Consider the following 57,671-nt stretch of genomic DNA (forward strand, 5'->3'; position numbering starts at 1 on the left):
GCCGTGGTTTACTGGCTTTTGCACCAAAGCTGATGAAGACCTTAACTATCGTGGGCACTATCGCGATGTTTTTAGTGGGTGGCGGTATTATTTCCCACGGCGTGCCTTTATTGCATCATTTCACTGAAGGTTCAGTGGATTATGCTGAACATATTCCAACTGTGGGCAGTATCATTGGAGCATTAACCCCAACACTGATTAATTTAGTGATCGGTTTTGTGGCTGGTTTGATTGTATTGGCTATTGTGAGCTTGATTAAAAAAGTTTGGCCGAGCTCAAAAAAGGCATAAACTGGATCGGGTCAGCATGAATTAGAAGAAGGAAGAGTGCTATGCGTTGGAAGGGACGTCGTGTCAGTAGCAATGTCGAGGATCGTCGCGGTGGTGGCGGTGTCAAGGCGGGTGGCATCAGTATTTTAGGGCTGATCGTGGCCTTTGTGGCATGGAAATTTCTAGGAGTCGATCCGCAGCAAGCCTACCAAGCCACTAAACAAGTGACCGCACAAACTGGAGCGGCAGAAACTCAAGGTTTGGATAACCCAACGCCTGATCAGCAGGAAGCGATGGACTTTGTCGGTACGGTACTGGCCGACACTGAAGACACATGGAGTCAAATTTTCCAACAGCAATTGGGACAACAATATGTTCCACCGAAGCTGGTGATGTTTTCAGGAGTGATCAATTCGGGTTGCGGTACTGCTCAGTCTGCAATGGGGCCGTTTTACTGTCCAGCAGATCAGAAGGTGTATATCGACACCGCTTTCTTTAAAGACATGCGGACTCAAATGGGTATTGGCGGTGAGCAAAACCAAACGGAGTTGGCGCGCCAAGATCAAGCGGGTGACTTTGCTCAGGCTTATGTGGTGGCACATGAGGTTGGACATCATATTCAGACCATTTTAGGTATTTCTGAACAAGTACAAAAAGCTCGTGCACAGGGCTCAAAAGCGCAAGGCAATGCTTTATCGGTACGCCAAGAGTTACAGGCTGACTGTTTAGCAGGAGTATGGGCGCATCATAACAATCAACGAACTCAGTTCTTAGAGCAAGGGGATGTTGAAGAGGCGATGGATGCGGCACATAAGATTGGTGATGATTACCTACAAAAGCGGGCAACAGGGCAAGTGGTCCCTGATAGCTTTACCCATGGAACCAGTCAACAGCGTATGACTTGGTTTGGCACTGGCTTTAAGTCGGGTCAAGTTGAAAGTTGTGATACCTTTAACCAAGCCATTTAAGCCATAAAAAAAGAGGCGATTGATCGCCTCTTTTTTTATTTCAAGCAATTCATTCTAGCGGTTTAAGAACTGCTTAAAGTTTCGAGCAATACGGACACTCACATATAACGCAATACAGGCAAATAACAACACCCCAAACACCACATACTTTAAGTTGCTCATATCCGCACGGTAAAACTGTTGAATTTGTTCAGGCGTATAACGCAATGTTTTAACATCTTGTGTGCGTGTATCGAGATAACTGACTTGCTGAATGTAATTAAATTGCCCTGCTTTGAGTAGTTCAATTGACTGAATTTGGCGGGTATGTTGTTCGTTGTAGTCATCTACACAAATGTCGGTTAAATAATGATTACAGCTGAGTTTGGCGATATAACCCTGATTGGCCACATGCAAATAAATATGATCATCGGGTGCTTTATTGTTTGAAAGTAGAACCAGAGTTTGATCGGGACGAGAGTTCATTTTAAAACTTTGAGCTGCGGCAAAAGTTTGCTCGGCTTGTAAAATTTCTTTGGTTTTTGCAAAGCAGGTCAGAAACAACGCAAAGGTGGTTAGGAAAATAATCAGTGCGAAGAACATCCGAAAGATGGTTTTAAAAGTGAATTGCATAGGAGATCAAACTTGGCCAAAGGGAAAGTTCACGCATAAAAAACATGCATATGCCCTATGTTAATTCATCATTCGGAGAAATGTTAAAAAAATTATTTTTTTCGGGCGTTGATGTGAAAAATGATTAAAATATTTCGAGCATCAATGTGTATGAAGTGAATTTTTATTCCATAGATAAGCACTGAAAGCCGCCATCTCCCCAACCGCCCAATTTGGAAGTTCAATGGGAAATTATTTTTTTCTACAAGTTTTTACCGTTATTTTTGCATTATCCATTGCAACGACTATTTTTAATAAACGTATTTTAGGTTTTCCCCAAGCCATTGGCGTACCCATCGTTTCTGCCATTTTTGTCTTTATTTTACAGTGGGGCGCGAGCCTGCTGAGTGGTAATCAGTTTATTACCATCAATATTCACAACATTGAAGAAGCGGTTCGTCACATCGACTTTTATGACTTTTTAATCAATGGTGTGATTTGCTTCATTTTGACCTCTTCGGCACTGAAGTTCAAAGTCTCAGACTTACGTAGTTACTGGAAGCCAATCAGTATTTTAGCCAGTATTGCACTGGTGCTGTGCGCCGTGTTTTTTGGGGTGGTGCTCTACGGTTATCAGTTCATTATTGGACAACATGTCGATTTATTGGTGCTTTTGCTATTGGGGGCTGCATTGGGTGCAACGGATCCGATTGGGATCAAAGGCGTACTTAGTTCGGTACGTGCGCCACATCATTTAATGGTCAAGCTCGAAGGTGAATCACTGTTTAATGATGCCATGTGTATTGCCTTATTCATGACGCTCTTAAATGTCTTACAAGGTGAAAATTTTACTGTCATGGGTGTGTTGCAGACCTTACTCTATGAAATTTTTGTCGCCGTCATTATTGGTTGGGCCTTTGGTTTAGGGATCTTGCGACTGCTGCGTGGTAAGCACGAAATGGAGTCTCTCATTTTGACCACAGCACTCTTGGCCTGCGGTTCGTACTTGGTTGCACTGTTTGCTCATGCTTCAGCACCGATTGCTTGCGTCATCGGTGGTTTAATTGTGGGGAACAAGTGGAAAGAAATTTTACAAGAGCGCGAGATACGGGAAGTAAACCATTTTTGGCATACGGTTGAAGGGATTATTAACTCGTTCTTATTCACCTTAATTGGTTTGGAACTGTTTATTTTAGATCTCAGCTTTAGTCTGATTTTTGGTGGCATCGTCGCTTTTATTATTCTGCATGCTTCACGTTTTGCAGCGAATTATTTATCTTTTGCCTTTTTTCCCTCTTTCCGTAAGAAAAGTTATAACGGAAGTTTGGCGATTTTGTCATGGGGGGGAGTACGGGGAGGGATTTCCTTAGCACTGATCTTAGCGGTAGCTAACGTACCTGAGCTAAGTGAATATAGCAGTATCTTGATTGGTTATACTTTTATCGCTGTGTTGCTTTCAGGTATGGTCTGTGGTCTAGGATTGCCTGCTGTAATGAATGCGTTTTACTACAATCCGAATGAAGAAAAGACAGGTTTTAAAGGCTGGTATCAAAGTCTGTGTAATAAAATGAACCGTAAAGGCTTTAAGTATATTATTGGTGAAGATGCACAGGGTTTTGAGACGATTACTGTCTATCAACCTGAAGCATTGATTGATGTTAAAGCAGATGACGGCATTGCTGCGGTGCATAACCCTGAGCGAGTTCAGGAAGTGAAACGTTTGGAAAGTCCTGATAATTTTTAGCGATTTGGCCAACCCAAAAGCCCCTGTATTGGGGCTTTTTAGAATGAATGAGAGGGTTTATTTGAATCAAATAATGATGTCATTATGGAGTAATTAGAACAGGACACCTTTGAAATGGCAGAATCGATAGTCAAAGAACTGGCACCGATGATTTTTCAGGTGATCGCTCAGATTCCTTATGGGCGGGTAGCCAGTTATGGACAAATTGCACGTTTAGCAGGCATCCCAAAACATTCGCGTTTAGTGGGCTATGTGCTGAAACATATGGATGCAGACAGTAGTTTGCCTTGGTATCGGGTAATCAACTCACAAGGGAAGATTAGCCTAAGTAAACTGAATGATCAGGGACAGAACATTCAAGCACAGTTACTTCTGGCGGAAGGTATTTTAGTGGTTGGGGGAAAAGTAAAAATGAAAGAGTTTCAGTGGAATATTTAAAATAGAAATGCTCTACCTCCGTGGAAGTAGAGCACTCGATGTATTACTGACGCACAACTAAAACAGGAATGTGCGCTTCACCTAAAACACTTTGTGCAACACTGCCTAGGAATAAACGTTTTAAACCTGTACGACCATGAGAGCCAATGACAATTAGGTCTGCTTTAGATGTTTCTGCTTCTTTGATAATTTCACGGTGCACCACCTGACCTTCAAGTAGTTTTGCTTCAACTGGAATGCCCAGATCGCTAAATTTAGCCGCTGCTTCCTCAAGTGTTTTCAAAACTGAAGTACGCGCACGTTCAATTAAGTCATTGGTTTGAGTTGCAGAAATGTATTCGGCAGCAATGTAAGGGTCAAGTGCAAGTACTTGAACGACTGTAATTTTACCGCCAAATGCTTTTGCAAGTTCAGCCGCTTGCGCAACTGCTGCATATGATGTTTCTGAACCGTCTACAGGGACTAAAATGTTTTGGTATGCCATGGTTGTTTCTCCTTATTATCAACTGATTATACGTGCAGATTTCTGTTCTAATGTATCACGGGTTAAATACAGCTTATATCTTGATAATAGCTGTATTTTTTAAAGAATAAAACCTAGTAAATTCATATGGATATTTGCATATGAAATGCTAATTTCTCACTTCTAAATTAGCACAAAAGCGTGTGAATAATAATCAATTTAACACTAAAGTTGAATGTAAATGTAGCGTTTAAGAAACATAGACTTTGCCTAAAAAATAGCTTATATTTATTAATAACTTACTACTTTATAAATACGATGACAGATACGAATCAACTGAATTGGCAACGGACAAATTTAGAGAATGTTGAAATGTTTGTTAAGCTATTTTAAATTTTTCGAATGGTTATATTTAAAGAATAATAAGTAGTTGAATTTTAATGATAATAATAGAAAATACAACAATATATTTTAGTAACTTATTAGATGTTAAGCATTAGGTAGCTAAATATTTACCAACTAAGGCAACTCATGATTTTAGATTTTCTCAGAAAACCACTTACAGTCGTAGATTTTTTAGTCTTATTATTATTGTCACCAGTAATTATTAGTATTGTGATCTTTATTGCCATAATTTTAGAACCTAGTGATATTCCAAGTATAAAAGATCAGCCTTACGAGTGTGGGAGATTTGGTGATCAACAAATGAAGATCGATCGAAATTATCTATTTTTTGCAAGAGTTGAATACCAAGATGTGAACTATTGGGGTAAGAATGTTAGAGAACAGCATAATATCAAAGGATGCGATGATCAGATTCAAAATGCTAGTTTTGACGTCAAATGGCCTGAAATGGAGCCATCAGATGGATTTCAGTTGGATTCAAAAAATGTAAATAACATCACAGTAGCACTCAATCAGCGGACTATATGGCCAGAAGAACAAGAGAGCAAAGGCTTTTTTGATTCAATTGCTAGTTTAAAACTCTACTTAAGAGATATAGCAACACATGAAGAGATGAGCGCAAAAGAGATCAATGAAAAAAAAGTATTTAACCTAAATCTTGGACTCTACCAAATAGATGTTAGAGGAATCGGGCGGGTTTCTCAAAGAGTTTTTTGGCAAGAAGTTGAGGGGAAAGGAGTGGATGCCATTATCAATTGCTATTACTTTCAAAGTGAAAATACAAGTTGTGAATTAAGTTATCATGTACCAAATTATGGATTCAATACGAGCTATATAACGATCTATTTTCATGCAGAATTGCTTCCGCATTGGCAAGAAATACAACAAGATTCTTTTAAAATGATCGATTCTTTCCGGGTGAGGGTATAACAAGAAGAATGAGATGCTATCTCACAACAGATGTTTAATTCAGGTGTTCAATGAGTTGAGTAACATCACTCGTCTGTAACTGCTCACGCATTTTTAAAATCTGCTTTTCATCTAAGTCGTATAATTTAAGGGAAAGCAGTTTTTCTATATCTGCTTCGGGAAAGCGATGCTTAATAATCTTGGCAGGTACACCACCCACAACGGCATAGGGTGGAACATCTTTGGTCACGACAGCGCCTGTTGCCACTACTGCGCCTTCACCTAACTGCACACCTTGCATAATCATGGCACGTGAACCAATCCAGCAGCCATCGCCAATGATGGTATCACCTGAGGGAACAAAACTACGCGTATCAAAGGGAAAGGCCGAAATCCAGTCGGTACGATGCAGTTGGTTACCACCCATCATAATGACGCATTCTGCGCCAAAACAGACAAAGTTGCCGATATACAGCTGATCAATCGGTTTATCTACGGTCGAGGGCTTATCATGCAAATAACGCACAACACAACGTTCAAAACCTTGATCCCAATACGCTGAATAGTAAGAGTAATTCCCTTTAATGTGAATATTTGGATTCTTCACCGTTTTAGAGATGAACTCAAACTCACACCAGTGTTTGACAGGCGAATTAATCATTGGCTCAGACATAAAAAGACAGCGTTGAAGAGTGTGAGAAATTATAACAAATAAAAGTCTTGCTTTGAAAAAGAGGGGAAATGAATACCCTAAATCTATCTCATTCTTAGAGTGAAATTTCCCACGTGCATAAGAAGAGGGCTAGGAAGAGCTATTTGGGAAAATACAAAAACAAAAAACCCCTCAATCGAGGGGTTTCTACAGCCGTAAATATCAAAGAAACTTAAATATATGCAACTTTTACAATTTCGTATTCAACTTCACCCTGAGGGGTTTGAATTTTTGCTTCATCGCCTTCATTTTTACCCAATAAACCGCGTGCAATTGGTGAGTTCACTGAAATTTTATTGATTTTAAAATCAGCTTCGTCATCACCCACGATTTTGTAAGTTTTGCGTTCTTCAGTGTCCAGATTTTCAATAGTCACAGTGACGCCAAAAACTACACGACCGTTTTGCTCCAGTTCTTTAACATCAATCACCTGGCAAGCACCCAATTTACCTTCGATGTCCTGAATGCGGCCTTCGCAGAAACCTTGCTGCTCACGTGCAGCATGGTATTCCGCATTTTCTTTTAAATCCCCGTGCTCACGTGCTTCAGCAATTGCCGCAATAATACGTGGACGTTCAATACTTTTTAATTGATGTAATTCTTTCTCTAAGGCTAATTTGCCTTGGGGAGTCATAGGATAACGTTGCATTGTTGTCCCTCAAGTCTGTGAGTGTAAAAAATATAGGTTTATAAATGAAAAAAGCCCGCCACCGAGAGGTGACGGGACTTCTCGGTAAACGAATTAACCTACAGTTTGTAAATCTTGCAAACGGTATACATCCATTGGCAATTGAATCGCAAAAGCTTGGCATACAGCATCGGCACCGTTCAAGGTCGTAGTGTTATACACTTTCGCTTGAAGTGCTGAACGACGAATCGAGAACGAATCTTGTTGAGCTTGTTTGCCTTCAGTTGTATTGATAATGAGGTGAACTTCGCCATTTTTCAAGCGGTCCACGATATTAGGACGGCCTTCAGTGACTTTATTTACACGTTCACACTCAATACCCGCAGCTTTAATGAACTCATAAGTACCGCCAGTCGCAAGTACTTTGAAGCCAAAGCCTATCAGTTGCTTCGCAATACCAACAGCACGAGGCTTGTCTGAATCACGTACAGAGATAAATGCATGCTTCACTTCGCCTTCTGTAGGAAGACCCGGTACGCGTTCATTAGAGCCTAACACAGCTTTGTAGAATGCTTCACCAAATGTTTTACCTACACCCATTACTTCGCCTGTAGATTTCATCTCAGGGCCAAGAATAGGGTCAACACCCGGGAACTTGTTGAACGGGAACACTGCTTCTTTTACAGAGAAGTGAGTCGGGATGATTTCTTTAGTGAATCCTTGAGATTCTAAAGACTGACCCGCCATACAACGCGCAGCCACTTTCGCTAAAGACTCACCGATACATTTAGAAACGAATGGCACAGTACGAGACGCACGTGGGTTCACTTCTAGGATGTAAACGTCTTCGCCTTTAACTGCGAACTGTACGTTCATCAAACCAACAACGCCAAGCTCTTTTGCCATAGCAACAGTTTGACGGCGCATTTCATCTTGGATTTCAACTGAGAGCGAGTATGGAGGAATCGAACATGCTGAATCACCTGAGTGAATCCCTGCTTGTTCAATGTGCTGCATAATACCGCCAATCACAACGTCTTTACCGTCAGATACACAGTCTACGTCAACTTCGATCGCATCATCTAAGAAATGGTCAAGAAGTACAGGTGCTTCATTTGATGCTTGTACTGCATCACGTAAGTAGCGTTTAAGTTCGTCGTCGTTATATACGATTTCCATCGCACGACCACCGAGTACATAAGAAGGACGTACCACAAGCGGGTAGCCGACTTTCGATGCTTCCGCCATACCTTCTTCAGCAGATTTTACGATGCTGTTATTTGGTTGACGAAGTTGAAGACGTTGAATCATTTGTTGGAAACGTTCACGGTCTTCTGCGCGGTCAATCGCATCTGGTGATGTACCGATAATTGGCGCACCTGCTTCTTCTAAAGCACGAGCCAATTTAAGCGGAGTCTGACCACCGTACTGAACGATAATGCCTTTTGGCTTTTCAGTACGTACGATTTCAAGTACATCTTCCAAAGTGATTGGTTCGAAGTACAAGCGATCTGAAGTGTCGTAATCTGTTGAAACTGTTTCAGGGTTACAGTTCACCATGATTGTCTCAAAACCATCTTCACGCATTGCAAGCGCCGCGTGTACACAGCAGTAATCGAATTCGATACCTTGACCAATACGGTTAGGACCACCACCGATCACCATGATCTTATCTTTATCAGATGGGTTTGATTCACATTCATCATCATAAGTTGAATACATGTATGCAGTGTCAGATTCGAACTCTGCTGCACAGGTATCCACACGTTTGTAAACTGGCGTTACGCCCAAGTTCCAACGGTGCTTACGGAATTGCTTCTGTGAAATACCCATCAAGTTCGCGATGCGAAGGTCAGATAAACCTTTACGTTTGAACGAACGGATGTTGTCTGCGTTTAGATCACCAAAACCTAAAGTTTTTATTTCATTTTCAGTTTTGATGATGTCTTCGATTTGGATCAAGAACCATTTATCGATTTTTGTCGCTTGGAATACGTCTTCTAAGGTGAAACCATGACGGAATGCGTCAGCCACATACCAAATACGCTCTGGACCCGGAACTTTAAGTTCAACCAAGATCTTTTCTTTCGCGCCTTCAGTTCCTACTGCGATTTTTTCATCAAAACCACACGCACCCACTTCAAGACCACGAAGTGCTTTGTTTACAGACTCTTGGAAGTTACGACCAATGGCCATTACTTCACCCACAGATTTCATCTGTGTGGTCAGTGTTGCGTCTGCTTGTGGGAATTTTTCGAAGTTGAAACGTGGAATTTTTGTTACCACGTAGTCAATTGCAGGTTCGAACGAAGCAGGAGTCGTTCCGCCCGTGATGTCATTTTTTAATTCATCAAGGGTATAACCGACAGCCAATTTCGCGGCGATTTTTGCAATCGGGAAACCTGTTGCTTTTGATGCAAGGGCAGATGAGCGCGATACACGCGGGTTCATCTCGATGATCACCATACGGCCAGTATCTGGGCAAATACCGAACTGAACGTTAGAACCACCTGTTTCTACACCAATTTCACGCAGTACTGCTAAAGATGCATTACGCATCAATTGATATTCTTTGTCTGTTAATGTTTGCGCAGGCGCAACAGTGATTGAGTCACCTGTGTGCACGCCCATTGGGTCAAAGTTTTCGATCGCACAAACGATAATACAGTTGTCGTTTTTGTCACGAACAACTTCCATCTCGTATTCTTTCCAACCAATTAAAGATTCATCAATCAATAATTGTTTGGTTGGAGAAAGATCGAAACCGCGTTCACAGATTTCAAGGAATTCTTCTTTGTTATAAGCAATACCGCCGCCCGAACCACCCATCGTGAATGATGGACGGATAATCACTGGGAAGCCGAAGCGCCCTTGAATCTCTAAAGCTTCTTCCATATTTTCAGCAATCGCAGCTTTTGGACATTCAAGACCAATTTTACGCATTGCTTCATCAAACAGTTTACGGTCTTCAGCTTTTTCAATCGCTTCTTTAGTCGCACCAATCAATTCAACATTGTATTTTTCTAAAATACCGTTGGCATCCAGTGCGAGCGCACAGTTCAATGCTGTTTGACCGCCCATTGTAGGAAGGACAGCATCTGGACGCTCTTTTTCAATGATTTGTGCAACAGTCTGCCAAGTGATTGGCTCGATATATGTTGCGTCTGCCATCGCAGGGTCGGTCATAATGGTGGCTGGGTTAGAGTTCACCAAAATAACACGGTAGCCTTCTTCACGAAGAGCTTTACACGCTTGCGCACCTGAGTAGTCAAACTCACATGCCTGTCCGATGACAATCGGACCTGCACCAATAATTAAGATACTTTTAATGTCTGTACGTTTAGCCATGATCGCTTCCTTAATTACTTCTTAGATGCTTCGATAAGTTCGATGAAATGATCGAACAATGGTGCGCAGTCATGCGGACCAGGGCTTGCTTCAGGGTGACCTTGGAAGCTAAACGCTGGTTTGTCTGTACGATGAATCCCTTGAAGAGTTTGATCGAACAAAGACTTGTGCGTAGCTTTCAAGTTTGCAGGAAGTGTTTCTGCATCCACTGCGAAGCCGTGGTTTTGAGAAGTAATCATCACTGTGCCTGTTTCCATGTTTTGAACAGGGTGGTTAGCACCGTGGTGACCATGCGGCATTTTCACTGTTTTTGCACCTGAGGCAAGTGCAAGAATTTGGTGACCCAAGCAAATACCAAAGACGGGTAGGTTGCGAGCGTCCTCTACAATTGTTTTTACAGCTTCAATTGCGTAGTCACATGCAGCTGGATCGCCAGGACCGTTCGATAAGAACACGCCATCTGGATTCAGTGCAAGCACGTCAGCAGCAGGAGTTTGTGCAGGCACAACAGTGAGTTTACAACCGCGGTCTGCAAGCATACGTAAGATGTTGGTTTTGACACCGTAGTCGTATGCAACAACATGGAATTTAAGTTCAGGTTGTGTGAAGCCTTTGCCTAATACCCAAGAACCTTCTGTCCATTCGAAACCAGTTGGGTCACAGCATTCTTTAGCTAGGTCTAAACCATTTAAACCACCAAATGCGCGTGCTTTCGCAATTGCTTCTTCTTCAGTGATATTTTCACCAGCAAGAATACAACCGTTTTGCGCACCTTTATCACGCAAAATACGGGTTAATTTACGCGTATCAATATCTGCAATTGCGACAACATTATGTTCTTTTAAGTATTCGCCTAAAGATTGCGTTGATCGGAAGTTGCTATGCAATAAAGGTAGGTCACGAATAATCAATCCGTTGGCCCATACTTTATGAATTCGACCTGACTCAGCGTCTTCATCATTACAACCTGTGTTACCGATATGAGGGTAAGTTAAAGTCACAAGTTGCTGTGCATAACTCGGGTCAGTCAAAATTTCTTGATAGCCAGTCATGGCAGTGTTGAAAACGACTTCACCAGTCGTACTACCCGATGCACCAATAGACGTTCCTTTAAAGATCGTACCATCGGCAAGGGCTAAAATTGCTGGGGTGCTCAAACCAAAGCTCCTGAAATTTAGGCTGTAAAAAAGCGAGTAGACGAAAAAAAAGGAAGGCTATCTAAAAACCTACCCTCCCTATGTCTGCTCGCTTGAACTTAACATGGCACTATACGCAACTTCACTAACAAAGTCCATGCCAATAAGATGGAATTAACAAGATAAAGTGCTTTTATTTTGTAGCGGAAGCTGTTTCTAAGTTTTGTAAAGAAAAATGTAACAACAAATAATTGTCTAACAAATCAAAATCTAAATTTTATCGAATCACGCTAAGCTGTCGCTGTGTATATAACAACAGGAAAAATATCATGACTGAACAAGACAAAGCGACTAAACCAAAGCCAGCGTTGAAAGAAGTCGTTGCAGAAAGCACTGAAAAGCTAGAGCAAGTGGCGAAAGAAGCGACAGAGCAGGTCACTGAAGCGGTAGTTGAAAGTAAAGAAAAGCTTGAGGCTGAAGCGAAGCAGCTGAATGCCAGTGTGCAAGAGCAACTCCGCCAATTTAAACAAGATCTTTTACTGCGCTTAGAAACCATTAAAGGACAGTTATCGAACTCTCAAAAAGACTTAACTGAACTAAAAGAGTTTGTTAAAACTGAGTTTACGGCCGTTTTAGATGACTTGACCAAACTAGGTAAAGAGTTAAAGTGTGATGTCAGCGAAATTTCAGTGAAACATAAAGATCAGTTGACTGAAACGTTTAAACGTTCAAAAGAACACACCTTAGAAGCGTGGAATAAAGTTTCAAGCAAGTAATCTCGTTGTACGAGGCTCAAGATGAAGTGCATAAAAAAGTGAGGTCATGACCTCACTTTTTTATTGATCTGGTTTCTTTGTCTGGATTAAAACTGATGCAACCAATCACGTTTATTGTGAAAGTCAGCTTGTTGGCCACTATGCTGCATGGCATAGAACTGTTGACCTTGTGAGGTATTCAACACCGCGGATAAACCTAGATATAGGTCAGCCCATTTCAGTTTGTGTTGTAGCATAAACTCAGTCAGATCAATGCTGACATTTAAACCATAATGGGTGCGTTTCAATTGATTGAGTTCAATATCGTAAGCGATCTGTGGCGGCATATCTTCAGGATAACGATATTCCTCAAACTGATATGCCTGCCAAGCTTGCGAAGGGGAGAGATTGATCTCGCGATAATAATCTTCGCCTTTTACCCCGATAAAGACTTCAAAACAGGTGCTTTCCCATAAAAAGTCTTGACGAGGATTTGCATTCACGACTTCGGGCCAGTGCATGTACAAATTGGGATCTCGTAACCAAAAGCCGATATTGAGAACATATGGGCTTTGTTGTTCAATCGCACCAACAAGCGAAATAACTTGAAAGCGACGATCAAATGCACTGAGTTCGTAACTTGCCATAAAAAACTACAATTATTTTGCTGCGTGAGCGAAACGAACTAAATTAGACAGTTTGGCATTTTGTTTCGCCGCTTTTTTGTAAAGCAACGCAATTTTACCAATGGTCTGTACAATTTCTGCACCTGTAGTTGAGGCAATTTCTGCAATGATTGCAGCGCGCTCTTCACGGTCTTCACCCGCGACTTTGACTTTAATCAATTCGTGGTCGTTTAAAGCACGTAAAATTTCTTCAACGACATTTTCAGTCAGACCTGAACCGCCAAGCATTACTACAGGGTTTAAAGCATGACCGATTTGACGCAAACGCTTGCGTTCCTGAATGGATAAAGTCGCCATAAAGATAACCTAATTTTAAAAACGGCTTAGTATAACAAACTGCGAAATTAAACGCTTTATATTCTGTGGAAATAATCGATTTAGATAATAGAAAAAAACAACTAAAACCCAAGATTTGGATACAGATGTATACTGCAAGCCTAGAGAATTTAACGTACAATTAAGTTTAAGAAATTTTAATGTTTTAGAGAGATATGGCAACACGCATTACCAACCAAAAGTTATCCAAAAGTAGCCGTGCGTGGATGAGAGAGCACCTTGATGACCATTTTGTGAAAAAAGCGCAAAAAGAAGGTTATCGAGCACGTGCAGCTTATAAGTTACTTGAAATTCAAGAAAAATATAACATCATTCGTCCTGGCATGACCGTGGTTGACTTGGGTGCTGCACCTGGAAGTTGGTCACAAATTGCAGGAAAGCTGGTCGGTGATCGAGGATTGGTGGTTGCATCTGACATTTTGGAAATGGATGCACTTCCAGATGTGACCTTCTTGCAAGGTGACTTCCGTGAGCAAGAAGTATTCGATAAATTGTTAAATATTTTAGATGGACGTAAAGTAGACGTTGTAATTTCAGATATGGCCCCCAATACTTCAGGTAACAAGGCTGTAGATCAACCTCGCCAGATTTACCTCTGTGAATTGGCCATCGATTTCGCTACGAAAGTGCTCGGTCCAAATGGTCAATTTGTTGTAAAGGTATTCCAAGGTACAGGCTTTGACGAGTTCCGTAAGCAAGTAGTCGACAACTTTGATGTGTTAAAGACAGTAAAACCTGCTGCATCACGTGCCCGATCTAAGGAAGTATTCTTAGTTGGGCAAGGTCGTAAGAAGGCTTTCAAATAAAGTTTACTTGCCAAGTCGTTAAAAATTGTGCATTTTGTACCTTTTTATTATTTTGCGAAGCTGATCTTCAGCAGAAACTTTAAGGTCACCCGATAGGGCATGATCAAATTAGATTGATATGGGAATAAAGCTTTGAGCGATCTCTTCAAGAATGCCATATTGTGGCTAGTGATACTGGGCGTACTGATCCTTATTTTCAGTAATGTCAGTAGCAATGAAAAGCCGACAGCGATGAATTATTCAGAGTTTGTTGCTGCGGTGAATGCTGGTCAAATTAAGCAAGTGACAATTGATGGCGAACGAATTCATGGCCAAAAATCAAACGGTTCAGAGTTTGAAAGTATTCGTCCTGCGGTTCAAGACCCAGAGCTTATGCCTAATCTGATTAAAAATAACGTTGTCGTTGAAGGTACTGCACCTGCACGCCAAGGTTTATTGATGCAACTTTTGATCGCAAGCTTCCCTGTACTTTTAATCATTTTGTTATTCATGTTCTTTATGCGCAACATGGGTGGCGGAGCAGGTGGTAAAAACGGTCCAATGAGTTTTGGTAAGTCCAAAGCAAAAATGTTGGCAGAAGACCAAATTAAAGTGACTTTTACCGACGTCGCTGGCTGTGATGAGGCAAAGCAAGAAGTTGTAGAAATTGTTGATTTCTTAAAAGACCCTTCAAAATTTAAACGTTTAGGTGCAACGATTCCTAAAGGCGTGTTAATGGTGGGTCCACCGGGTACCGGTAAAACTTTACTTGCAAAAGCAATTGCAGGGGAAGCGAAAGTACCATTCTTTAGTATTTCTGGTTCTGACTTTGTTGAAATGTTCGTGGGTGTGGGTGCATCTCGTGTTCGTGACATGTTTGAACAAGCGAAACGTCATGCACCATGTATCATCTTTATTGATGAGATTGATGCTGTGGGTCGTCATCGTGGTTCAGGTACAGGTGGTGGTCACGATGAGCGTGAGCAAACCTTGAACCAAATGTTGGTCGAAATGGATGGTTTTGAAGGTAATGAAGGTATTATCGTCATTGCTGCGACAAACCGTGCCGATGTACTAGATAAAGCTTTACTTCGTCCGGGTCGTTTTGACCGTCAAGTAATGGTTGGCTTACCAGACATTAAAGGTCGCGAGCAAATCTTAAATGTTCACATGAAGAAATTGCCTTCAGTGACTGGTGTCGATGTACAAGTGCTTGCACGTGGTACGCCGGGCTTTTCGGGTGCACAATTGGCGAACCTTGTGAACGAAGCTGCATTATTTGCTGCGCGTCGTAACAAGAACACTGTCGATATGCATGATTTTGAAGATGCAAAAGACAAGTTGTACATGGGCCCTGAACGTAAGTCTATGGTGATTCGTGAAGAAGAGCGTCGTGCAACCGCGTACCATGAAGCTGGCCATGCGATTGTGGCTGAAATTCTACCAGGCACAGACCCTGTGCATAAAGTGACCATTATGCCGCGTGGTTGGGCGTTGGGTGTAACATGGCAGTTGCCTGAACATGACCAAACCAGCCACTATAAAGACAAAATGTTGAATGAACTTTCAATTTTGTTTGGTGGTCGTATTGCTGAAGAAATCTTTATCAACCAAATGTCGACAGGTGCTTCAAACGACTTTGAACGTGCAACTAAAATGGCACGTGCAATGGTGACCAAGTACGGTATGTCTGACAAACTTGGTGTAATGGTTTATGAAGATGATTCTCAGCAATCATTCATGGGCAGCATTGGTAGTCGTACGATTTCTGAAGCAACACAGCAACAAGTAGATGCTGAAGTTCGTCGTATCATCGATGAGCAATACCGTGTTGCACGTGATATCTTGGAAAATAACAAAGATATCGCGCATGCGATGGTAAAAGCTTTGATGGAATGGGAAACGATTGATCGCGAGCAAATTCGTGACATTATGGAAGGTCGTGAGCCACAACCACCAAAAGTGTATGTTGCAGAAAATCCTGTGATTGATGTAACTCCAACGGATGGTCGAAGCACACCACCACCATTACCATCTGCGATTTAATTTTAAAAAGTTAAAATAAAAAACCACCTTCGGGTGGTTTTTTATTGCACAGATTTTTCACTGTCGATGAAGAAAAATAGGCACTTAAAAGTGGGAACGCGTTAAGATAATGTAAGTTAAACTGGAGAATATCACATGCAATTGATGGCTTTGCCGAACAAAATCCTACGTTGTGGTGAGCGATCACTCGATCTGTCGGTACCGCATGTGATGGGTATTTTAAATGTGACGCCAGACTCGTTCAGTGATGGCGGTAAACATAATGGGAAAGCACAAGCGATTGCACATGCTAAGCAAATGATTGCGGATGGGGCGACAGTCATTGATGTTGGTGGTGAATCGACGCGTCCAGGTGCATCTATAGTTGAGGTTGAAGAAGAGATTCGTCGTGTCGTCCCAGTGGTGGAAGCTTTGGCTGAACTTGGTGTGGTCATTTCGATTGATACCTCTCAACCAGAGGTGATTCAGGCATCGGTCGCAGCAGGTGCGCATATCTGGAATGATGTGAGAGCATTAACACGTCCGAATGCCTTAGAAACGGCAGCTAAACTGAATATTCCAGTGATTATCATGCATATGCGTGGTGAACCGACTACCATGAATGGTTTAGATCAATATGATAATGTCACTCTAGATGTCATGACTGAGCTTTCCCAGCGCGTGTCGGATGCACTCAAGGCTGGTGTCAAAGCTGAAAATATCATGATTGATCCGGGTTTTGGCTTTGCTAAAAATGCAAAGCAGAATCTTAAGCTTTTAAAAGAATTCCATCAGCTAAATCAGCTCGGGTATCCTATCTTGTCCGCATTATCACGGAAACGCTTTATCGGAGAGGCTTTAGGTGGGGCCGATGCAGGGCAGCGGGCCGTGGGTTCTGTAGCGGGACATTTGCTGAGTATTCAACAAGGCGCGTGTATGGTGCGCGCCCATGATGTTAAAGCCATGAGTGATGCGATCAAAGTTTGGCAAGCGATGAATATGGCTTAATGCGGCGGCGGAATGCCGAGCTAATGATTTAATTTGAAAATTTGATCTATATCAGATTTTTAGACTTGCAGCATCTTCAGGTGCTGCTTTTTTATTTGGTGATTTGTTTGGTTTATGTTATACAGACTCGTTTTTTAAGTTTCTCATTTTGAGTGCCTGTATGTTTGCAGATTTACTTCTCCCTATGTTTGATGATGAATATTATCCCGATATTCTTGTTGCTGAAGTGAAGCAGCATGTTGAGAGTTTTGCTAAAAAAGTTGTAAAAGCAAAATCTGAGGGTGATATTTATCAATATGCCAATGCCACAGTGGCTGAAATTAATGAAATGAAGCCACATTTTGAAGATCTGGATTCGTCGTTAGATGATTCTGCTGCCGATTTTATTGCTGAAGCGATGATGATGGTGGTACAAGATGCTGGGTTTATGGATATTGAAATGGAAGAATTGGTGGTGAACAGAGAGTGGTGAGTCACTCTCTCATTTCAAGCGCAGTTGTTTTTTGCTTTAGAAGCTGAGATTGATGTTACAGTTCATCTAAAAGATCGGTGAGATGACAACTTTGGTTCAAATATTCATCTCCAATCGCATCGACTGTCATTACGTATTCGCCTTCGAGCATTTCAGCATTTGCACTAAGATTCAGCCAAAATTTTGTATGCTTTTTGATGAGCTCACGAATATGTTGCTCATCTTTAGTGTGATTAAAGCTTAATTTAAAATGAGCATCTATTGATTTACATGCTTGTAAATAAAGTTGGTGGTCTTTTTCAATAATCGTGCCTGCAAACAAGTCATAAAACGTATCGCTATCCATTTGTTGAGAGAATGCTTCTGCATGGCTGACGTTTGAAAAAACTAGGCTCAGGATGATAATGAGGGTGTTCTTTTTCATATTATGATTGTTATGTGATTTGAGGCATAAATTATAGACATAAAAAAACCAGCATATTGCTGGATTTTTTTATTGCACCATCTTAATTAGCTTAAGAATGGTGCCCGAGGCCAGACTCGAACTGGCACGCTTTGTGGGCGGGGGATTTTAAATCCCCTGTGTCTACCGATTTCACCACTCGGGCATGAGCGCAATAATAGAGGAGGAATTAAAAGTTGGCAAGTCTATTTGTGATTATTTGCTTTCTTTTCAATCAATTCAGCGGTTTGTGTTTAAAAAATAGCAAAATTATCTGTGCTGCACTTGTTCAGGCGTCATAAAAATGTCATCAACTTGAGATATAGATGTCATCTTTTTCGCATAAATTTCAAGTCCATATCGTCTTTAGGCAATCCACATGACAAAAAAAATGAACCGCCGAGAACTTATTCAAAAAACTTTGGCAGGATTTGGTGCTTTATCTTTACCTATTTCACTGACCGCTTGTGGTGATGACGCCGATTCAAACACACAGCCCAACACGCAAGTGCAATTTTTGCATGGGGTTGCCAGTGGTGATCCTTTACAAACTCAAGTCATCATTTGGACACGCGTAACACCATCGGATAGCAGTGCGCGTTTAGAAGTGCAGTGGGATGTAGCAAAAGATGCGGGCTTTAAACACATTACAGCAACAGGAAAGGTGCTGACTACAGCTGCACAAGATTTTACTGTGAAAGTGGATGTGACGGGACTTGCTGCGGGGCAAGTTTATTTCTACCGTTTTAAATCGGCGTCGACATATTCGATCACAGGGCAAACCAAAACCTTGGCAGCACAAGTACAGTCGGTACAATTTGCAGTATGCTCATGTTCAAATTATCCAGCGGGCTATTTCCATGTTTATAAAGAAATGGCAAAACAGGATGTGGATGTTGTCATTCATTTGGGAGATTACATCTATGAGTATGGTATGGGAGGCTATGCAACGGAAGAAGCTGTGGCGATGGGGCGCACACTTGCGGATGATAATAAGGCAGAAATTATTCGCTTAGATGATTATCGTAAACGTTATGCTTTATATAGACTAGATCAGGATTTACAGGCCGCGCATCAACGCCATCCTTTTATTGTGATTTGGGATGACCATGAACTAGCAAATGATGCCTGGGAAAAAGGTGCAGAAAATCATCAGTCAGATACTGAAGGTGATTTCCTTGAGCGTAAACTTTCGGCACTGGCGGCCTATTTTGAATGGATGCCAATCCGTCCGCTTTCTGAAAAAGATCATTTGAATATTTATCGCCAGTTTAACTTTGGTAATTTAGTGCAGTTGAATATGTTGGATACGCGTATTCTAGCGCGGAGTAAACAGTTAGATTATGTAGATTATTTAACCGCATCGGGTTTGGATGCTGTGCGCTTTACTACAGATATGCAAGACCCAAATCGAACGTTACTGGGGTTGAATCAACGCGCATGGTTAACACAGCAACTTGCGAGCTCTAAAGCCACATGGCAAGTTTTGGGTCAGCAGGTGTTGATGAGCAAAATGCTTGTTCCAGCCGAGATGTTACAAGTGCTCAGTGCAATCAGTAGCGGCGCGGTGACTCCAGAGGTTTTGGCGCAGGTGAATCAACTCATTAAAGAATTGGTGGAAATAAAACTTCGTTACTTAAATCATGATCCATCTTTAACAGTAGAGCAGTTGTCTCGTATTCAAACTGTGGTTCCTTACAATTTAGATGCATGGGATGGTTATGCGGTTGAAAGGGAGACGTTGTACGGCACACTACAGTATTTAAATAAAAAAGTCGTGGTCTTGGCTGGTGATACCCATAATGCATGGGCATCGGACTTACACGATTTAACAGGGCAATTTGTAGGTGTGGAGTTAGCGACAAGTTCAGTTTCTTCCCCTGGGTTGGAGAAATATTTGTCCATTCCTATGCAACAACTCCAAGAGTTTGAGTCTGCTTTTACAACCTTGATTGATGAGCTGAGTTATTGCAATTTAAATCAGCGCGGTTATTTGAAAGTCCGTTTTACCGCAGAGCAGGTGAAAGCGGATTGGATTTTCGTAGATAGTATTAAGCACAAAGAATATATCGTTGACGAAACGCGCTCGCATCAAGTGATATTAGACTCGACATTATCACCAGTCGGCCCGTTAAAGCAAACGGCCTAAAATGACCTTAGAAAAAACCGAGCATCATTGCTCGGTTTTTTTATAATTTCTCATCGATATAACTGTCGAGATCGATGTGCTTAATCTGCTTACAGTAAGCATGCTCATACTTTAGCAGTTGCACGTATAAATCTGCTTCACGCCGCAGCTGAAGTTTTCGTGCCTGATAATCTTCAGATTGATGGGAGCTAAAGCGTAATTGGAGTCGTGATTTGAGCGTTTGCTTATAGGCCCAAAAGCAGACACGTCTAAGTTGTTGTAACTGATGATGTTCAACCGACTGGCTGTGGTCTCGAAATAAATTTTCTTTATAGAAGCGCACAAAACCAAAGTTTACACCAAAATAAAACAAGATCCACATCAGCAAACTGCTTTCAAGGAACATTAGATTGAGTCCACTTAAAAGAATCACGGCAGCGAGTTTGATGGGCGCATGGCGTTGCAGCTGATACAAGGAGTTTGATGAATGTTTAATTTGCTTAATGACAAAAGGTAAGACCCACATCAGCACCAATAAAATACTGATAATGGCATAACTGTGACTTTGTAGTGGATCGAGATTATCCAAGTGAGTTAAGTAAAAATCTTTCAGAATTATGCTGATTGGAATAAAAATCAACACCGCCAAAACCCACGGAATAACTTCACGTTGGTCATCTAAAATACCGCGTGTTTTGATTTGACTATAAAGCAAGTAATTGCGTTTAAAAGCGGCAGGGTAGCGGGTCTCTAATTGTTGCAGTAACAGTTGAACTTGTTTGGATTGCATCGTCAAAAAAGAGCGTATGATAAAAACAGCCATTACTATAGTAGATTTGGAAGGGGATGGCTCCAAAAAATAAGCAAAACAGAATATTCACAGAGAAAAGCACAACAATTTCGCTTTTTCACTCTGAATTATGCGAAAATGTCGGATTCAATTTTTTTGTCTAAGGGCAGTTCATGACTGATCATTCTCCTGAATCTTTAAGTGATATCGAAATTTTAGACATCTTGCAGTCTATGAAAGACGATGAGCTTGATACAGAGGCAAAAGAAGAGATTCGTAAAGGTGGTAAAGCAGGTCGTCAAGAAGCACATAAACTGGCGATTGTGGCTTTGAACCAATCTTTTGAAAGTAAGTTTGTTGAAGCTGTAGCTTTGGCGTTGGGTCTGAATGAAGGTCAAGCCAAAAAAATTCGCTATAAGAAAGACCGCATCCGTATTTTAAAAGTACGTGGGATTGATTACATGGCGATTGATGGTGCGGAAACAGCACAAGTTTTGTCGCAAGTAGCACAAGCTATTGTACGTGAAGATGCGACTGTGACCCATGATTTGCACAACATCTTCCCATTTTGGAAAGAAGGCTGGCCAATGGTTCAGTTTGACAGCGCATATAAAATTTTATCTGAAGATATTACCATTCACTATCAAGCGACTTTAGATAAATTGCTTGAATTGTATGGTCGTTAAGATCGCAGTCTCAAAAGCACCTTCGGGTGCTTTTTTATGGCTTCTATTTAACTATGAAAAATCCAAGACAGTAATAAGCTGATGGGCCAAATAAACAGTCGCCACCATGTAATCAGTGGATTCCAGAAATACTGTCCAAAAGACAGAGTCTCTTTAAAGCTTCGTTGCTCACGTTCATAAGCATAAGGTGTAATCCGCCATGCCAAAATCAGCAAAACAATTGCACTTACGATCAGCAGCGTGTGGCTGTATTGGGCGAAATAATAGTAAATCAGATAGAGCGCAGAATAAAAGAAAGTACACGCCAACACAGCGGGCAATGAAAAAGACATAAGCTTGACTCTATTGTATTTTTATATTAAGGCATTATAAATGAAAATACCCGATGTGATACATCGGGTATTTATCGGTTGTTGAGCTTAAGGTTCGTGATAACTCAGCATGAGTATTTGATTAACCCAGTGTTGAGTAAAGTGGGAAAATACCAAAGATCATTGCTGTAACCAGCATGACTAAACAAGTAATCACCGCCCACTTGATGGTAAATTCTTGGTGTTCACCAAAGTTAATTCCTGCCAACCCACAGAGTAAGTAAGTCGATGGAACCAATGGGGACAGTAAGTGTACAGGTTGACCAACAATCGATGCACGAGCCATTTCTACAGGGGTAATACCATAGTGTCCAGCAGCTTCAGAGAGTACAGGCAGTACACCAAAATAGAAGGCATCATTCGACATAAAGAAGGTCAGTGGCATACTAATCACAGCCGTGATTGGTGCTAAATATGGCCCCATACTTTCTGGAATAATGGCAACCAACTCTTGAGACATGGCTTCAACCATACCTGTACCCGACAAAATACCAGTAAAAATACCTGCCGCGAAGATAATCCCGACTACAGCTAGGGCACTGGCAGAGTGGTTACCAACCAAACGCTTTTGCATGTCTAAATCTGGATAGTTCACCACCAAGGCAATACACAGCGCCACCATGAACAGAATGGCCGCAGGTAAAACACCCATTACTAAGCAGACCATCAAGACCAAAGTCAGTATTGCATTAAACCATCTTAAGTGGGCACGGTTAGCTTCTGGTTCTTGCGAAATCTGAATACTGTCACCATGGCTAATATCTAACTCCACAATACCAATGCGCTTACGCTCCATACGGCCATACATAAAGCCGAGGAAGTATAACCAGCCAATTGCAACGAGCATTGGTAAAATCATCGGAACAAAGACATCGTTTGGATCGACATGCAATGCAGTTGCAGCACGTGCTGTTGGTCCACCCCATGGCGTTAGGTTCATGATGCCGCTCGCAAGCATCATCAGACAAGCCATAATTAAAGGGCTCATACCAATACGCTTATACAACGGTAGCATTGCGGCAACACAGATCATGTAAGTCGTTGAACCGTCACCATCTAAAGAAACAATTAAAGTCAGCGTAATGGTGCCGAGGGTCACTTTTAAAGGATCGCCTTTAACCTGCTTTAAAATCCACTTCACTGAGGGGTCGAATAAACCCGTGTCGATCATAATTGCAAAATAAAGGATTGCGAAAAGGAGCATCACGCCCGTAGGAGCGAGCTTTTTAATGCCTTCCATCATCATATTGCCAAGTTCAGCAATATCAAATCCAGCAAGGTTGTCAACAAAGAAACTTAAAACATAAGTAAGTAATGCAAAAATGATAGGGATTAAAGTTAAAGCAACAAGAGCGCTCAGTCGTTTGGACATGATTAAGTACATGAAGCACATAATCATGCCTAAACCTAAAATGGTCAGCATGGATCAATCCTTTGAACGTGTTAAGTCTGTTTATTCATCAAGTGACAGCGATAGTATGCAATTCAGCATGATTTTTAAATGCTCTTAAACATATGTGATTTTTCATTCTATTTTTCTAATAAATAATATATATCTATAAAGTATGGTTAAGATACTTATTTTGTATAACTCCATATGGTTAAATTTGAAGCCAAAAAAAACCTTGCAGTTGCAAGGTTTTAATTCAAGGCGATGTTTCTATTCCTCGACTGTTTGGGTTGCAGGCTGTAGTGTTTCTTCAAGTAAGCGCGTCACTAAAAGTTGGTCAATCTTAAAATGATCGACATCAACCACTTCAAATTTAAAGCCTGCGTATTCTACGGTATCGGCAGGGCGTGGAATTTTGCGTAGACGGTACATCATAAAACCAGCCAAGGTTTCATAATTTTCTTCATCTGGCATTTCATCAATGGCCAGTGCATGCTTCATGTCTTCAATCGGCGTGCTGCCATCAATCAGCCATGAATTATTATCACGTTTAATGATCTGTTGTTCGGCTTCAATTGGAGTAACCCAGTCGCCCATGACCGTAATCATAATGTCTGACAGGGTGATGACGCCCACGACCAAAGCATATTCATTAATCACAACAGCAAACTTTTCTTTGGTGGAGCGGAAACGGTCTAATAACTCAGACAAGGTTAATGTGTCTGGAATGGTGAGAACATTACGAATAGTGCTTTCATTGAGTTGTAGTAAAGATTGATTATTCAGAATACGGACCAGAATGTCTTTGGCATCCACATAGCCAATTACATCATCAATATTTTCACTACAAACTAAAAACTTAGAATAAGGATATTCAGCCAATTTTTGACGAATGCTGGCTTCGGATTCATTTAAAGTAAAATACACCACGTTTTCACGCGTGGTCATACTTGAAGGAACGTTCCGCTCTTCAAGTTCAAATACGTTTTCAATGAAATGGTGCTCTTGCTTTTGCAGCACCCCAGCTTGCGCACCCGCATCCATCACTGCAGAAATATCATCAAAGGTAATGTTGTCATCACGGGTGGTATTCACTTTAAATAGGCGGAATAACAAGTTGGCAAGAGCATTAATAATCCAAGCCAAAGGTTTGCATACCTTAATAAACACCTGAATGGGGTTAATCACCGCAATAGAGATTTTCTCTGGGGCAATCATGGCCAAACGTTTTGGCATGAGGTCAGCAAACAAAATAAATAGAGAGGTGACTAAAGTGAAAGATAGAGCAAAGCTAATGGTTTCAGACCAAGGGCCAGTATAAAAACGAGAAACAAAACTCATGAAGTAAGGACGAAAAGCCCCTTCACCTAAAATACCGCCCAAGATTGCGACTGCGTTTAAGCCAATTTGTGAAGCGGCAAAGAAGTCAGCAGAATTTTCTTGTAAATTCAAAACTTTCTGTGCGCGATCCTCACCCGACTCAGCCAAGATTTTCAGCTTGACCTTACGTGCTCCCGCCAGTGCAATTTCTGTCAGAGACAAGAAACCCGCCCCAGCAATCAGGACTAGAATGATAACTATGTTTTGAAAAAGGCTCACCGAATCCACCTGTGATTCATCGTTATTATGAATATTTTTAACACAAAAAAATAAAGACAGTAATTAGTTACTGTCTTCTATCATACCTGAGTTATTGATATGAATATGAATTATTTAGAACTGAATGCTTAATAATGTGAGAATTGCGAGTTATTGCCTAAAAACTCTCGATTTTCTTCCTCAATCATTTGACGTGCCACATACAAAATCAGCTGTCTGAGCCAGCGATGTGCAGGATGGTGATGCAACAGTGGGCACCATGCCATTTTCAACTCAAATTCTGGAATATAAAAAGGTGGATCTTTAATCAGGAGATTTTGACTTTTGGCTTGTAGGCGTGCAATACGGGTCGGTAAAGTCGCGACTAAGTCTACATTTGAAGCCAATAGTGCAGGCATTTGATAATGTCGAGTGAAGACCGAAATTTTACGTTTTTGGCCAATACGCTCTAACGCTTGATCAATCCAACCGAGACCTGCTTGTTTTTCAGGGTTAACGCCGAAACCAACGCCCATACCTGTTTTAGAGACCCAAATATGCTGTGCATCAAGGTAACTTTTTAGGTTTAAGTTGCTGGCAGCGGGGTGTTTACCGTTTAGCAAACATGAAAAACTGTCACGCCAGACTAAAACTTGATGGAAGCTTTGTGGAATTTCATTGAATCGGTTAATGGCTAGATCAACTTTACCCTGTTCCATATCACGATATGACACATCACTTGGAGTTAAGAAGTCTAAAACCACATTGGGTGCTTCAGAACGTAATGCTTTAACGAGGCGTGGAACTAAGGTTGCTTCGGCATAATCCGAAGTCATAATACGGAAAACACGATTTGAGGTATAAGGACGGAACTCGGTACGAGGTTCCAAAATCATGGAGAGATCAGAAAGAGCGTCACGTATGCGGGGTTGTAATTCTAAAGCCCGTTCGGTCGGTGTCATACCTTCAGAAGAGCGAATTAGCAGAGGATCATTAAATAAGTTACGAAGACGGCGTAGAATATTACTCATTGCTGGTTGGGTGACACCCAATTGTTCAGCTGCTCGGGTTACATTTTTTTCGCGTAAAAGTACGTCCAAGTAAATTAAGAGGTTTAGATCAACCCGCTCCAGATTCATAAAATAAATACCGAGAATAAAATCATGAAATTATTTCCATTATGCCATAAGCCACCAGTCTTGTGTAATAAACTGACGAAAAAAAAAGCTTTGGGTTGTATAAAGAATATACCCCTTCATTTTCTCAGAAAATGTTTTTTTTATTTTTAGAAGCGGAGAGGATATTAGTCCTAAGCAATGTCTTAATATGCGTAAATTGAGGCTCAGAGTATCGCCTAGAAAATGGCTTAATCTTGTTTGTTGTTGGTGGAATAAAAGCGTGATAAATACTCTTTTTGCTGAATATTGAACTATTGTCATTTCGGCCAAATTAAGCATTGATTTTCGGCTTAAACTCTTTTTTCAACGGTTGAGACTTAAGTCTAATGAAGAAATATTCGACAAAGTATGAGTTTTTTACGATTTTCTTATTTTGTTTAAATTTAATAATAACAAATACTTGGTTTTGATTTATCGAAATATAATTAGACTTTTATCTATATATTTTTTAAATAAATACTGAAAATTAATGCAGAATATTGGATTAATTTTTTCTGTCAATCTAATCTGTATTCATCGCAACGAAGCGCTCTAAATCTAAGCAAAAGCTTGAGGGTCTGATTTTAGCTTTTCGTTGAAGAAAATCCTAATATTATTACAGGAAATATCATGACTACATATCAAACAGCGATTGATGCAATCCGCGAATTAAAAGCAAAATTCGGTAGCACTTGGGCAGACATCAGTCCTGAAGATGCTGCGCGTATGCAAATCCAAAACCGTTTCAAAACTGGTTTAGATATCGCTAAATACACAGCTGCAATTATGCGTCGTGATATGGCTGCTTATGATGCTGACTCTAGCAAATACACTCAGTCTTTGGGTTGCTGGCACGGTTTCATCGCACAACAAAAAATGATTGCGAACAAAAAATACTTCGGTACAACTGAACGTCGCTACATTTACCTTTCTGGTTGGATGGTTGCTGCACTTCGTTCAGAATTCGGTCCACTTCCTGACCAATCTATGCACGAAAAAACTTCTGTTCCTGCATTGATCGAAGAAATTTACACTTTCTTACGTCAAGCTGACGCGAAAGAATTAAACGACTTGTTCCGTGCACTTAAAAAAGCACAAGAAGCGGGCGACACTGCTAAAGCAGCTGAAATCACTGCACAAATCGACAACTTTGAAACTCACGTTGTGCCAATTATTGCGGACATCGACGCTGGTTTCGGTAACGAAGAAGCAACTTACTTATTAGCTAAGAAAATGATCGAAGCGGGTGCATGTGCACTTCAAATCGAAAACCAAGTTTCTGACGCGAAACAATGTGGTCACCAAGCTGGTAAAGTAACTGTTCCACACGAAGACTTCATCGCTAAAATCCACGCGTTACGTTATGCATTCTTAGAAATGGGTCTTGACGACGGTATCATCGTTGCACGTACAGACTCTGAAGGTGCTGACTTAACTCAAAAAATCCCAGTGGTTAAAGAGCCAGGCGACATCGCTTCTCAATACATCAGCTACTTAGACACAACTGAAATCGACATTTCAGAAGCTCAAGAAGACGAAATCCTGATCAAGCGTGATGGTAAACTTCACCGTCCTAAACGTCTTGCTTCTGGTCTATACCAGTTCCGTGAAGGCACTCAAATTGACCGCGTTGTACTTGACTGTGTAACTAGCTTACAGAACGGTGCTGACCTTCTTTGGATCGAAACTGCGACTCCAAACGTTGAAGAAATCGCTCACATGGTTAACCGTGTACGTGAAACAGTTCCAAATGCTAAGCTTGTTTATAACAACAGCCCATCATTCAACTGGACGTTAAACTTCCGTCAACAAGCTTACGACCGTTGGGTTGCTGAAGGTAAAGACGTTTCTGCTTACGACCGTGCTAAATTAATGAGCGCTGAGTACGATGCTACTGAATTGGCTGCTGATGCTGATGAAAAAGTACGTACATTCCAAGCAGATGCTTCTCGTGAAGCGGGTGTATTCCATCACTTGATCACACTTCCGACTTACCATACTGCTGCTCTTTCTACTCATGAGCTTGCACAAGGTTACTTCGGTTCTGAAGGTATGTTGGCTTATGTTGCTGGCGTACAACGTAAAGAAATCCGTGGTGGTATCGCTTGTGTTAAACACCAAGCAATGGCGGGTTCTGACATCGGTGATGATCACAAAGAAATCTTCTCTGGTGACAACGCTCTTAAAGCGCACGATGATGCTAAAAACACAATGAACCAATTCGCTGCTCACTAAGCACTGAACTGATTCAAAAGAAAACCCTGCGAAAGCAGGGTTTTTTATGACTTAATTTTTAGCTTGTAGAACAGTTTGGGTGTGAAATGTTGAACAAAAACATTAAGACATCAGAATCAGCAGCCAAACTATAAAGATAATACTTAAAGAAACAAACTGTGCAGCACTGCCCATGTCTTTGGCATTTTTTGAAAGCTCATGGCGCTCTAGTGAAATACGATCCACAATCGCCTCAATGGCTGAATTGAATAATTCAACAATAATTGCAAGTAAACAGACGGCTACCATGAGGGCTTGTTCTAAGCGAGTGACATCACAGAAAAAGCTTGTTGGAATCAGAATCAGGTTAATTAACAGGACTTGACGAAAAGCAGCTTCATGTTCAAAAGCGGCTTTGAAACCTGAAATAGAATAATGAGTTGCATTAAAAATACGTTTAAAACCTGACTTTCCTTTGAGTGGGGAATATTGGCTCATACCATCAACCATTTTAAAATTTCAGTCACAATACATGATCTATATTAAAAGTCACTTAATTATAGTATTCAAAAAGTGCTTAATCTATGCACACCTAAAATAAGAGAAAAGTGGTTAAAAAGCCTACTTGTTAATCTCCATCGTTGAAGGTTGGATATGGGTTTGAAGTAAACGAGATGCTCAGATGTCTGGTTTACTATGTGCGTGATTTATTCTATTTTTTCAAAAAAGCATCGGCGGCTTGACGACCTAAAGCAGGATCATCGGTAAAGACACCATCCACTCCCGCTTTAAAGAAAATCTCAAACTCTGCCAGTGCGCCTTTTTCGCACTTTTCAGCGGTTATCGCACTACAGTCCAAATAGTCTGGTAAGAAATTATTTTCTGGGCGTAGGGTATAAGGATGTACTTTTAAGCCCACTGCGTGTGCATCGTTCACAAAACTGGATGGGTTCGCTGGCTGAGTATTCGGCACGATATAGGTTTTGCTTGGTCCGACACCATGCGCATAGCTTGCGACGTCTTTCAGTCCTTGAGGTGTTGCCATATCACTATACCGGAGTGTTGATTTGGCAAGCACAGCATCGGCAGGTTGTTCGGACTTGCCACCATAGAGTTGAATAATTTTGGCATGTCGAATCGATTTTAATTGATCCAACTGTTGACGCATCTGTTTTAAGTTGCTGACTTCAAACGACTGGATATAGACTGGCGCAATGTCACGACTATAGGTGTGTTTGGCCAGCGTGGTTAATAAGCGTTGCTCCATGGCCAAATTGAGACCTTGGAAATAGCTGGGATGTTTGGTTTCGATATACAGGCCCACAATTTTTCCTGTCTTTTTATAGTGCGCATCTACGAGTTCAATAATTTCATCTAAAGTAGGCAGATCAAATTGATCATTATATTGGATGTTCGCTGGACGAATCTCTGGAATACGTTCTCGTGCCTTCAGTTGCTTCAGCTCGTTTAAAGTAAAGTCTTCAGTAAACCAACCTATGTAAGTCACGCCATCAACGACTTTACTGGTCTTCCGTTCTGCAAACTGCGGTAAGCTGCTGACATTGGTGGTTCCTCCGATTTCATTTTCATGGCGAGCGACTAAATAACCATCTAGAGTTGGCACCAAATCAGGCTCAATAAAATCTGCACCATCATCAATCGCTTTTTGATAAGCGGCTAAGGTGTGTTCAGGGCGTAGCGCGCTGGCGCCGCGATGTCCAATAATAAGCAATGTAGGCTCAATGTATTCGGCGTTGTTTGATGGTGGCTGGGATGCTGCATTGTCTTTCTCATCATGATGACAGCCCAATAAGCCTAAAAAAATAAAACTCAGTAATGTTCTTTTTAACATGTGTTCCTCAACATTTTATTGTGGTGTTGCGGACTCAGTGTTCAATTTTAATATCTCAGATCAATGACAAATTGCGAAAAATTACAGGATGTCATCAATTGGTCAAAAAGCTTTCTTCATAGTTTCTTCATATTTAGCTCTAATGTTCTATTTCATGTTGTTAAGTCTTGTTTTTTAATGATTCGTCATAGAAGATCAAGCATGAAGTGATGCCCAGTTTCTAGATCTAGCCTCAGACCCAAGAGTACCGCAGACCCATGCTGTCTAAATTTTTTATTCATCGTCCAATTTTTGCTGGTGTGCTGGCGATTATCGTGATGGCATTTGGTTTATTTGCCACCTTTCAGTTGCCTGTAGAGCGCTACCCCTATATTGCACCTCCGCGAATTACGGTGAGTGCAACATATACAGGCGCGTCGGCAGAAACGGTGGAAGAGAGTGTTACTCAGGTTTTAGAGCAGCAAATTAAAGGGATTGATCATTTACTGTATTTTAGTTCGAGCAGTGACTCGAATGGGCGTAGTCGCATCAGCATTAGTTTTGAAAATGGAACCGACCCAGATACCGCTCAGGTTCAAGTACAAAATGCCATCAATGGAGTGATTAACCGCTTACCCGAAGATGTGCAGCGTCAAGGGGTCAATGTTTATAAGTCGCTTGGCGATACGCATATGGTGATTGGTCTATATGACCAAACAGGCAAAAGCAGCAATATTGCACTGTCAGATTATATGATGACGCATTTGGAGCAAGATTTAGCCCGTATTGATGGGGTTGGCGAGGTTGATATTTTTGGTGCGCAGTATGCCATGCGCTTATGGTTGAATCCGCATAAACTGCGCCAATATGGACTGATGCCAAGCGATATACGTGCAGCGGTTGAAGCGCAAAATACGCAAGTGGCCGCAGGAGCAATTGGTGAGTTACCCAGCCTGTCAGACCAATATCTAAATGCCAAAGTTACTTCCGGTACACGTCTAAAAACCGTTGAAGAATTTGAAAACATCATTGTCAAATCGACCCGCGATGGCAGTTTTATTTATTTAAAAGACGTCGCACGGGTGGAACTGGGCGCGGAAAATTACCAGTCGTTTAATACCATCAATGGTTTTCCTTCAGCGGGTATGGGTATTTCATTGTCTTCAGGTGCCAATGCATTGGCAACTTCGGCATTGATCAAACAAGAAGTCAGTCGGTTGTCCTCAAAACTTCCTGAAGGTTATCAAATTGTTTATCCACGTGATAACACGCCTTTTGTACAAGAGTCGATTAAGGAAGTGGTCAAAACACTGTTTGAAGCAGTGATTTTGGTAATTGTGGTCATGTTTGTATTTTTGCAAAACTGGCGCGCGACACTGATTCCGACCATCACAGTACCTGTTGTAATTTTAGGCACGCTCGCCATTCTGTATGTACTTGGGATGAGTATCAACACCTTAACCTTATTTGCATTGGTCTTAGCCATCGGGCTTCTGGTGGATGATGCGATTGTGGTGGTGGAAAATGTTGAGCGGCTGATGCATGAACAACAGATGAGTGCTCAACAAGCTTCGATTGCATCGATGCAGGAAATCAGTGGGGCATTGATTGGGATTACTTTGGTGTTAACCGCCGTGTTTATTCCTATGGCCTTTTTCGGTGGTTCGACAGGAGTGATCTACCGTCAGTTTTCAATCACCTTAGTTGCTGCCATGGCGCTATCGCTGCTGGTTGCACTGATTCTGACACCAGCACTGTGTGCCTTAATTTTAAAACCCAATGATAAATCTGCACGATGGGCAACTTGGTTTAATCTGAAGTTGGATCAGTTAAAACAGCGTTATTTAAAGTTGAGTACGCAGACCATTCAGCACAGTAAAATCATGCTGGTGGTTTTTGTGGCGTTAATTACCGTCTTTGCGCTGTTTTATCGGGCATTACCGACCAGTTTTATTCCCAGTGAAGATCAGGGTATTTTAAGTGTCCAGTTTAAATTGGCCGATGGCGCACCGCTGAGTCAAAGCCGTGTGGTGGGAGAAGAAATTCGCCAATACTTTTTAGATCAAGAACAGGCCAATATTAATTTGGTGATGATCCGCTATGGTCGTAATTTCTCGGGGACGGGACAAAATTTAGGACAAGGTTTTATTGCGCTCAAACATTGGGATGAACGTAAGGGGAATGAGAACTCCGCACAAGCGATTCGAGAACGGGCGATCGCTCATTTTAGGTCGCATCAAAATGCACAAATTAATGTAAATATGCCGTCTTCAGTCAGTGGCTTAGGGCAAACCGATGGCATGGAGTTTTGGATACGTGATATCAATGGCGAAGGTCGTGCTTATTTAGAAGCACAGTTCAAAACTTTGCAGGACACATCCAAGCAGTATTCTAGTTTTAGCAATTTAGATAAACGTTCTAATCCAGATAAAGCCGAACTCAAAGTGGATGTGAACCAAAAGCAAGCTTTGGCCAATGGACTCAGCCAGACCGCCATTAATAGCACCTTATCAAGTGCTTGGGGCGGAAGTTATATCAATGACTTTATTGACCGTGGTCGGATTAAGCGGGTAATTATGCAAGGGGATGCCGAATTTCGTTCAAAACCTGATGACCTTCAAGCATGGACCGTACGTAATGATCTGAACCAAATGATTCCTTTTACAAATTTTGCCCAAGTGTCTTGGAGTGGAGGCCCTGAGGTGGTGAATCGCTTTATGGGCTATACCGCACTAGAAATGGAGGCAGATACAGCACAAAATGTCAGTTCGGGGCAAGCCATGCAAGACGTACAAAGCATGGTACGAGGGCATGATGGTATAGATTTGGCTTGGAGTGGATTATCGTTTGAGGAAAACAAGTCCAATAACCAAGCATTTCTACTGTATTTGGTCTCCATAGGCTTTATCTTTTTATGCCTTGCTGCACTTTATGAAAGTTGGAGTATTCCAACTGCAGTCATGAGTGCGATTCCACTCGGTATCGGTGGCAATATTTTGTTCAGTTATCTGACGGGTTTTCCGAACGATATTTACTTCCAAATTGCCTTGCTGACTACAATTGGTCTGTCCTGTAAAAATGCGATTTTAATTGTGGAATTTGCTTCACTTGCGCAGCAAAAAGGCCAAACCGCAATTGAAGCTGCCTTGGAAGGCGCAAGCTTACGTCTACGCCCGATTTTAATGACGTCTTTGGCTTTTGGCGCGGGTGTCACACCTCTGGTCTTTGCCTTTGGTGCAGGGGCAGCAAGTCGTCAGGAAATTGGGGTGAGTGTACTCGGTGGCGTGATTTTTGGCACGGTATTGGTGTTGCTGTTTATTCCTTTAATGTATGTCTTGGTTCGCCGTGTGTTTCATGGACGAACACCTCAGGACGAGGTTTAAGATCGAATCCGAAACATTCGTGTGCAGTATGAATAGGCAAAGCGAACCTTTAATCCAATCAGGCTGAAAGGCCTGACATTTAAAGATCGTTTGCTATACTCGCATAGATAAAGAAAAACAATATTTGAGTGGTGTATGCCAAATCCGTCATTTTCACAGCAAGATTTCCAAGAGCAATTAAATCAGCCCGATAACCATGCTTTTATCCAAAGTCTGAAACAGTACAGCACTGCGTATTTAGCTGATATTTTAATGGGCCTGCCTATACATGACCAAATTCGGCTATTGGAACAATTACCACAAGCCAGTTATGTCTTTGAGTTTTTAGCATTAACCGAGCAGCAGCAGCTAGCAGCGCAATTGCCTCAGGCTTTGCTGGTGAAGTTACTAGCTCATATGCATTCGGATGACCGCACCGATTTATTTCAAAGCTTAGCGAACGACGTTCAAACTCATATTTTTCCGCAGTTAGATACGCATGTTCAAGCTCAGCTGAATGATTTAATGCACTATCCAGCTGAGTCTGCGGGTGCAATTATGAGCACCGAAGTCATTACGGTACATGCCGAAATGACCATGCAACAGGCGATTCAACATATACGACAGTATGCAGCGGAAAGTGAAACTTTATATCTCATCTATGTGACCGATGCCTCGCGTTATTTACACGGTGTGATTTCGCTGCGGCAAATTATCCAGTCTCCACCTGAACAATCGATTGGACAGGTTATGACCAACCATGTCATTACAGGTTTAGTCAGTGAGGATCAGGAAAGTATTGCACAGAAACTGGCTCATTATGATTTTATGGCTTTGCCCATTGTCGATGAGCAGCAGCATCTATTGGGGATTGTGACTTATGACGATGCAATGGATGTGGTGCAACAAGAAACCACAGAAGATATTCTAAAAAGTAGTGCGGTTGCGGCCAGTCCGCAGATGAGTATTAAAACGGCTCCAATCCTCTTACTGTATCAGAAGCGGGTGTTTTGGTTGGTGTTTCTGGTTTTTGGCAGTTTACTCTCGGGGCTAGGAATTGCACACTTTGAAGACTTGATTGCGGCACATATCGTTTTGGTATTTTTCCTTCCTTTACTGGTGGGAAGTGGGGGAAATGCGGGGTCACAGTCCGCCACTTTAATGGTACGTGCACTGGCAACTGGCGACGTACATTTTAAAGACTGGTTTTATTTGCTAGGGCGTGAAAGTCTGGTTGCGCTGTGTCTAGGCGGAACCATGGCAACGGCAGTCTCCATTTTGGGCTATTTCCGTGGGGATATTCTGGTCGCTGTAGTATTGGCACTGAGTATGATGGGCATTGTGTTGATGGGTTGCCTGATTGGTATGAGTCTGCCGTTTATCTTAAACCGCATGAAACTCGACCCAGCCAGTGCATCTGCACCTTTGGTCACCTCAATTTGTGATGCGTCAGGTGTGGTGGTATATCTGCTGATTGCATCGCAAATTCTGACCTTGTCTTAAGCTAATAAGTAATTGTTTCAGCACAAAGTTAGCACAGAAAAAGGTCATGAAAACCAGCATAATTCAGGGGTTTTATGATGTTAAAGTGGTTGAAATAATGGAGGTCAGTAACAACATGCCTGAACCCTTAGAACAAAAAAAAATGAGCCAGCAAGATGTCATTCGTTTAGAGCGTGATTTGGCCAAATATGCAAATATGATGGATTCTGTGGTGCGTATCCCGTTCACCAAGCAAGGAGTCGGTGCCGATGCCGCATTGAGTACTGTTCCGATTGCTGGGGATATCGCAGGTTTTGCCCTAACGTGTTATGCCATTTATAAAGCCAAGCAAATTGGCGTGCCGCAAGAGAAATTGAGCCCTGTATTGAAGCTGGCTATGATTGACGCTGTGGTCGGTTTTATCCCAGTGTTAGGAACATTGTTTGATATTTTTATACGTCCGAGTCGTAAAGCACTGGATGTGGTTCATGACCATATTCGGGAAGAATACCAAATCCATTCAGAGCATCATGTGACTCATCCTTTTCTTCATGAAAAATTAGAAAAGAAACAGCAGCAATCCGCATTTTGGCGAAATCCAGTAGTGGCATGGCTTTGGCTACACATTCCCGATTTGTTTGGCCTGATCTTTTTAGTGTGTTTTATGGGCTTATTATGGTGGGGTGGCAGTGTGATGTGGCATTGGTTACAAGGACTAAATTTATGATAGCCACTGATGAAATTTGAAGGTCAGATTACGGCAAATTTGGCAGCGATAGATTTGGCGTGCACTGCTTCATTTTATCAAAGCTTGGGCTTTAATCTGGTTTATCAGTCCGCAGAGTGGATGATTCTGCGTTTGGGCGAAATGACACTGGAATTTTTTCATCATCCGCATTTAAATCCAAATAGTTCATGGCATAGTGCCTGTATTCGCGTAGCGGAAATTCAACCTTATTATGAATACTGGTCTAAAGTGAATTGGTCGTTGTGGGAAAGCGCTCGTATGACCGATATTCAGGATTTTGATGAGATCCGCCACTTTTGCATCATTGACCCAAATGGCAGTTTATTGCGCTGTATCCAAGTGACGATTGAATGAAAATGTTCTGTTATGCAGAGTCACAAAAAAGCCTCCAAGTGGAGGCTTTTTAAAATCTTGTGAACAAACTGTTTATGGACAATCGAGCTGTTGTAAAGCAGCAACACGTTGTTCAATCGTCGGGTGGGTTTGGAACAATGCAGCTAAACTGAAGCCTTGTTCTTGACCTGCCGCAATCGCAAACGCTTTCATTTCTTTAGGCATCGCATCTGGAAACTGTGACTCCGCTTGTAAACGCAACAAGGCAGAAATCATTGCTTGTTTGCCTGCAAGACGCGCGCCTGCTTCATCTGCACGATATTCGCGGTAGCGGGAGAACCACATCACGATTGCAGAAGCTAAAATACCAAAGACAATATCAAGCACGATGGTAATGGCAAAATAAGCTAAACCTGGTGCTTCACCATCTTCACGACCAAAGACATTACGATCAATAAAATCACCTGCGACACGTGCAAAGAACATCACAAAGGCATTCACGACACCTTGAACGAGCGCTAAAGTCACCATGTCACCATTGGCCACGTGACCAATTTCGTGAGCCAAGACTGCACGAAGCTCATCTTTATTCATACGCTCAAGTAAGCCAGTAGAAACTGCAACTAATGCATCGTTCTTGTTCCAACCTGTAGCAAAGGCATTCGATTGGTAAGACGGGAAAATACCGACTTCTGGCATTTTAATACCAGAACGTTCCGCCAATTGAGCGACTTCTTGTAACAACCATGCTTCAGCTTGGTTGCGCGGGGCATTTGGGTCAATTAACTCTGTACCAGTTGTTTTTTTCGCCATCCATTTTGACATGAATAGAGAAATCGTTGAGCCAACCATACCAAAGACAAAACAGATAACCAGTAGGTTACCTAGATTTAAGCCACCCGCGCCATGGTAACTACCGACACCGAAGAGTGACAAGATAATGCCAGCTACAACCAGTACCGCGAGGTTGGTTAGCAAGAACAAACCAATCCGCATCATTGAGAAAATCCTCTTATAATAAAAAAATAATCTGATTTATAAATCGAAAATCATTGATCTCAATATGAGGTGAAACTCTTCAAAATTCAAGAAAAAATAATAAAACTGCTATAAAAATTATTCTGAAATTTGAATGCGGGCAGAGGCGGTTGCATTGGCTGTGGCATAGGAACCCGGCGCATCAGTAAAACTGCCATCAGCTGCGAGGATAATTTGGCGTGAAGGTGCGCTACGACTCGCACTGAGTTGCGTGCTTGGGGAAGAGTCTGCATCGTAATGTGCAGATTGCGCAATGACTTGAGCATTTGCCGGTGTGCTATTTGAGCCTGCAGAGATGTTGATCCCGCCCGCATATAGATTGCTATAGCGGCTACTCACCCGGCGAACATAGTCTTGAGTTTCACGGAAGGGTGGAATGCCACCGTACTTTTGTACATTGCCTTCGCCAGCATTGTAGCCTGCAAGCGCAAGACTGGTGTTGCCGTTAAAGCGTTTCATCAGCCATGCCAAATACTTGGCACCTGCATTAATGTTTTGCTGTGGATCATATGCATTAGAGACATTAAAGCGCCGTGCTGTCGCAGGCATGAGTTGCATAAGACCCTGAGCCCCAACAGGTGAGCGTGCGTTGACATTAAAGCCTGATTCGGTATGCATAACCGCTTTAATTAAACCTTCAGAAACGCCGTGGGTTTGAGCAGCTTGGCGAATAATGTGGTCAAAAGCATTTTTGTTACGACTATAACTGGGCAACACGGAAGATTCAGAAGCCCCCCAGTTACTATAACTGTGGATATTACTGTCTGGATAATAGGTTTTCTTTTCGACTTTTAAGTTACTATAACGACTCTGTTTATTGGTTAACAAGGTCGTGCCGTTGGAATCTTTCAATTGGTAGATAGTTTGACCCGCGTGACAATCAAGTGCCATGAACGAAATCGTCATACACCCCAAAACGTAAAAACGACTCAAAAGCAGCTTATTTTTCATTATCTATTATTAATCGTAAAAAAATCGATGTCAGTACTAGAAATGAGTTTAGCAAAAAAAGAACCGTCTGAAACTATTTTAAGTTTAAAAAATCCATGTCTTTGTAAAAATCAAGTCAAATTGTTGAGCAAGTAATCAAAAAAAATAATTAATTTATTTTTAATGAGGATTGCTTGACTGATTTAAGTTATTGAAATTTAATGGTAAATAAATTGATTAAAAAATAATCAATTTAAATAGAAGCCTTAAAGAGTGGGGGGAACACCCTGTCAAGTCGATTAGAATCCACAAAGTTATCCCCAGCTTTTGTGGAAAAATGTGGAAAAGTCCAAAACATAAGCAGTTCAGCTAAAATATGAACGCAATCGTTCAAAGTTAAACCGATTTCAATACATGAATATGACAGCAATGACAATTCATGAGAATTTACATTCTTTAGGTGCGAGATGGCTGTGAATCGGATAAAATTGCGCGGTATTTTTTTTAAGGTTTAACTCGTCTATGTTCTCGCCAGTTGAGTCCAATCAGGGATTTAATTTTAAACCAGAACTACCCACTAGCTCTGCGTATTATCGTCTGTTGAAAAAGTTACGCCGTCAGGTAGGTCATGCCATTCGCGATTTTAAAATGATCGAAGAAGGCGATAAAGTGATGGTCTGCATTTCCGGTGGTAAGGACAGTTATACCTTGCTCGATATTATGTTGCAGTTTAAACGCATTGCACCGATCAATTTTGATGTGGTGGCTGTGAATTTAGACCAGAAGCAACCCGGTTTCCCTGAGGACGTGTTACCACGTTATTTAGAAGAGAATAATATTCCCTACTATATCTTAGAAAAAGACACCTACAGCATTACGAAACGTTTAACGCCTGAAGGTAAAACCTACTGTGCAGTTTGTTCACGCTTACGCCGTGGCTCTTTATACGGCTTTGCGCAAGAAATTGGCGCGACCAAAGTGGCGTTGGGCCATCACCGTGATGATATCTTGGCGACCTTCTTCTTGAACTTATTCCATGGCGGTAGCTTAAAGGCGATGCCTCCTAAATTGTTATCATCAGATAAAAAGAATATCTTGATTCGCCCACTGGCTTATGTGGAAGAAAAAGACATCATTAAATATGCTGAAATGCGTCAATTCCCGATTATTCCATGTAATTTATGTGGTTCTCAGGAAAATCTGCAACGTGCCATGTTAAATGACATGCTGCGTGAGTGGGATAAAGCACATCCAAAGCGTCTACATAGTATTTTTGGTGCTTTACAAAATGTCTCGCCATCGCAGTTGGCTGATCGTGAGTTATTCGACTTTGAAGCGTTAGATAGTGAACGTGAATTCGACTTTAAAGGTGAAAGTTGTTCAACGGAAGATGAGCCTGAGAACAAACGCATTAACATGGTTAATCTTGGCTTTGCAGCAGACTAATTTTGTCAGTTAGGCCAATGCAAAACACCAATCAATGATTGGTGTTTTTTTTTATGTGGATGATTTTGATAAACTTTGTATAAGAAATATAAAATATGAACGGTACGTACAAAAAACTTTAGGCACATGTAGGATATACATGCTATAACAATCTCCGAGCTTATTTAGCTTCACAATGATGCCGTCTGGATAGGCAGCACACAACGAACAAAGAATTGAGGAAACATCATGCCTGCTTTTTTAACTGATGATTGGTTTTCAACTGTAGAAACATTAACTGCTCAAGCGGGTAATTTGAACCTGCCGCCAGCACTTGCGAATCTTGCAATTAACCTAGTTGTTGCTGACAATGCGGGTAATACCGAATTATCTTTAGATGGCGGCGCAATTAAAAAAGGTTTGTCTTCGAACGCGAAAACAACTTTGAACATGGATGCTGAAACACTACGTAAAGTGTTCCTTGAGTTTGATATGGCTGCAGCAATGCAAGCGTTCATGACGGGTAAAATAAAAGTTCAAGGCGATATGTCACAGTTGATGGCATTGCAAACAGCGAAGCCTAGCCAAGAGCAAAAAGATTTATTTAAGAAAGTGCTTGAGCAAACAGCTTAAGTGTTCTGAAATAAAAAAAGCTTACCTTTATAGGTAAGCTTTTTTTATGCCGATAGAGAGGATCTTTTAGATATTGACCAACTGCGGCGTGGTTTTAATGTGTTCAAGATACGCTCGGATACGTGTCACATACTGTAGTGCTTGACGGTAACGACCATTCTTCGCTTGGTTCTGTTGTAAGTAAGCATACAAATTGAGCCAGTTATTGGGGTCTTTACCTTGTGCCTGAATGCGCTTTTGAATCTGATTCACCGCACCTGGTCCCATATTGTACGCAACCAGTGCATACCAGTTACGGTCAGGGAAGGGAATATCCTCATAGCGACTCAGCATTTGGTCGTAGTACTTGGCACCACCTTGAATACTTTGCGTAGGATCGGTACGGTTACTTACACCCATGGCTTTGGCTGTGCTATTGGTCAACATCATCAAACCACGAACACCCGTGGGAGAAACGGAGTTCGGTTTAAGATAAGACTCTTGATAACCAATGGCTGCTAATAAGTGCCAATCTAAATCGTACTTTTGCGCTGTGCTTTTAAAACTGGCCTTATAGATTGGCATACGTTGACGCAAATCGCGTTGAATCGTATTCCAGTTTTCAGCCTTCACGACATTACGGTTGTAAAAAGAGGCCAATTGACCAATTGAACCAGATTGTTTACCACGGCAGACAAATCCGCTCGCCGTTTGCGTTAATGGATCATTCGCATGTTTAAATACCCAGTTCAGCTCAGTATTGAGGCCATTTTTACGTAAAGCGTTTAAATCACCACAAGTTGCAGAAAAGGTTGCGAGACTTTTTTGTTCAATCGTTTGAACACTTGCCGTGGTCATTGCAAAATTTGCTTTGCCCTGTGCTACCCATTTCAGTGCTGTAGCATTATCGGGGACGGTTTTGAAGTCTAGCTTTACATTTAAGCTGTCTGCATAGTTACGTGCAAGGTCATAACCAAAACCATGCAAATGCTGACCATCTTTAAAAACGGTCGTTGGGTTTTCCACTGAAACGACAGTCAATTTATTATGATTGACGACGTTATCATATTGGTAGGTCTTACTTGCATTAATACTATGAAATGGAATTAACAAAGTACTTAAAGCAAGGGCTTTCAACGGGAGAGAGAAAGTTAATGAATTAAGGCAAAGCCTCGATCCAGAAGTTGAACTACTGTGCATGTTGTCTCCGCTACAAGTAATTTATGCCCTAGAACGCAAAGGCAAAAACATGCCTTAAAACGAGTTCAAGTTGTCTAAATTCAATAAGAGGTTGGGCATTCATGACGTCATTCAAAATGACATGGGATTAAGAAGATTATGTAGAAAAACTACATAGATTAAAAGGCAGGCAACTAATTTAAGATGTGCGCATAATATATAGCAATTTTAAAAGTGTCAAATTTTGTGCAATATTTTTTTGAAAAATGAAACATAAGGATTTAATTTAATTAAGGAATTTATTTTATAAACTTCTGTTGTGGAGAAATAAGAGATAAAATAAGCCTTTGTTGTAAATCAATGAGCAGATTTAGACGGCATTCATCATGAAATCAAACTTAATTACACGTGCAGGTCACGACAAATTGGTGGCGGAATTAAAGCAGCTTTGGCATGAAGAACGCCCTGAAATTACCAAGAAAGTAAACTGGGCGGCAAGCCTTGGCGACCGTAGTGAAAACGCGGATTATCAGTACAACAAACAGATCTTACGTAAGATTGATCGACGAGTTCGCTACTTGGGAAAACGCCTCGAAGAACTTCGTATTATCGACTTTTCTGAAGAGCAGGTTGGCAAGATTTATTTTGGGGCTTGGGTCGAAATTGAAAATGACGCAGGGGAACAAAAAACCTTACGCATCGTCGGGGTGGATGAAATTTATGATCATCACCCACAGCACATCTCCATCGACTCGCCGATGGCACGTGCTTTACTGTCCAAACAAGTCGATGATGAAATTGAAGTGTTGACGCCAACTGGAAAAAAACACTGGTATGTCAATTCAATTCGTTATGACAGACCTGAAAGTTCAGAGAACTAAAAGATTTTGTTTTAATTTTAGCCACTTGGTATGATTTTTGAAGAAAAGTATTTGCCAAGTAGATTGAATGTTTATATGATGTCGCCCATGGAAGCGTGGCAGAGCGGTTTAATGCACCGGTCTTGAAAACCGACGAGGGTGTGAGTCCTCCGTGAGTTCGAATCTCACCGCTTCCGCCAATTTCAAAAAACCCTGACTCAGTCAGGGTTTTTTTTATGCCTTTTTTAAATTAATTTCTAAAAGATGCCAGAGTTATCGCTCAATTTTCTGGCATATGTGGGCTGTAAAGTTAATATCTTATTGAGATTGAATATTTTTTAGCTGAATAGTGGCTTTTTGAAGGCCGTGAGATGAAAAATATTTGCCAAAAAATATTTTTATTTATATGATAGCGCCCATGGAAGCGTGGCAGAGCGGTTTAATGCACCGGTCTTGAAAACCGACGAGGGTGTGAGTCCTCCGTGAGTTCGAATCTCACCGCTTCCGCCAAATTATTTTTAAATACAAATTAAAACGAATCATTAATCGATAACCCAAGTTTAAGTTGGGCCATTACGTCAAGTAGTGTGGGGAACACCACATAAATCGGCAGTGATCAAATTCTAAAAAAAGCAGTCAGACCTTTTCTTGCTGCTTTTTTTATTTAAGGTATTGAAGTCTTCTTTTATAGTATTCAGCTATAGCTTGAGTTGTCCAACTCGATCCTTTTTTAGATTCACTATTCGTTTCAGACAAGCAATTATAGAGACTATGCAGTTGTACTGTGTAGCAGTCATTTTTGTAGATCAGTTTTTTAATTTCATCTGAGCGGTTTTGAGCACGCGTTGTTCAGCCTATATAGCAACTCATTGTATATAAGTTGGAACTACATATGCTGTGTAAAAGTATAGAGCGATTGTTCTGTTTCGCTTTTTATCCACCGCCATTGTAATGGGGTGATTGAAGGGTATTCTCCCGTATTTGATTCATCTGATATTTCCTCCATTAAATAAGCAAAGGTGACTTGTATATTTTTACAGATTCTATAAATTAGGTAGATCGGTCTACTTAGTTGAGTGTGATGAATACCAAAACTGCGAAACAGAAAATTTTAGATGCAGCCGCGATTTTGTTTTATAACGATGGCATCACCAGTACAGGGATTAATAGCATTACCGATAAGGCCAAAGTTGCTAAAATGTCCTTATATAATAATTTCGCGACTAAGGCTGACTTGATCACTTCTTATATAGAAGCACGGCATCAAGAGTGGTTAGATTTGTATGCGCTTCGAAACCAACAAGCCCATACCCCTATTGATAAAATTGTCGCGGTTTTTGAAGCCTATCAAGACCATGCCGAGTTTGCCTATGAAAAAGGCTTTCGGGGCTGTGGTTTGTTGAATGCTGCTGCTGAGTTCCCAGCGCACAGCGCCGAGCGCTTGGCTGTGAAAGCGCACAAGGATGAAATTGAAAACATTATCTCTACACAGCTTGCCCTTATCATTTCGGACGCAGACAAGGTCAAACAAATGGCTTTGTTGTTGTCTTTTATTCTAGAGGGATCGATTGCGCGAGCAGGCTTGGAAAGCTCGAGTGAAAAAGTACAAGCTGCAACAGCGATTGTGAAAATACTTTTAACACAGGAAATCAGTACGTGAATCAGTCTGTTTCTGCGGTATCAAATTATGGTTTTATCGCGGTGCTGTTCGCTGCTTTTCTATGGGGAACTACAGGGACGGTGGCATCCTTTGCACCTCATTTGAGTCCGCTGACAATTGGGGCTGCCGCGATGGGGGGGTGGTTTATTACAAGCACTGTTAGCACGTAAAAGTATCATCAGCCATCTGCCACACATCAAAGCCAATAGTGTGATGCTTGGTGTTGGTGTAATTTCCGTGTTTGTTTATCCTCTGGCTTTTTATTCGTCGATGCACTATGCGGGGATCACTATTGGCACGGTGGTTTCGATTGGCACAGCACAATTATTTACTGCGCTTTTAGAACAGGTATTTGACATAAAACCGCTTTCCATGGCGTGGTTGGTGAGTTTTGTTTTGGGGGTAACGGGGGTGGTATTGTTGTCTTTGGGAGAGTCGCATACTACAGCAAATACAGAAGGCTTATCTCAACATAGACAGATATTGGGTATCGGCTTGGGTGGAGTGGCAGGCTTAACTTATGCTTTATATTCTTGGGCTGCAAAAAGAATGATTGACCAAGGATTAGATGCAAAAGCCAGTATGGGACTGATTTTTGGACTCGGTGCTTTATTATTAATTCCAACTTTATGGATGACGGGCTCAAACTTGTTTGAAGAGAACATCAACCTGTATGTCGTTGGTTATATGATGCTTATTCCGATGTTTTTGGGTTATGTCTTATTGGGTTATGGTTTAAAAACCGTGCCTGCCAGTAAAGCCATTACCTTAACTTTATTTGAGTCTTTGGTGGCTGCGGTATTGGCAATTCTGTTGGTGGGAGAGCAAATTGCACCAATTGGCTGGTTCGGGATGTTGCTAATTTCAATCTGCTTAGCATTGCAGACTAAAGCAAAGTAAATTTTTTGCTTCAGACATTCGTTGGCGCATAAAGCATATTTGCCGAGTGTTGAGAAATCTGATGCCTAGTTGGACTAAGCATCAATCTTATTTCAGTGAAATGGGCTATACAGCTTAAACCCTTAAAGGTATTTAAGAATGCGAATGTGTTTGTTTTTATGTTTAAAGGCTGAAAATTTCAACATAAACGGATAAAGAGCCACAGTTAAAATAATCGAAATGAGCCAGAGGGTGGATACATGATCAACCCCGAAGTATTCGCCATGGGTCGTGCCAAATAGTGCGAGGGCAATGAGATAGAGGGCTTTAAGTGCATATAAATGGACGATATAAAAGAACATAGGTACGGAACCAAAGATAATCAAGGGTTTGATCCAAGGTTTACTTTCAACTTTTTGAAGTAACACCAACAGGACTAAGCCGAGCCCTACATTCCATAAAAAAAACAGCAGTGATGGCGGATATTTGGTCAGATTCATAAAACTCATAACAGTTTCAATATTGGTCGGCATGCTCGACCATGCTTGATCGCCATAGAGATTGATCATTCTTAAAACGATAAATAAGCTGATACTGGCAAGCCCGAAACCTAACAAGATTTGATTTCTTTTTGCGACATCGTATGTACTGTTAAATATGGTATGACCGATGCAATAGCCAAGGGTAATCACCCCAATCCAAGGCAGTACAGGGTAGGAGGTTCTAAAGCGAATCAGATCTCCAAATTTGATCCAACCACGTTCATGTAAAATAAACCACAGATTTTGCAGGATAGGTGTTTGTGAAAATGACACTTGATCCAGCGCATTATGTCCAAAAATAATGCTGAGACTGATCACCCAGAGCCATTTTTGCGATAGCCCAATCAGGCCTGCTAAAACCACCATACTCAGACCAATGGCCCAAATTATTTGTAAATAGATGACATCGGGCGGAAACTGTCCAGTCCAAGCGAAGTTGATAATGAACAGTTCGAGAAAAATCAGAAATAGACCGCGTTTGAGTAAAAATTCACGTGTCATTTGAACGCTGTTGTTTTTTGTTTGGTAAAGATAAGCCGATAAGCCTGTTAAAACCACAAAAACAGGGGCACATAAGTGAGCCAAGATTCGGCTAAAGAAAAGGGATTCTTCGGTTCCGGGAATCAGCATCGGGTCGGGGACTTGCTGGTGCAGATAAAAAGTTTCTCTGACATGGTCGACCATCATAATCAGAATAACCAATCCTCTGAGGGCGTCAATCGCTTGTAAACGTTGTGAAGGTGTAGACATAAGATGAATTAAAAATTAGCGTTATGGTATAATGTAACATTTATTTCAATCGTTTATATCTAAAATTTAATCAGCAAAATTTATATGTAATCCTATGATTCGAGATGAATTATCAAAGGTAGATGCATTATTTTATAGGCGACTGGTCTATTATTGATTTATAGTGTGGATATGAAACGATCAGACAAAAGCGAAGCAACACGACTACACATTTTAAATAGCAGTTTTCAACTGGTATTACATAAAGGTTTTGTCGGAGTGGGCTGACAGGAAATTCTAAAGAATTGTGATGTGCCGAAGGTTCATTCTATTACTACTTTACTTCGAAGGAGGCTTTCGGCTGTGCGCTACTCCAGCAGTATCTGGCCGATTATAAGGTCAAAATCGATCAGCTGATACAGCAAGAACAGCGAAGCGCCTATGCAAGCCTGATGGCACTTTGGCAAGCATGGATTGATAACTCATCACATATTGAAAGTGATGTTGAACATCATAGTGATGGGGGATGGGCGGAGAATTGTTTAATCGTCAAATTGGCAGCAGAAGTCTCAGATTTATCTGAAGATATGCGTCAGATTTTGAACTTCGGGATACGTAAGTTAACAGAATATATTTCGGGTCTAATCCAAGCCGGGCAGCAAGACGGTTCAATTCCAGTGTATATTGATGCTGAAAAAATGGCACAAACCATGTATCAATTGTGGTTAGGAGCAGCTTTATTGGCAAGACTGGCCCGAGATAAGCAACCCCTTTACCTCGCTTTGGAAACTACCCTACAACTATTACAGCCGATAAAGGAATAGCAAATGCAAAGTATTATTCATCACCATTTTGGTGAGCCTATTGACGTCTTGGAAGCTGCGGATATGCCGCAACCTGAATCGAAAGCGGGTGAAGTACGTATTAAAATGATTCTATCGCCAATGCATAACCACGATGTGTGGACAGTGCGTGGTAGTTATGGTTATAAACCGACACTGCCTGCAATTGGTGGCAGTGAAGCTGTGGGTGTGATTGATGCACTTGGTGAGGGTGTACAAGGCGTATCGGTAGGGCAGCGTGTCGCTGTTGCAGGGATTCATGGCAGTTGGGCTGAGTATTTTATTGCGCCAGCACATGGCATCGTGCCTTTAACTGATGCGATTGATAATGAAACAGCAGCGCAGTTGATTGGAATGCCGATCAGTGCACTGATGCTTTTAGATTTTATCGATTTACCAGCAGATTCGTGGTTGATTCAGAACACCGCCAATGGTGCGGTGGGTAAAACCGTGGCGATGATTGCAAAAGCGCGTGGTCAAAAGGTCATTCATTTGGTTCGCCGTACTGAGGCTGTAGCTGAAATGCAGGCCTTAGGCATTCAAAATGTGGTAGCAACAGACCAAACTGATTGGAAAGAACAAGTCAAAGCGATTCATGCAGATCAGCCACTGATTGCGGGTGTAGACTCCATTGGTGGTCAGGCCAGTGGTGAAATGTTGACTTTACTTAGCGAAAATAGTCTATTGGTTTCATTTGGTAGCATGACGGGTGAGACCATGCAGATTTCTTCGGGAGATCTGATTTTTAAACAAGCCACAGTCAAAGGTTTTTGGGCAAGTGTGGTGAATAAGCAATTGTCTGCTGAACGCAAAAAAGCGTTAATTGTGGAGTTATTGACGCTTGCTGCCCAGAAAAAGTTACTTCTGCCTGTTGAAGGCATCTTCAACTTTGCACAAATTAAAGATGCTGCACTGAAAGCAACGCAAGGCGCACGTCAGGGTAAAGTACTTTTGAAACCTTAAGCGTTTGCGACCCAGATCAGCTATGAAGCTGATCTAGCATCATTCATCAAAAAATAAGGATAAAGGGTATGATGGGACAAATTTTGATTGCTTTAATTGCACTGTTGCATGTGTATATTTTAGTTTTAGAGATGTTTTTATGGGATAAGCCCTATGGTTTAAAAGCCTTTGGTAATACGCCCGAAAAAGCGCAACTGACTAAAGTCATGGCGAAAAATCAAGGCTTATACAATGGTTTCTTGGCCGCAGGTCTATTTTGGGCGTTATGTGCACCTGAAACTTATGCACTGCCACTGGCCAATTTCTTTTTAGGCTGCGTTTTGGTTGCAGGGATTTATGGTGGCCTGACCGCCAGTAAGAAAATTATCTACATCCAAGCCTTACCTGCGGCTGTGGCGTTACTTGTGGTGAATTTTCTCTAAGCCAAAAGAAAAAACTGCTTGAGTTCTACATTAAAAAAGCCAACGTCTCGACGTTGGCTTTTTATTGTGAGTGATGACTTATTTGACTTCAGGCAAATCAAACCAAATCACTTGTGCATCTTCTAAAGATTTAACGTCGCTTGCTTCTAAGAACGCAATCGCGTCACCTGCATAAAGAGTATGTTCTGCAACTTGGATTGAACCTGAAATCACATGCACATAGTTAATATGCTGTGTAGCTTTAACTTGTAGCATTTGATCTTTTTCAATAACAGCTGTTTTGACTTCGGCATCTTGACGGATATGCATTGCAGCATTGTCATTTGGACCACAGATCACATGCCATTGATTTGGCTGCTCATGTGGATCAAGACGAATCTGTTGATAGGTTGGCGCTGCATCTCTTTGATTTGGGGTAATCCAAATTTGTAGTAAATGTACCGGCTCATCACCCTGATTCATTTCACTGTGCTGTACACCCTTACCTGCACTCATCAGTTGCCATTCACCTGCAGAAATACCGCCGTGATTGCCCATGCTGTCTTTATGGGTGATGGTGCCTTTGATCACACAGGTTAAGATTTCCATATTGTCATGGGGGTGTTGCCCAAAACCTTGATGACCCGCGATCACGTCGTCATTGATGACACGTAAAGCACTTACGCCCATATATTTAGGGTTATACCAACTACCAAAAGAAAAGCTGTGTTTAGACTCTAGCCAACCGATATTGACATGACCACGGTCTTGACTGCGATGAATGAAAGCATCCATTTTGAACTCCAATCTTATTTTTAATCTATGGAGTAATTTTAGCGTTTTATATTTATCGCTAAAATAGTGAATTTGCAATGTTGCGTTTCAATATTGAAATGATTAAATACAACATTGCAGCCTCAGTCTAAATCACAATACCGTATGCGGAAATCTTTCCAGACGTAGTTTTTGCCTTGTGCATATTCAGCTAAAAATTGTTGATGTAGCTTCGGCTGCTGTTGCATCCAGTTATTGCCCCATTTCACACCGAGCGGAGCCGCTTTGTCTTTAAAAACAAAATAGTCGTCAAGGCAAGTGCTGCTTTCAACGGAGAGGGGTGCATTTTGATCATCGAGATAATTTTCATAATTAATCGAGTTAGGTGAATTCTTTAAGAACACTTTGTCACTGGCAGTGAGCAGAATTTTTTGTTCAAAGTGCTTCAATTGACCTTGTTTGTATTCATAACGGGTTTCAAGGTTATAAGGATGCACGGTTTGGTAGTCGCCAGGAGACTTGGTACTGTATTCAAGTATTGCACTATTATAATCTGATAAGTCTTCATCCCATTTGGGGCCAAAACTCATTCCATCTTCAATGATTGGAGCCACAAATTGCACGCGGTGGAGCTGTTTGCCATTCGTGTCGATTTCAATAATTTCATAGCTGTATCGGTAGCGATTGTTGGTATAGATGGGGTTCATGGCCGCATTGGCTTTTAACTCTGTAGGGGTATAGGCATAGCGAGTACGAAAAATCAGCGCGAGATTTTTAACGACGGGCATAATCGAAAACAGCTCATGATCTTTGACTGTATTGTCGAGTTGAGGCTGTAGGGTGATTTTTGCTCGATTTTCAGCATAAGCCTCGCCTATGGAAAAAAACGCGGAGTGGGGCGGGTTTAAATAAAGCAGTTTAGGCTTTTGCCCCGTTCGAATCGCGTAATAGTGAATCGGAGATTTGCCTGTGATGACGTAATAGCGTGCATTCAAAAGTGGTTCTCTGAGACTATCTTGCTCCGGAATATATTGAGGATGGCGGATTTTTTCATGATCATCCAGACTGTCAAATGGATAGTCAGATTCCACCGCATAAGCAGAAGCATCCACGCTGGTCACGATTTCTTCATCTAATGCGGCAAAGCTATAAGTTGAGACAGATAGTAAGCAGGCCACGGGCAGTATTATTTTTAAAGCGTTCATCGTCATTTTTATGTTGTTGTAATTGAAAAAAAAGGTGCTCTCAAGAGAACACCTTTTATAGCGTAAATGCCTTAGAAAGCCAATTATTCTAAGAATTTAACCGTTACACCTGACTTCACTTTTTTGCCAAGATCATTGGCATCCCAGTTGGTCAAACGGATACAACCGTGTGATGCTGTTTTAGAAATAGCAGAAGGGTTTGGTGTACCGTGGATACCAAATGATTTTTTGCTTAAACCAATCCAGATATTCCCTACAGGACCATTCGGACCAGGTGGTAGAGAAAGTGGTTTTAAGTTTTTGCCTTGTACAAAGTTACTTGGTGAGTAGCTATACCAAGGATTTGGCGCAACACCAGTGACTTTATAAGTACCCGTTGGAGACGGAGTATCTGAGCTACCAATAGTTGCAGGGAAAGAACCGATCATTTGGTTGCGGCTGTTAAATAAATACAGCTGTTTTGCACCTTTGTGCGCAACGATCAAATGAATGTCTTCTGGCACTTCATTGCGGATATTGGCCACAATAATTTTTTCGCCCGCTTTTTTGAAGGTTGCTTTTGGATTTAACTTTTGTAAAAAGTCTTCATCCATATGGAACTTTTCACCCAGCATTTCAGTCACACGGGTGTAATACAAACCTTTCATTTTGGCTTGTAGTGCATAATCGCGTGGAATTGATGCGGCGTAAGGACCTTTTAAGTCTGCTTCCGTAATGGTGTATTCAATAAATGCAGGTTTAGAACCTTGGCTTGCAAGTAGAGCATCCCAAGTTTCTTTGGTTAAGGTACCTGTTGCTTTTAAACCGCTCATTTGCTGGAACGAAGCAATGGCTTTGAGGGTATTTTTACCGCTCATGCCATCAATTGCGCCCGGAGACGCATGCGCATTATTCAACATCACGTGAGCACGTGCATAGACAGGAAATTGGCCTTTACCAATATTGTCAAACCATTCTGCACTGTTTAAACCATTTAATGTCCACGATGCTTTTGCTGCAGCAGGATTGGTCGTCGTGGTGGTCGGTGCAGTAGTGGTTTTGCTTGGTGCAGCACCAACGTCAGCTGTTTTATCTTCAGATTGTTCAAGTTGATCTAAAGTTTGCGAAGCTTGGTTTAAGTCTGCTTGTTCTTTTGCTGTAATTTGACTATTTGCAACCGCAGTAGAAGCTGAAGCGACATCTGTTGCTAAAGGATCAATAGGATCTTGAACTGAAGTATCAATGATCTTTTTTGGCGTCAAGGGTTGTTCAGTAGTAGATGCAGCAAACGCTGTACCAGCAAGAATGCAACTTAAACTCATCGCGAGTATTGTGCGAACGAACATGTAATTCAACCTTAAGAATTATTCATTTACAAAGTAAAAACTAGTGAAGTATTACAGAAAAAAGATGAAGATGCAGTATTTGTTTTGTGTAAATATTCGTTTGCATCTTTGTCCTGATCGAATTTTAGTGTTATGAGAAGTTATTAAAAATTCGACCTTTTTGTTATGATGGTGAGCAAATTTAATTGAGATGGGAAAGTAAATGACGACGCTTAAAAATGATCGTTTTCTACGTGCTTTATTACGTGAACCTGTAGATACCACACCCGTCTGGATGATGCGTCAAGCAGGGCGTTATTTACCTGAATATCGTGCAACCCGTGCTCAAGCGGGTGATTTCCTTTCGCTGTGTAAAAATAATGAATTTGCTTGTGAAGTGACTTTACAGCCTTTACGTCGTTATGAGCTCGACGCTGCCATTTTATTTTCAGATATTTTAACTGTACCCGATGCTTTGGGTTTAGGGCTTTATTTTGAAGCTGGGGAAGGGCCTAAATTTCATAAAACGGTTCGTACTGAACAAGATGTGGCGAATTTACCTCAGTTTAATGCCGCGTCTGATCTCGACTATGTGATGAATGCAGTCAAGACGATCCGTTCAGCGCTTGGCGGTCAAGTGCCATTAATTGGTTTTTCAGGCAGTCCTTGGACGCTAGCAACTTATATGGTTGAAGGTGGTTCGAGCAAAGATTTCCGTTTCACCAAGCAAATGATGTATGCGCAACCTGAAGTTTTACATGCACTGCTCGATCGTTTGGCTGATGCGGTAATTGACTATCTAAATGCGCAAATTGATGCAGGTGCTCAAGCCGTACAGATTTTTGACAGTTGGGGCGGGGCGCTAGCACACCGTGAATATTTAGAGTTTTCTTTAAAATACATGCAAAAAATTGTTGCAGGTTTAAAACGTGAAAATGAAGGACGTAAAGTGCCTGTGATTTTATTCACCAAAGGTGGTGGTCAGTGGTTAGAGCCAATGGTGGCAACAGGGGCGGATGCTTTTGGTCTAGATTGGACGACACCATTAAATGTGGCTCGTCAAACGGTGGCTAGCCGTGCGGCACTGCAAGGTAACTTAGACCCTGCAACATTATATGGTTCGCATGAGGCCATTGTGAAAGCCACCAAAGCCATGTTAGATGACGCTTATGCAGGCGGTGAGAAAACGGGTTATGTTGCAAACTTAGGGCATGGGATTACTCAGTGGGTTGATCCTGAAAATCCGAAAGCCTTTATTGATACTGTGCATGAATACAGTACCAAATATCTCTAAGTTTCACAGCTTCAATTCAATTAGGATTCATGCGTGATCACGATTTTAAAATCATGTTTTGAGTTCTCATCTAAGGCAGTTTCGGCTGCCTTATTTGGGATATTACTGTTATTGGCTTTTGCGTTCACAGCCAGTATGGGGGATCAGGAATATTTCGGCTTTTTCCGTTATGACTATCTATTGTTTTATGCCGTACTGATTCAGGTATGTCTACTGTATTTAAAACTTGAGTCTTGGGCCGAAGCTAAAGTGATTGCATTATTTCATGTGATGGCAATGGTGATGGAAATCTTTTTGACCCATCCGCAAATTGCGTCTTGGCAATATCCGCATCCCGCCGTGTTTAAAATTCTCACTGTGCCCTTGTTTGCAGGTTTTATGTATTCGGCTGTGGGCAGTTTTTTTGCGCGCTCATTACGTCTCTATCATGTTTCTTTTCAGCACTTGCCCCGTTTTTCAGCCATGTTAACCTTGGCGATGTTGTCTTATATCAACTTTATGTCCAAATTTTTTGTTCCCGATATTCGCTATCTGTTGTTTGCATGGAGTGTAGTGCTGTTTTGGAAAACCAAGATTGGCTTTGAATTACAGCAGCACCGTTTTCAACTGCCGATGTTACCCGTACTTTTACTATTGGCCTTTATTATTTGGATTGCGGAAAATATCAGTACGTTTTACCAAATCTGGCTGTACCCAAGTCAAGTCGATGTATGGCATATAGTCGGTTGGGGGAAGTTGGGTTCTTGGTATTTATTGCTACTGCTCAGTCTGGTGTTGGTGCTAAAAATTTTAGGGAAACGAGACTTACGTGGCAGTTGGTCCTTATACCGCTAAAGTACGTTTTTAAATATTCACTTCACTTTAGTATAAATTGTTTTGCGTTATGCGTTTGTTACCGCTATCTTACAAGGGTGTAGCTCAAAATACACACAATAGGAACAATAAAAATACTCGGAGATAATCGAGTCTGGAGAAACCTTATGTTGAAAAAAATGGCATTGGCTGCAGTTTTGGCTGTTGGTTCTACTGCTGCATTTGCAGATAAAGATGTCGGTTGTGGTATTGGTTCACAAATTTGGGCTGGCCAGTCTGGTAAAGTCGCTAAAATTTTAGCGGGTACAACCAATGGTCTTTTTGCTAACCAACTTTTCGGTATTACCTTTGGTACTTTAGGTTGTAGCGGTACGGGTACTGTGACTGCTCAGGCAGTAACATTTACCAACGAAAATGCGGAAGCATTGGCGCGTGATATGGCAGTCGGTGAGGGCGAAAGTCTAAATGTACTGGCTGAATTACTGAACATCCAGTCTGAAGATAAAGCACGTTTCTTTGAAGTGTCTAAACAAAACTTCGCAAAAATCTATTCAGCTGAAAACCAAGATGCGCTTCAAGTATTAGCATCTTTACAAGCAGTCATGGCAACGGATAGCGTATTAAAAGCATACGTTTAATTGCAGCATAAAACCCTGCCATTCAGGCAGGGTTTTTCATATCTAAAAAAGAAGAATAGCTAACACTGCATGAAATCTGTTGTCCTCCTCTCAAGTGTGCTATTCAGCACCAGCATCTTTGCTCAAGCACCTAGCTCAGCCGAGTTTTATATTGAAAAAGCACACCAACTGAAGCTAGCCTCAAATGTGACGTGGCAACGTTTGATGTATGCCAGTGTCTCAGGACAAAGTGAAGTCACTTATCGCCCATTTTTTTATAGTGAACATGGACAAACCCAGCTCAAACAAGAGCTTGATGCCAATATTGCAGCACTTTTTACCCCAGCCGAAGCCAATCAATCGATTCAGTGTCGCTTTCCGGCACGTTCAAAATGGCTCATAGGGCAACTGAATATTGCATCAAACCAACTGCCTAAAGCCTTATGTCCTGAGCTGGATGAGTGGCTTGGGCAAATTAAGCCGTATAAGGCGACTTTAATTTACGCCACGGACTTTATGGGCAATCCCAGTTCGATGTTTGGGCATACACTGTTAAGGCTCGATCCTAAAGACCAAAAACAGCTGAACTTAGTCTCTTATGCCGTGAATTACGCAGCGACAGTGGCCAATAGTGACAGCTTTTCTTTTGCATGGAAGGGCTTAACCGGGCAGTACCCAGGTGAGTACTCACTCATGCCGTACTATCGAAAAGTGAAAGAATATGGTGATTTGGAAAGCCGCGATTTGTGGGAGTACGAGTTAGCCCTGACGCCAGAAGAAACCAAGACAATGGTTGAGCATATTTGGGAACTCAAGCATGTGCAATTTCCTTACTATTTTATCAATGATAACTGTGCCTATCGTTTACTGGGTTTAATTGATTTGGTACGGCCAGAGGTCAACCTACAAAAACAATTTAAAACCGCTGCGATTCCTGTTGAGACTATTAAGGCGGTCGATGAAAACCATCTAATTGCAGAAAGTGTTTACCGTCCAGCTTTAGAAACTCAATTGTTGGCACAAGCCAAACAACATGGTCAAGCTTTGGCAGCGTCTGCGCATCAGGTTGCGCAACTTGAACCTGCTCAAATGCAAGATTATTTGAATCGCTATGCTTTGGTGGATCAGGCACGTATTTTAGAAATGGCCTATGACCATGTGTATTTACAGTTAATTGCACAAAAGATTGCGGCAGAAGACGCCCAACCGCGTATTCGACAACTGCTGGGTTTGCGGAGTCAGATTGACTTGGAAAAGCAGCGTCAAGTGGTCGAAGCGCCAAAAGTAGATCCGGTAAAAGGTCATCATGCGCGAACTATTCAGCTTGAAGCAGGTGAAATACAAGGTGACACTTATTTCCGACTGAGTCATCGTCAAGCCTACCATGACTTGATTGACCCGCAAGGCGGTTTCCGTTTGGGTACGCAGCTTAAGTTTCTAGATGGTAGCCTAGAATATCGCGATGATCGATTAAAACTGCAAGAACTAAATGTGCTGGAGGTCAATGCCTACAGTCCACTGACTGCCTTTAAAACACCATTAAGCTGGGGTTTTAACATGGGTTGGCAACAAGAGGCACTAGATAGAGATAGTGCATTTAGTGAACAAGATCAACACGGTGTATTAAATCTATCCAGTCAGTTTGGCTATAGTGTGGCAGATCAGGCGCGTCAACATTTATGCTATGCACAATTGCAAAATCATGTTCAAGCAGGCAAAGCTTTAGACCGAGGTTGGCGCGTGGGACTTGGACCAACGGCTGGCTGTCAAAATATCTGGAGCGAACATATCAATAGTTTGGTACAGGTCGAGCTGCCATATTGGGAAGATAGCCATCAATGGCAAGTCAGACTGAATACTCAGTTGCAATATTTATTCAATCAGCAAAATGCATTGAGGCTTCATTGGCAGTATCAACAGCAAAAAGGCAAAGATTGGGATCAGACGGGTTTGAGTTATATTCATTTCTTTTAGTTCGTTCCTCTTTTCAACGCCCCATTAATGGGGCTTTTTTTTATGAAAGTCATTGCTGTTAAAACAACCAAACGTGAGCCTTACTTTTTATAAAGCGCTGAAAATGAAAGCTGATGGTGAAAATAAGTATTGAAATTTGTTATATTAATCACATAAATGTCTAGTAAGTCTCAAAAATATATAAATAGGTAAGTTTTATGAATGATGAATGCATGGCTAAATTGGCCGAGCAGTGGGGGAAAATTTGCCAACATTATTCAGTGAATGATCACGTTAAAGCGCAAAATTTTATTCAGCAGCATTCGTCTGTATTGGTCAATGAATTTTATAGCAATATTGTCTTGGAGCCTGAGGCTGCAGATTTTTTTAAAGATGACATCATTCAACAACGTTTAAAAAAGAGTTTAAACCAATGGCTCATTGAAAATTTCGACGTGGCTGTGAATGAAGCTTATTATGCAGCAGTTGAAAAACAACAAAAAGTGGGACAGGTGCATGCGCGGGTGGGCATTCCTTCTTGGTTGATCATGCGCGGTATTCGTGAGATTGAGAACAAAATCTTGGAACTCTTGGCTGAACTTCCGCTAGAAAATAACCACCACATGCTAAGTTATATGCTGCAAATTATGGGTTTTGCGACAGAAATTATGTGCAGATCCTATGAAGCCAATACTGAGCGGAGCCATGAGGTTAAGCATAGCTATCGTTTATTTTCTGCAATGCAAGATGTCGCAGTACAAAAAGATAAGCAGCGCAGCATTTTGCTCGACTGGGAAAATGAGTTGATGTTCAAAGTCTTCTCCGAGCATCCGCAGTTGCAACATATTGCTTTGTCTAAGTCGGAATTTGGTCTATGGTTTGTGCATAAAGCAGCGTATGCCTTTACGGGTGCAGAGCAGGTGGAGACCATTATCAGGCTGATTCAACAGGTCGATACCCTCAATTTTGACGTGCTCGACTGTCAGGATCAGACTCAGAAAGTTGAACGCATTCAAGAAATTCGTGACGTGAATCGACAGATTCAGCATTTGGTCGATCAACTATTTCAAGTGACTGAATATATAGACTCAGGTAATGACTCTCTGACTCAATTGTTAAACCGTCGTTATTTAAGTACGATTGTGTCGCGTGAAATTAATTTTGCCCGTAAAAATGATGCAGCGCTGAGCCTATTGGCAATCGACGCAGATTATTTCAAACGTATCAACGATAAATATGGGCATACCGCAGGGGATTTGGCACTGCGTTTTATTGCTGAAGTCTTGTTGGATGTAGCGAAGGGCAGTGACTATGCCTTCCGTGTCGGTGGCGAAGAGTTCTTATTGTTGTTGGTGGATAGTGATCTCACGCGTGCTTTACAAATCGCTGAAACGATTCGCATGCGGGTACAGGAAACTCCAATTCGTACCGCTCATGGGCAAAATTTTAGTTTTACCGTCA

At 41.5% G+C, this 57,671-nt stretch carries 51 protein-coding genes, 3 tRNA genes and 2 pseudogenes (2 of these 56 cut by a window edge); 32 read left to right on the plus strand and 24 right to left on the minus strand.

What is annotated here, in order from left to right; translation table 11 throughout:
• Window positions 1–290: the final stretch of a DUF808 domain-containing protein gene (locus ACG9ZB_RS01365; RefSeq protein ID WP_114836765.1), read on the plus strand. 637 nt of this gene lie to the left of the window's left edge; 290 of the gene's 927 nt are visible here — the last part of the coding sequence; its start codon lies beyond the left edge, outside the window; the stop codon is at window positions 288–290.
• Between the two features lie 41 nt (window positions 291–331).
• On the plus strand, window positions 332–1,237 hold the full coding sequence (locus ACG9ZB_RS01370) for a neutral zinc metallopeptidase (RefSeq protein ID WP_004695581.1): 906 nt from the start codon (window positions 332–334) through the stop codon (window positions 1,235–1,237).
• 54 nt (window positions 1,238–1,291) lie between these two features.
• Here ACG9ZB_RS01370 and ACG9ZB_RS01375 read toward each other — a convergent pair whose 3' ends face one another.
• The gene (locus ACG9ZB_RS01375; RefSeq protein ID WP_419323592.1) at window positions 1,292–1,849 is read right to left on the minus strand and encodes a hypothetical protein; all 558 of its coding nucleotides are present in this window, start codon (window positions 1,847–1,849) and stop codon (window positions 1,292–1,294) included.
• Window positions 1,850–2,072: 223 nt separating this feature from the next.
• On the opposite strand from ACG9ZB_RS01375, the gene ACG9ZB_RS01380 reads away from it, so the two are divergent.
• Both ACG9ZB_RS01380 and ACG9ZB_RS01385 read left to right on the plus strand, forming a co-directional pair.
• Complete coding sequence (locus ACG9ZB_RS01380; protein ID WP_419323594.1) at window positions 2,073–3,572, plus strand: cation:proton antiporter; 1,500 nt, start codon at window positions 2,073–2,075, stop codon at window positions 3,570–3,572.
• A gap of 114 nt (window positions 3,573–3,686) precedes the next feature.
• The gene (locus ACG9ZB_RS01385; protein ID WP_332476595.1) at window positions 3,687–4,010 is read left to right on the plus strand and encodes an MGMT family protein; all 324 of its coding nucleotides are present in this window, start codon (window positions 3,687–3,689) and stop codon (window positions 4,008–4,010) included.
• A 43-nt stretch (window positions 4,011–4,053) separates the two neighbouring features.
• On the opposite strand, the gene ACG9ZB_RS01390 is transcribed toward ACG9ZB_RS01385, so the two are convergent.
• Window positions 4,054–4,494: a universal stress protein gene (locus ACG9ZB_RS01390; protein WP_004695589.1), complete on the minus strand. Its 441-nt coding sequence runs from the start codon at window positions 4,492–4,494 to the stop codon at window positions 4,054–4,056.
• A gap of 510 nt (window positions 4,495–5,004) precedes the next feature.
• Between ACG9ZB_RS01390 and ACG9ZB_RS01395 the strand changes: the two genes are divergently transcribed.
• Window positions 5,005–5,808 carry a hypothetical protein gene (locus tag ACG9ZB_RS01395; RefSeq protein ID WP_151836778.1) on the plus strand — a complete coding sequence of 268 codons (804 nt, stop codon included), beginning with the start codon at window positions 5,005–5,007 and terminating at the stop codon, window positions 5,806–5,808.
• Between the two features lie 34 nt (window positions 5,809–5,842).
• Here ACG9ZB_RS01395 and ACG9ZB_RS01400 read toward each other — a convergent pair whose 3' ends face one another.
• From ACG9ZB_RS01400 to carA, 4 genes are all read right to left on the minus strand, one after another.
• Complete coding sequence (locus ACG9ZB_RS01400) at window positions 5,843–6,460, minus strand: CatB-related O-acetyltransferase (RefSeq protein ID WP_419323596.1); 618 nt, start codon at window positions 6,458–6,460, stop codon at window positions 5,843–5,845.
• A 211-nt stretch (window positions 6,461–6,671) separates the two neighbouring features.
• The gene (gene greA / locus ACG9ZB_RS01405) at window positions 6,672–7,148 is read right to left on the minus strand and encodes a transcription elongation factor GreA (protein WP_419323598.1); all 477 of its coding nucleotides are present in this window, start codon (window positions 7,146–7,148) and stop codon (window positions 6,672–6,674) included.
• Between the two features lie 93 nt (window positions 7,149–7,241).
• Window positions 7,242–10,475, minus strand: a complete 3,234-nt coding sequence (carB, locus tag ACG9ZB_RS01410; RefSeq protein WP_419323600.1) for a carbamoyl-phosphate synthase large subunit — start codon at window positions 10,473–10,475, stop codon at window positions 7,242–7,244.
• A gap of 14 nt (window positions 10,476–10,489) precedes the next feature.
• Window positions 10,490–11,632: a glutamine-hydrolyzing carbamoyl-phosphate synthase small subunit gene (gene carA, locus ACG9ZB_RS01415; protein ID WP_419323602.1), complete on the minus strand. Its 1,143-nt coding sequence runs from the start codon at window positions 11,630–11,632 to the stop codon at window positions 10,490–10,492.
• Between the two features lie 308 nt (window positions 11,633–11,940).
• Here carA and ACG9ZB_RS01420 point away from each other — a divergent pair, with 308 nt between their 5' ends.
• Entirely contained in the window at window positions 11,941–12,387 is a 447-nt protein-coding gene (locus tag ACG9ZB_RS01420; RefSeq protein ID WP_419323604.1) for a hypothetical protein, read from the plus strand.
• Window positions 12,388–12,473: 86 nt separating this feature from the next.
• Here ACG9ZB_RS01420 and ACG9ZB_RS01425 read toward each other — a convergent pair whose 3' ends face one another.
• Together ACG9ZB_RS01425 and yhbY are read right to left on the minus strand one after the other, a co-directional pair.
• The gene (locus tag ACG9ZB_RS01425) at window positions 12,474–13,013 is read right to left on the minus strand and encodes a DOMON-like domain-containing protein (RefSeq protein ID WP_419323605.1); all 540 of its coding nucleotides are present in this window, start codon (window positions 13,011–13,013) and stop codon (window positions 12,474–12,476) included.
• A 12-nt stretch (window positions 13,014–13,025) separates the two neighbouring features.
• Window positions 13,026–13,349, minus strand: coding sequence for a ribosome assembly RNA-binding protein YhbY (yhbY, locus tag ACG9ZB_RS01430; protein ID WP_004695606.1), 324 nt, complete (start codon window positions 13,347–13,349; stop codon window positions 13,026–13,028).
• A gap of 194 nt (window positions 13,350–13,543) precedes the next feature.
• On the opposite strand from yhbY, the gene rlmE reads away from it, so the two are divergent.
• The 4 genes from rlmE to ACG9ZB_RS01450 all read left to right on the plus strand — a co-directional run bounded on the left by rlmE (window position 13,544) and on the right by ACG9ZB_RS01450 (window position 17,678).
• A complete protein-coding gene (gene rlmE / locus ACG9ZB_RS01435) occupies window positions 13,544–14,194 on the plus strand; it encodes a 23S rRNA (uridine(2552)-2'-O)-methyltransferase RlmE (protein ID WP_004695608.1) in 651 nt (216 codons plus the stop codon).
• Between the two features lie 132 nt (window positions 14,195–14,326).
• Window positions 14,327–16,219, plus strand: coding sequence for an ATP-dependent zinc metalloprotease FtsH (gene ftsH, locus ACG9ZB_RS01440; protein WP_419323607.1), 1,893 nt, complete (start codon window positions 14,327–14,329; stop codon window positions 16,217–16,219).
• Window positions 16,220–16,354: 135 nt separating this feature from the next.
• Window positions 16,355–17,206 carry a dihydropteroate synthase gene (gene folP, locus ACG9ZB_RS01445; protein ID WP_419323609.1) on the plus strand — a complete coding sequence of 284 codons (852 nt, stop codon included), beginning with the start codon at window positions 16,355–16,357 and terminating at the stop codon, window positions 17,204–17,206.
• Between the two features lie 160 nt (window positions 17,207–17,366).
• Complete coding sequence (locus ACG9ZB_RS01450; RefSeq protein WP_234963570.1) at window positions 17,367–17,678, plus strand: DUF5713 family protein; 312 nt, start codon at window positions 17,367–17,369, stop codon at window positions 17,676–17,678.
• A 55-nt stretch (window positions 17,679–17,733) separates the two neighbouring features.
• On the opposite strand, the gene ACG9ZB_RS01455 is transcribed toward ACG9ZB_RS01450, so the two are convergent.
• Entirely contained in the window at window positions 17,734–18,102 is a 369-nt protein-coding gene (locus ACG9ZB_RS01455) for a hypothetical protein (protein WP_419323611.1), read from the minus strand.
• Window positions 18,103–18,200: 98 nt separating this feature from the next.
• A tRNA-Leu gene (locus ACG9ZB_RS01460) sits at window positions 18,201–18,286 on the minus strand.
• A 213-nt stretch (window positions 18,287–18,499) separates the two neighbouring features.
• On the opposite strand from ACG9ZB_RS01460, the gene ACG9ZB_RS01465 reads away from it, so the two are divergent.
• Complete coding sequence (locus tag ACG9ZB_RS01465) at window positions 18,500–20,269, plus strand: alkaline phosphatase D family protein (RefSeq protein WP_419323613.1); 1,770 nt, start codon at window positions 18,500–18,502, stop codon at window positions 20,267–20,269.
• Between the two features lie 40 nt (window positions 20,270–20,309).
• Here the strand turns inward: ACG9ZB_RS01465 and ACG9ZB_RS01470 are convergent, their stop codons facing one another.
• A complete protein-coding gene (locus tag ACG9ZB_RS01470) occupies window positions 20,310–21,038 on the minus strand; it encodes a hypothetical protein (protein ID WP_419323614.1) in 729 nt (242 codons plus the stop codon).
• A gap of 173 nt (window positions 21,039–21,211) precedes the next feature.
• Here ACG9ZB_RS01470 and ACG9ZB_RS01475 point away from each other — a divergent pair, with 173 nt between their 5' ends.
• Window positions 21,212–21,724 (plus strand): hypothetical protein, encoded by a 513-nt coding sequence (locus ACG9ZB_RS01475; RefSeq protein ID WP_004695616.1) that lies wholly within the window; start codon window positions 21,212–21,214, stop codon window positions 21,722–21,724.
• A gap of 47 nt (window positions 21,725–21,771) precedes the next feature.
• Here ACG9ZB_RS01475 and ACG9ZB_RS01480 read toward each other — a convergent pair whose 3' ends face one another.
• The 4 genes from ACG9ZB_RS01480 to ACG9ZB_RS01495 form a co-directional block, all read right to left on the minus strand.
• Window positions 21,772–22,056, minus strand: coding sequence for a hypothetical protein (locus tag ACG9ZB_RS01480; protein WP_419323616.1), 285 nt, complete (start codon window positions 22,054–22,056; stop codon window positions 21,772–21,774).
• A 121-nt stretch (window positions 22,057–22,177) separates the two neighbouring features.
• A complete protein-coding gene (locus tag ACG9ZB_RS01485) occupies window positions 22,178–23,518 on the minus strand; it encodes a CitMHS family transporter (RefSeq protein ID WP_419323618.1) in 1,341 nt (446 codons plus the stop codon).
• 237 nt (window positions 23,519–23,755) lie between these two features.
• Window positions 23,756–25,084, minus strand: coding sequence for a hemolysin family protein (locus ACG9ZB_RS01490; protein WP_114393054.1), 1,329 nt, complete (start codon window positions 25,082–25,084; stop codon window positions 23,756–23,758).
• Between the two features lie 128 nt (window positions 25,085–25,212).
• Complete coding sequence (locus tag ACG9ZB_RS01495) at window positions 25,213–26,202, minus strand: LysR family transcriptional regulator (RefSeq protein ID WP_005400438.1); 990 nt, start codon at window positions 26,200–26,202, stop codon at window positions 25,213–25,215.
• A 648-nt stretch (window positions 26,203–26,850) separates the two neighbouring features.
• Between ACG9ZB_RS01495 and ACG9ZB_RS01500 the strand changes: the two genes are divergently transcribed.
• The gene (locus ACG9ZB_RS01500; RefSeq protein WP_419323620.1) at window positions 26,851–28,455 is read left to right on the plus strand and encodes an isocitrate lyase; all 1,605 of its coding nucleotides are present in this window, start codon (window positions 26,851–26,853) and stop codon (window positions 28,453–28,455) included.
• Window positions 28,456–28,557: 102 nt separating this feature from the next.
• Here the strand turns inward: ACG9ZB_RS01500 and ACG9ZB_RS01505 are convergent, their stop codons facing one another.
• Window positions 28,558–28,932 carry a diacylglycerol kinase gene (locus ACG9ZB_RS01505; RefSeq protein WP_419323622.1) on the minus strand — a complete coding sequence of 125 codons (375 nt, stop codon included), beginning with the start codon at window positions 28,930–28,932 and terminating at the stop codon, window positions 28,558–28,560.
• Between the two features lie 214 nt (window positions 28,933–29,146).
• On the minus strand, window positions 29,147–30,286 hold the full coding sequence (locus tag ACG9ZB_RS01510) for a glycerophosphodiester phosphodiesterase (RefSeq protein ID WP_419323624.1): 1,140 nt from the start codon (window positions 30,284–30,286) through the stop codon (window positions 29,147–29,149).
• 257 nt (window positions 30,287–30,543) lie between these two features.
• On the opposite strand from ACG9ZB_RS01510, the gene ACG9ZB_RS01515 reads away from it, so the two are divergent.
• From ACG9ZB_RS01515 to ACG9ZB_RS01530, 4 genes are all read left to right on the plus strand, one after another.
• Window positions 30,544–33,648, plus strand: a complete 3,105-nt coding sequence (locus tag ACG9ZB_RS01515; RefSeq protein ID WP_419323626.1) for a multidrug efflux RND transporter permease subunit — start codon at window positions 30,544–30,546, stop codon at window positions 33,646–33,648.
• 135 nt (window positions 33,649–33,783) lie between these two features.
• A complete protein-coding gene (gene mgtE / locus ACG9ZB_RS01520) occupies window positions 33,784–35,130 on the plus strand; it encodes a magnesium transporter (RefSeq protein ID WP_419323628.1) in 1,347 nt (448 codons plus the stop codon).
• Between the two features lie 115 nt (window positions 35,131–35,245).
• Window positions 35,246–35,836 (plus strand): DUF4112 domain-containing protein, encoded by a 591-nt coding sequence (locus ACG9ZB_RS01525; protein WP_419323801.1) that lies wholly within the window; start codon window positions 35,246–35,248, stop codon window positions 35,834–35,836.
• Between the two features lie 9 nt (window positions 35,837–35,845).
• Complete coding sequence (locus ACG9ZB_RS01530) at window positions 35,846–36,211, plus strand: bleomycin resistance protein (protein ID WP_419323630.1); 366 nt, start codon at window positions 35,846–35,848, stop codon at window positions 36,209–36,211.
• 72 nt (window positions 36,212–36,283) lie between these two features.
• Here ACG9ZB_RS01530 and htpX read toward each other — a convergent pair whose 3' ends face one another.
• Together htpX and ACG9ZB_RS01540 are read right to left on the minus strand one after the other, a co-directional pair.
• Window positions 36,284–37,189: a protease HtpX gene (gene htpX, locus ACG9ZB_RS01535; RefSeq protein ID WP_419323632.1), complete on the minus strand. Its 906-nt coding sequence runs from the start codon at window positions 37,187–37,189 to the stop codon at window positions 36,284–36,286.
• Between the two features lie 117 nt (window positions 37,190–37,306).
• Window positions 37,307–38,179 (minus strand): lytic transglycosylase domain-containing protein, encoded by an 873-nt coding sequence (locus ACG9ZB_RS01540; RefSeq protein ID WP_419323634.1) that lies wholly within the window; start codon window positions 38,177–38,179, stop codon window positions 37,307–37,309.
• A gap of 501 nt (window positions 38,180–38,680) precedes the next feature.
• Here ACG9ZB_RS01540 and ttcA point away from each other — a divergent pair.
• A complete protein-coding gene (gene ttcA, locus ACG9ZB_RS01545; RefSeq protein WP_004695645.1) occupies window positions 38,681–39,604 on the plus strand; it encodes a tRNA 2-thiocytidine(32) synthetase TtcA in 924 nt (307 codons plus the stop codon).
• 228 nt (window positions 39,605–39,832) lie between these two features.
• The gene (locus ACG9ZB_RS01550) at window positions 39,833–40,216 is read left to right on the plus strand and encodes an SCP2 sterol-binding domain-containing protein (RefSeq protein ID WP_004695646.1); all 384 of its coding nucleotides are present in this window, start codon (window positions 39,833–39,835) and stop codon (window positions 40,214–40,216) included.
• A gap of 66 nt (window positions 40,217–40,282) precedes the next feature.
• Here ACG9ZB_RS01550 and ACG9ZB_RS01555 read toward each other — a convergent pair whose 3' ends face one another.
• Window positions 40,283–41,395 carry a transglycosylase SLT domain-containing protein gene (locus ACG9ZB_RS01555; protein WP_419323636.1) on the minus strand — a complete coding sequence of 371 codons (1,113 nt, stop codon included), beginning with the start codon at window positions 41,393–41,395 and terminating at the stop codon, window positions 40,283–40,285.
• A gap of 365 nt (window positions 41,396–41,760) precedes the next feature.
• Here ACG9ZB_RS01555 and greB point away from each other — a divergent pair, with 365 nt between their 5' ends.
• The 5 genes and pseudogenes from greB (at window position 41,761) to ACG9ZB_RS01580 (ending at window position 44,794) form a co-directional block, all read left to right on the plus strand.
• Window positions 41,761–42,255 (plus strand): transcription elongation factor GreB, encoded by a 495-nt coding sequence (gene greB / locus ACG9ZB_RS01560; protein WP_419323638.1) that lies wholly within the window; start codon window positions 41,761–41,763, stop codon window positions 42,253–42,255.
• Between the two features lie 89 nt (window positions 42,256–42,344).
• A tRNA-Ser gene (locus ACG9ZB_RS01565) sits at window positions 42,345–42,434 on the plus strand.
• A gap of 220 nt (window positions 42,435–42,654) precedes the next feature.
• Window positions 42,655–42,744, plus strand: a tRNA-Ser gene (locus ACG9ZB_RS01570).
• A gap of 571 nt (window positions 42,745–43,315) precedes the next feature.
• A complete protein-coding gene (locus ACG9ZB_RS01575) occupies window positions 43,316–43,894 on the plus strand; it encodes a TetR/AcrR family transcriptional regulator (RefSeq protein ID WP_419323640.1) in 579 nt (192 codons plus the stop codon).
• A pseudogene (locus ACG9ZB_RS01580) lies at window positions 43,891–44,794 on the plus strand (DMT family transporter). The gene ACG9ZB_RS01575 and the pseudogene ACG9ZB_RS01580 overlap by 4 nt, the downstream one beginning before the upstream one ends.
• Window positions 44,795–44,916: 122 nt before the next feature.
• Here ACG9ZB_RS01580 and ACG9ZB_RS01585 read toward each other — a convergent pair.
• Window positions 44,917–46,065 (minus strand): DUF1624 domain-containing protein, encoded by a 1,149-nt coding sequence (locus ACG9ZB_RS01585; RefSeq protein WP_419323642.1) that lies wholly within the window; start codon window positions 46,063–46,065, stop codon window positions 44,917–44,919.
• Window positions 46,066–46,236: 171 nt separating this feature from the next.
• On the opposite strand from ACG9ZB_RS01585, the pseudogene ACG9ZB_RS01590 reads away from it, so the two are divergent.
• From ACG9ZB_RS01590 to ACG9ZB_RS01600, 3 genes and pseudogenes are all read left to right on the plus strand, one after another.
• Window positions 46,237–46,868, plus strand: a pseudogene (locus ACG9ZB_RS01590) (TetR/AcrR family transcriptional regulator).
• A 3-nt stretch (window positions 46,869–46,871) separates the two neighbouring features.
• Window positions 46,872–47,849, plus strand: coding sequence for a zinc-binding dehydrogenase (locus tag ACG9ZB_RS01595; RefSeq protein WP_419323644.1), 978 nt, complete (start codon window positions 46,872–46,874; stop codon window positions 47,847–47,849).
• 68 nt (window positions 47,850–47,917) lie between these two features.
• Complete coding sequence (locus tag ACG9ZB_RS01600; RefSeq protein ID WP_419323646.1) at window positions 47,918–48,271, plus strand: DUF1304 domain-containing protein; 354 nt, start codon at window positions 47,918–47,920, stop codon at window positions 48,269–48,271.
• 78 nt (window positions 48,272–48,349) lie between these two features.
• On the opposite strand, the gene ACG9ZB_RS01605 is transcribed toward ACG9ZB_RS01600, so the two are convergent.
• The 3 genes from ACG9ZB_RS01605 to ACG9ZB_RS01615 form a co-directional block, all read right to left on the minus strand.
• The gene (locus ACG9ZB_RS01605; protein ID WP_419323648.1) at window positions 48,350–49,045 is read right to left on the minus strand and encodes a pirin family protein; all 696 of its coding nucleotides are present in this window, start codon (window positions 49,043–49,045) and stop codon (window positions 48,350–48,352) included.
• 122 nt (window positions 49,046–49,167) lie between these two features.
• The gene (locus ACG9ZB_RS01610) at window positions 49,168–50,229 is read right to left on the minus strand and encodes a hypothetical protein (RefSeq protein ID WP_419323650.1); all 1,062 of its coding nucleotides are present in this window, start codon (window positions 50,227–50,229) and stop codon (window positions 49,168–49,170) included.
• Window positions 50,230–50,312: 83 nt separating this feature from the next.
• Window positions 50,313–51,554 (minus strand): L,D-transpeptidase family protein, encoded by a 1,242-nt coding sequence (locus ACG9ZB_RS01615; protein WP_010327247.1) that lies wholly within the window; start codon window positions 51,552–51,554, stop codon window positions 50,313–50,315.
• Window positions 51,555–51,756: 202 nt separating this feature from the next.
• Between ACG9ZB_RS01615 and hemE the strand changes: the two genes are divergently transcribed.
• The 5 genes from hemE to ACG9ZB_RS01640 all read left to right on the plus strand — a co-directional run.
• On the plus strand, window positions 51,757–52,827 hold the full coding sequence (gene hemE, locus ACG9ZB_RS01620; RefSeq protein WP_419323652.1) for a uroporphyrinogen decarboxylase: 1,071 nt from the start codon (window positions 51,757–51,759) through the stop codon (window positions 52,825–52,827).
• A gap of 36 nt (window positions 52,828–52,863) precedes the next feature.
• A complete protein-coding gene (locus ACG9ZB_RS01625) occupies window positions 52,864–53,661 on the plus strand; it encodes a DUF817 family protein (protein ID WP_419323803.1) in 798 nt (265 codons plus the stop codon).
• A gap of 146 nt (window positions 53,662–53,807) precedes the next feature.
• A complete protein-coding gene (locus ACG9ZB_RS01630; RefSeq protein WP_279043631.1) occupies window positions 53,808–54,278 on the plus strand; it encodes a DUF3015 family protein in 471 nt (156 codons plus the stop codon).
• Between the two features lie 69 nt (window positions 54,279–54,347).
• Window positions 54,348–56,231, plus strand: coding sequence for a DUF4105 domain-containing protein (locus ACG9ZB_RS01635; RefSeq protein WP_419323654.1), 1,884 nt, complete (start codon window positions 54,348–54,350; stop codon window positions 56,229–56,231).
• 197 nt (window positions 56,232–56,428) lie between these two features.
• Window positions 56,429–57,671: the 5' portion of a diguanylate cyclase gene (locus ACG9ZB_RS01640; protein ID WP_419323656.1), read on the plus strand. The gene runs 134 nt beyond the window's last position; only the first 1,243 of its 1,377 coding nucleotides appear in the window; the start codon lies at window positions 56,429–56,431; its stop codon lies off the right edge, out of view.

Source organism: Acinetobacter johnsonii (assembly GCF_048551975.1).
GTDB lineage: Bacteria > Pseudomonadota > Gammaproteobacteria > Pseudomonadales > Moraxellaceae > Acinetobacter > Acinetobacter johnsonii_A.

Coding starts and splice junctions, on each gene's coding strand:
- ACG9ZB_RS01525 (WP_419323801.1), top strand. CDS start 35,246: ATGCCTGAACCCTTAGAACAAAAAAAAATGAGCCAGCAAGATGTCATT.
- ACG9ZB_RS01485 (WP_419323618.1), bottom strand. CDS start 23,518: ATGCTGACCATTTTAGGTTTAGGCATGATTATGTGCTTCATGTACTTA.
- ACG9ZB_RS01510 (WP_419323624.1), bottom strand. CDS start 30,286: ATGTTAAAAAGAACATTACTGAGTTTTATTTTTTTAGGCTTATTGGGC.
- ACG9ZB_RS01375 (WP_419323592.1), bottom strand. CDS start 1,849: ATGCAATTCACTTTTAAAACCATCTTTCGGATGTTCTTCGCACTGATT.
- ACG9ZB_RS01555 (WP_419323636.1), bottom strand. CDS start 41,395: ATGCACAGTAGTTCAACTTCTGGATCGAGGCTTTGCCTTAATTCATTA.
- htpX (WP_419323632.1), bottom strand. CDS start 37,189: ATGATGCGGATTGGTTTGTTCTTGCTAACCAACCTCGCGGTACTGGTT.
- ACG9ZB_RS01425 (WP_419323605.1), bottom strand. CDS start 13,013: ATGGCAAGTTACGAACTCAGTGCATTTGATCGTCGCTTTCAAGTTATT.
- folP (WP_419323609.1), top strand. CDS start 16,355: ATGCAATTGATGGCTTTGCCGAACAAAATCCTACGTTGTGGTGAGCGA.
- ACG9ZB_RS01480 (WP_419323616.1), bottom strand. CDS start 22,056: ATGTCTTTTTCATTGCCCGCTGTGTTGGCGTGTACTTTCTTTTATTCT.
- ACG9ZB_RS01600 (WP_419323646.1), top strand. CDS start 47,918: ATGATGGGACAAATTTTGATTGCTTTAATTGCACTGTTGCATGTGTAT.
- hemE (WP_419323652.1), top strand. CDS start 51,757: ATGACGACGCTTAAAAATGATCGTTTTCTACGTGCTTTATTACGTGAA.
- ACG9ZB_RS01530 (WP_419323630.1), top strand. CDS start 35,846: ATGAAATTTGAAGGTCAGATTACGGCAAATTTGGCAGCGATAGATTTG.
- yhbY (WP_004695606.1), bottom strand. CDS start 13,349: ATGGCGACTTTATCCATTCAGGAACGCAAGCGTTTGCGTCAAATCGGT.
- ACG9ZB_RS01495 (WP_005400438.1), bottom strand. CDS start 26,202: ATGAATCTGGAGCGGGTTGATCTAAACCTCTTAATTTACTTGGACGTA.
- ACG9ZB_RS01420 (WP_419323604.1), top strand. CDS start 11,941: ATGACTGAACAAGACAAAGCGACTAAACCAAAGCCAGCGTTGAAAGAA.
- greB (WP_419323638.1), top strand. CDS start 41,761: ATGAAATCAAACTTAATTACACGTGCAGGTCACGACAAATTGGTGGCG.
- ACG9ZB_RS01630 (WP_279043631.1), top strand. CDS start 53,808: ATGTTGAAAAAAATGGCATTGGCTGCAGTTTTGGCTGTTGGTTCTACT.
- ACG9ZB_RS01385 (WP_332476595.1), top strand. CDS start 3,687: ATGGCAGAATCGATAGTCAAAGAACTGGCACCGATGATTTTTCAGGTG.
- ACG9ZB_RS01610 (WP_419323650.1), bottom strand. CDS start 50,229: ATGAACGCTTTAAAAATAATACTGCCCGTGGCCTGCTTACTATCTGTC.
- ACG9ZB_RS01605 (WP_419323648.1), bottom strand. CDS start 49,045: ATGGATGCTTTCATTCATCGCAGTCAAGACCGTGGTCATGTCAATATC.
- rlmE (WP_004695608.1), top strand. CDS start 13,544: ATGGCAACACGCATTACCAACCAAAAGTTATCCAAAAGTAGCCGTGCG.
- mgtE (WP_419323628.1), top strand. CDS start 33,784: ATGCCAAATCCGTCATTTTCACAGCAAGATTTCCAAGAGCAATTAAAT.
- ACG9ZB_RS01585 (WP_419323642.1), bottom strand. CDS start 46,065: ATGTCTACACCTTCACAACGTTTACAAGCGATTGACGCCCTCAGAGGA.
- ACG9ZB_RS01370 (WP_004695581.1), top strand. CDS start 332: ATGCGTTGGAAGGGACGTCGTGTCAGTAGCAATGTCGAGGATCGTCGC.
- ACG9ZB_RS01615 (WP_010327247.1), bottom strand. CDS start 51,554: ATGTTCGTTCGCACAATACTCGCGATGAGTTTAAGTTGCATTCTTGCT.
- ACG9ZB_RS01465 (WP_419323613.1), top strand. CDS start 18,500: ATGACAAAAAAAATGAACCGCCGAGAACTTATTCAAAAAACTTTGGCA.
- ttcA (WP_004695645.1), top strand. CDS start 38,681: ATGTTCTCGCCAGTTGAGTCCAATCAGGGATTTAATTTTAAACCAGAA.
- ACG9ZB_RS01400 (WP_419323596.1), bottom strand. CDS start 6,460: ATGTCTGAGCCAATGATTAATTCGCCTGTCAAACACTGGTGTGAGTTT.
- ACG9ZB_RS01470 (WP_419323614.1), bottom strand. CDS start 21,038: ATGCAATCCAAACAAGTTCAACTGTTACTGCAACAATTAGAGACCCGC.
- ACG9ZB_RS01450 (WP_234963570.1), top strand. CDS start 17,367: ATGTTTGCAGATTTACTTCTCCCTATGTTTGATGATGAATATTATCCC.
- ACG9ZB_RS01500 (WP_419323620.1), top strand. CDS start 26,851: ATGACTACATATCAAACAGCGATTGATGCAATCCGCGAATTAAAAGCA.
- ACG9ZB_RS01550 (WP_004695646.1), top strand. CDS start 39,833: ATGCCTGCTTTTTTAACTGATGATTGGTTTTCAACTGTAGAAACATTA.
- ACG9ZB_RS01380 (WP_419323594.1), top strand. CDS start 2,073: ATGGGAAATTATTTTTTTCTACAAGTTTTTACCGTTATTTTTGCATTA.
- ACG9ZB_RS01635 (WP_419323654.1), top strand. CDS start 54,348: ATGAAATCTGTTGTCCTCCTCTCAAGTGTGCTATTCAGCACCAGCATC.
- ACG9ZB_RS01475 (WP_004695616.1), top strand. CDS start 21,212: ATGACTGATCATTCTCCTGAATCTTTAAGTGATATCGAAATTTTAGAC.
- ACG9ZB_RS01595 (WP_419323644.1), top strand. CDS start 46,872: ATGCAAAGTATTATTCATCACCATTTTGGTGAGCCTATTGACGTCTTG.
- ACG9ZB_RS01395 (WP_151836778.1), top strand. CDS start 5,005: ATGATTTTAGATTTTCTCAGAAAACCACTTACAGTCGTAGATTTTTTA.
- greA (WP_419323598.1), bottom strand. CDS start 7,148: ATGCAACGTTATCCTATGACTCCCCAAGGCAAATTAGCCTTAGAGAAA.
- carB (WP_419323600.1), bottom strand. CDS start 10,475: ATGGCTAAACGTACAGACATTAAAAGTATCTTAATTATTGGTGCAGGT.
- ACG9ZB_RS01455 (WP_419323611.1), bottom strand. CDS start 18,102: ATGAAAAAGAACACCCTCATTATCATCCTGAGCCTAGTTTTTTCAAAC.
- ACG9ZB_RS01390 (WP_004695589.1), bottom strand. CDS start 4,494: ATGGCATACCAAAACATTTTAGTCCCTGTAGACGGTTCAGAAACATCA.
- ACG9ZB_RS01505 (WP_419323622.1), bottom strand. CDS start 28,932: ATGAGCCAATATTCCCCACTCAAAGGAAAGTCAGGTTTTAAACGTATT.
- ACG9ZB_RS01515 (WP_419323626.1), top strand. CDS start 30,544: ATGCTGTCTAAATTTTTTATTCATCGTCCAATTTTTGCTGGTGTGCTG.
- ACG9ZB_RS01575 (WP_419323640.1), top strand. CDS start 43,316: ATGAATACCAAAACTGCGAAACAGAAAATTTTAGATGCAGCCGCGATT.
- ACG9ZB_RS01540 (WP_419323634.1), bottom strand. CDS start 38,179: ATGAAAAATAAGCTGCTTTTGAGTCGTTTTTACGTTTTGGGGTGTATG.